Here is a 57,671-nt window from a genome sequence, read left to right as displayed (position 1 = left end):
AGCACGCTTTATTGAACATGCAGAGATTTATACAGCAGGTATTGCCATTTCACGAGCTGAACCAAACAAAATGTATGATCAAGTGTTAATTGCGCAGGCTGCAGATACGCTGCTTTCAATCAACGGAGTAGTTGCTTCGTTTGTTATTTCTAAGCGACGGGATAATCTAATTGGTATTAGTGCTAGATCGCTTGGAGATATCAATGTACAAGTTATTATGGAAAGTCTCCAAGGCGGAGGCCATTTAACGAATGCTGCTACTCAGCTTCAAGACATTAGTTTGGATGAAGCTGAAGAACGGCTTAAACAAGCAATTGATGAGTACTTAGATGGAGGTAAAAAATCATGAAAGTAATTTTCTTAAAAGATGTAAAAGGAAAAGGCAAAAAAGGTGAAGTGAAAAATGTTTCAGACGGTTATGCACATAACTTCTTATTAAAAAATGGTTATGCTGTTGAAGCTACAGGCGGTAATGTGAAAGTATTAGAAGCACAAAAAAATAGAGAGCAAAAAGATGCAGCTGCAGAACTTCAAGCAAACAAAGAGTTAAAAGCAACTCTTGAAGAACTAACAGTGGAATTAACAGCAAAATCTGGTGAAGGCGGCCGTTTATTCGGTTCTATCACAAGCAAACAAATTGCTGAAGAATTAAAGAAAAAGCACAAAATTAAAGTAGATAAGCGTAAAATTGAATTAAATGATGCAATTCGCGCATTAGGCTACACAAATGTACCGGTTAAATTACATCCGGAAGTAACGGCTACGGTAAAGGTACACGTGACTGAACAAAAATAAACGTAAGATTGAAAAATAGGTAAATAATATAAAGGGTTGGCGCGGACTTGTATTTGTTCGCGCCAACATTTATGATGAAAGAAAATACTGAAAGAATATAAGAGGGGCATAGAAATATGAGTGATCTTTTTGCTGATCGTCTTCCGCCTCAGAATATTGAAGCAGAGCAAGCGCTATTAGGGGCCATTTTCTTAGAGCCTTCTTCTTTAACCTTAGCATCTGAACTGCTAATACCTGAAGATTTTTACCGGGCATCGCACCAGAAAATCTTTACATGTATGCTGAAACTTTCTGACCAAGGTGAACCGGTTGATTTGGTAACGGTAACGTCTGAATTAGCTGACCAAAAAATCCTAGAAGAAGTTGGCGGCGTATCGTATTTAAGTGATTTAGCTAACTCTGTTCCAACGGCTGCAAACGTAGAGTATTACGGTAAAATCGTAGAAGAAAAGTCGATTTTACGCCGTTTAATTCGTACTGCAACGCATATTGCTTCAGAAGGATATGCAAGGGAAGACGAAGTGGAAGTTTTATTAAATGAAGCGGAAAAAAACATTTTAGAAGTAGCACAGCGTAAAAACAGCGGTGTGTTTCAAAATATTAAAGATGTACTTGTACAAACGTACGATGATATCGAAGTTCTTCACAATCGAAAAGGTGACATTACAGGTATTCCAACCGGGTTTAGTGATTTAGATAGAATGACAGCAGGGTTCCAGCGAAATGATTTAATTATTGTAGCGGCCCGACCATCGGTAGGTAAAACGGCTTTTGCCTTAAATATTGCGCAAAACGTTGCAACGAAAACGGATGAGAACGTAGCCATCTTCAGTTTAGAGATGGGTGCTCAGCAGCTTGTTATGAGGATGCTTTGTGCGGAAGGAAATATTGATGCACAAAGGCTGCGTACAGGTTCGCTTACAGCGGATGACTGGGGAAAGCTCACTATGGCAATGGGATCTTTGTCCAATGCAGGGATTTATATCGATGATACACCGGGTATTCGTGTAGGTGAAATTCGTTCTAAGTGCCGTCGCTTGAAACAAGAAGGCGGGCTTGGGATGATTTTAATTGACTACTTACAGCTCATTCAAGGAAATGGACGAAGCGGAGAAAACCGACAGCAGGAAGTATCTGAAATTTCTCGTGCGTTAAAAGGTTTAGCTCGTGAATTAGAAGTTCCTGTTATCGCCTTATCACAGCTTTCCCGTGGAGTAGAGCAAAGACAAGATAAGCGGCCAATGATGTCTGATATCCGTGAATCCGGAAGTATTGAGCAGGATGCCGATATCGTAGCTTTCTTATATCGTGAAGACTATTATGAAAAAGATACAGAAAATCAAAATATTATCGAGATTATTATAGCCAAGCAGCGTAACGGTCCAGTTGGAACCGTACAGCTTGCCTTCGTAAAAGAGTACAATAAATTCGTTAATCTCGAGCGGCGCTTCGACGATGCAGGAGTGCCGCCTGGTGCATAAAACCTCTCATATTGAGAGGTTTTATTTTATTGTTATCGCATTCGTTCCGCAAAATACGATATATTTGTAATAACTTTTGTTAAATCGTTCGGATTTAATTGACTTTAGCGTGATAAATTGATACACTTATCCATGGTTAAATTATGTCGTAGTGAGCTGTTGCTTACTAAGCGGAGGTGCTTAAGATATGTCTTCAGTCGTTGTAGTAGGAACACAATGGGGAGATGAAGGAAAAGGGAAGATTACAGACTTCCTATCAGAAAATGCAGAAGTGATTGCACGTTACCAAGGTGGGAACAATGCAGGTCACACAATTAAGTTTAATGGTGAAACTTATAAGTTACATTTAATTCCTTCAGGTATTTTTTATAATGACAAAACATGTGTAATTGGAAACGGTATGGTTGTCGATCCAAAAGCGCTTGTTCAAGAATTAAAATACTTACATGATCGCGGTGTAACAACAGAAAACTTACGTATTAGTAACCGAGCTCATGTGATTCTTCCATATCATTTAAAATTAGATGAAGTTGAAGAAGAACGTAAAGGTGAAAATAAGATTGGTACAACGAAAAAAGGTATTGGACCAGCTTATATGGATAAAGCAGCACGTGTTGGTATTCGAATTGCCGATTTACTAGACCGTGAAGTATTTGAAGCAAAATTAACACAAAACTTAGCTGAAAAGAACCGCCTTCTTGAAAAAATGTATGAAGTAGAAGGCTTTACATTAGAAGAAATTTTAGATGAGTACTATGATTATGGTCAACAAGTTGCAAAATATGTTGTTGATACATCAGTAGTATTAAATGATGCGTTAGACGAAGGACGTCGTGTACTATTTGAAGGCGCACAAGGTGTTATGTTAGATATCGACCAAGGAACATATCCATTTGTTACATCTTCAAACCCAGTAGCGGGTGGAGTAACAATTGGCTCTGGTGTAGGTCCATCTAAAATCAAACACGTTGTAGGTGTATCAAAAGCGTATACAACTCGTGTTGGTGACGGTCCTTTCCCAACTGAATTAACAAACGAAATCGGTGATCAAATCCGTGAAGTAGGACGTGAATATGGTACAACAACTGGTCGTCCTCGCCGTGTAGGTTGGTTCGACAGTGTAGTTGTACGTCATGCTCGTCGCGTTAGCGGAATCACAGATTTATCTTTAAACTCAATTGATGTATTAACGGGAATTGAGACATTAAAGATTTGCGTAGCTTACCGTTATAAAGGGGAAGTTATGGAAGAATTCCCTGCTAGCTTAAAAACACTTGCAGAATGTGAACCTGTATATGAAGAGCTTCCAGGTTGGACAGAAGATATTACGGGTGTGAAAACATTAGATGAATTACCTGATAACGCTCGCCATTACTTAGAGCGCGTGTCTCAATTAACAGGTATTCCTTTATCTATTTTCTCTGTAGGTCCAGATCGTACACAAACAAATGTATTACGTGGTGTATATAGCTAAATAAAAAAGGTTAGCTCCTCGTGAGCTAACCTTTTTTATTTGTAATTGGTGCTTTGTTAACAAGATTTTTTAAAAAAGGTCAATAATAAAAAGAAAGTTTTAAAAAAACTATTGCATTCATAAGAAATATCATGTTATTATAATAAACGTCGCTAAGAGATATAACATGAGCCATTAGCTCAGTTGGTAGAGCATCTGACTTTTAATCAGAGGGTCGAAGGTTCGAGTCCTTCATGGCTCACTTTTGTTACAACGTGGCCCGTTGGTCAAGCGGTTAAGACACCGCCCTTTCACGGCGGTAACACGGGTTCGAATCCCGTACGGGTCATTTTTAATATTTTTAATATATAGCATATAGACTGAGGTCCCGTGGTGTAGCGGTTAACATGCCTGCCTGTCACGCAGGAGATCGCGGGTTCGATTCCCGTCGGGACCGCCATTTTGGCTCGGTAGCTCAGTTGGTAGAGCAAAGGACTGAAAATCCTTGTGTCGGCGGTTCGATTCCGTCCCGAGCCATCAAAAAGCATGACTTTATTTAAAGTCATGCTTTTTTCTTTTATTTACATTTAAAAGAAAACGTTATTTGCTTTGTATCTCTTTTGTGGTAATATATTACTTTTGTATTTAGAGATGGTTGAAAATCATATATCTTCATGTATAGTAGAGGATGAACTTGTGACGTTTCAAGGGTTATCAAGTATAATAAAACTACGGTATTCAAACAGTATGAATACTATCTTTTATATTTTGCTTCAACTAATAAAGGAGAACGATGATCATGGATAAACGTATTTTAGTCGTAGATGATGAAAAGCCGATTGCAGATATTTTAAAGTTTAATTTGCAAAAAGAAGGTTATGAAGTATTTTGTGCTTATGATGGCGTAGAAGCACTTGAAAAAGTGGAAGAAGTACAGCCTGAAATGATTTTATTAGATATTATGCTTCCTCAGAAAGATGGAATGGAAGTTTGCCGAGAAGTGCGCAAAAAATATGATATGCCAATTATCATGTTAACAGCAAAAGACTCTGAAATTGACAAAGTTTTAGGTCTAGAATTAGGTGCAGATGATTATGTAACTAAGCCGTTTAGCACGCGTGAATTATTAGCACGTGTAAAAGCTAATTTACGTAGACATCAGCAGGTAGCTGTTCCAACGGAAGAAAGCGAAACGAATGAAATAACGATTGGAGCACTTGTTATTCACCCAGATGCTTATATCGTGTCTAAGCGCGGAGAAACGATTGAACTGACTCACCGTGAATTTGAGCTGCTGCATTATTTAGCGAAGCACATTGGGCAAGTCATGACGCGTGAACACTTGCTTCAAACTGTATGGGGTTATGACTATTTTGGTGATGTGCGTACGGTAGATGTAACAGTTCGAAGGTTACGTGAAAAAATTGAAGATAATCCAAGCCATCCAATGTGGATTGTAACAAGACGTGGAGTAGGCTATTATTTACGCAGCCCAGAGCAGGAGTAATTTTAGATGAAGAAAGTAAGGCTCCTGCAATCTATTCATTTAAAGTTTGTATTGATTTATGTGCTGCTCATTTTAATTGCGATGCAAATTATTGGGGTCTATTTTGCACGACAATTAGAAAAAGAATTAGTTAACAACTTTCGAACGTCTCTTCAAGAGCGGACAGACTTGCTGACGTATAACATTGGACAAGAAATGGTGAAAAATCGTGATGATGATTCACCCACTCTTGAGGAAGACTTAAAGACTATTTTACGAGATTTTGCTTCAAGACCCAATTTAGCTTCAAATGATATGAATGACATCTCTGAAGTAAGAGTCATTGACCAAAATAGAAGAATCATTGCTACATCGAACTCAAATCCTCAACAGATCATAGGTAAAAAGACTAATGATTTAGCGATTACAAATGCGTTGTTAGCAGGAACGAACTCTGATAATGTATTTGTTGATCAAAGCGGACAGCGAATTAGAGTTATGATACAGCCCATTCGTTTACAGGATAAAGTAGGTGCCAGTCAATCAAATTCAACTAATAAAAATGGAAAAGTTCAGTCTAGCGAAGAAATCTTAGGGGCTATTTACTTAACAGCTTCCATGGAGCCTGTTTACGATCAAATGAGTAATATCAATCAGATCTTTAAGGCAGGTACGGTGATTGCTCTTTTTATTACAGCTATTTTAGGCGTGTTTTTAGCTCAGACGATTACTCGTCCAATGTCTGAAATGAGAAAACAAGCACTTGAGATGGCCAAAGGGAATTTTACGAGAAAAGCTAAAGTATACGGGTATGATGAGATTGGTCAGCTAGCTCTCACATTCAACAACTTAACAAGAAAGCTTCAAGAAGCACAGGCAACGACAGAAGGGGAGCGCCGTAAGCTTAGCTCGGTATTAGCTCATATGACGGACGGCGTTATTGCGACGGATCGAAAAGGAAGAGTAATTTTAATTAATGATCCAGCTGCAGCTATGCTAAATGTTTCACGTGAAACGGTTTTGTCTGACCCAGTTGTTTCCCTATTAGATCTTGAAGAAACGCATACGTTTGAAAGCTTGCTCGCTAATCAAGAGTCATTAATTTTAGACTTTAGTACAAAATCCGATCCCTTTATTTTAAGAGCTACCATTTCCGCTATTCAAAAAGAGACCGGTTTTATTAACGGGATTATCATTGTCTTGCATGATATTACAGAGCAGGAGAAAATTGATCAAGATCGCCGAGAATTTGTAGCGAATGTTTCACATGAATTGCGTACGCCGTTAACAACGATGCGCAGTTATTTAGATGCGCTTGCAGAAGGAGCATGGCAAGATAAGGACTTAGCTCCAACATTTTTAAATGTAACGCAAACAGAAACAGAACGAATGATTCGTCTCGTTAACGACTTGCTTCAATTATCTAAGCTAGATAGCCAAGACTACCGATTTAGTCGTGACCCAATCAATTTTGTGAAGTTCTATCATTACATCATTGATCGCTTTGAAATGACAATAGAACAAGGTATTTCGTTCGTGCGCGACTTGCCAAATGAAGCAATCTATGTCGCTATCGATCAAGATAAAATTACACAAGTATTAGATAACATTATTTCCAATGCAATAAAATATTCACCTGAAGGTGGAACCATTACGTTTTCAATTGCTCAGCATACGCATGAAATTGTTGTGAGCATTAAAGACCAAGGTATGGGAATTCCAAAATCAAATTTAGCTAAAATTTTCGAACGCTTCTATCGTGTAGATAAAGCACGAACGCGTAAATTAGGCGGAACAGGATTAGGGCTTGCTATTGCCAAGGAAATTATTGAAGCACATGATGGACGCATTTGGGCAGATAGTCAGGAAGGAAAAGGAACAACGATTTACTTTACTCTTCCGATTGAAAGTGAGAATGATGACGAATGGGAATGAGATATGAACATATCAAAACGGCCATCTTAGTTGTTCTCGTCGCTTCCAGTTTAATTATGACTTATCATATATGGACGTATCAGCCTTCTTATAAGGTCATTTCAAAGAATCAACATTTACAGGAAGTTGAAGTGAGTTCAAAAAGTAAAATAGAAGATCATATTCTTCCAACAGAAGTTCTCTATCATCGAAACGATAATCACTACATGTCTCACGACGAAGATGATGTAAACAAATGGGTAAATGAAATGAAAAAGTGGAAATTTTCGAATGTGACGGACGTTTCGGATGCCATTTCTCCTGATGGATTTTTAAATTATGTCCATGGAAGTAATTCTATTGAAGTGCTGTATCCAGACGCGCTGCATTTGAAAACATTTCAACAGCTTTTTTCATTTTCTCAAACGTCTTTGCCTAATCAAACATTTGACCGTGTACTCATTAAAATTAAGCGTACACCTTCCTTTTTCGTGAGCGTGTATCTTGTGAATTATGAGCAAAAAAAGATTTATTCGGTTACAGTCAAGAATTTGGCCAAAGATGATATCAAAGAATTAGAAGACAAAATGAAACGTACGTATGCCCCGAGCTTTGTATATAAAGAAAACAAAAATCGGTATATCTTCCTTCCGGAAAACAATATCACGATGAATAGTGAAGTCTACTATACTAGCATGAGGCATTTAGATATTGAGAAATATAAGGAAGCGCTTTTTAACAACCCAGACTATGCACGGAAAGAAACGTCTACAAACCGAGATGTCTACACCGAAGGTACAAAAGTGATTAATGTTAATACGAAGACAGATGTGATGGAATATGTGAATCTTGTAAATTCCACGACCGAGGTAATGGAAGATTATAATTTAATAAATCGCAGCTTTAGCTTCGTTAATGACCACGGCGGCTGGACGGAATCTAATTACAGGTTCAACAGCTGGAATCGTATTACAAAAGAAATTAGCTATCGTTATTATAAAGATAACTATCCCGTGTACAGCAATCAGGGAATGACTGAAATATATCAGAGATGGGGAAATGCGGAGATTTTAAATTACCGTCGTCCTCTTTATCGTTTTGTAAGAGTACAGGATTCCAGTATAGAAAAGCTGCAGTCATCTCAAAAAGTGATTCAATTAATTGAAAAACACCAAAACTTTGACTCGAATCTGTTAAAAGACATTTCAATAGGCTATCAGCTAGAAGAAGTCTCACAGCAGCCGAAAACCGGTGAAAAGACGGTTGAGTTTAATTCTAATTCTGTCAAACTCGTTCCTTCTTGGTTCTATTATTATAATAGCAAGTGGTATCGAATTGCACCGCCGACCGAAGGAGGCGATAACGATGGATTGGAATAGAACAAAAACCATCTTTATTTTCACTTTCTTGATTCTTAATATTTACTTAGGCTATCAGATTTTTAAAACTCATCAAGAAGATCAGTACTCTCTATTTGTAGAGTCGAGCGTTGAAGAACAATTGACGAGTGAAGGCATTGAGTATAAACATTTACCTGTAGATGTGAAGGAAGCTTCGTCGTTAAATGCTAAAAGTAAGTTATTTAAAGAAGAAGATTTAAAAAAGTTAAAAGAACAAAAAGCAACGCTGCTTGAGGAAAAAACAATTCGAAGCGTATTAGACAAACCTTTTTCAGTACCTGAAAAAAGTCCCGAAGCAAAGCTAAGTCAATTTCTAAAACGGTATGTGATCTCAGGTAAGGATTATGAGCTATGGAATGTTGACAAAGAGAAAAAAACAGTTACATTCTTTCAAAAATATAAGAAGCATAAAATCTTTGATAATGAAAATGGCATGATTATTGCTCATTTAAATGATAAAGGTGAAATTATTTCTTATGAACAAACAATGCTAGGTTCTGTGAAAACGTTAGATGATGAGCAGGATGTTTTAACGCCTTTAAAAGCATTAGAAAATTTGTTTTTGAAGGGTGAATTGAAAAAGAAAGATTCTGTAACAAAAGTAGAGTTTGGGTACTATACGTTTGATCTGCCGCTATTAAATTCTCAAGTTTTAGCACCAACTTGGCACATTGTTGTAAATGGAGATACGAGTTATTTTGTAAATGCCTTTGAAGGGCAGATTATTAAAAAAGGAAATAAATAAGTATTTGGAGTGAGATAAATGAGCCTGCATTTCAGCGTGCTAGCGAGTGGGAGCACAGGAAATGCGATTTTAGTAAGTGATGGAGAACATTCCTTACTAGTTGATGCAGGGCTGAGCGGAAAACAAATGGAAGCTCTATTTCAACAAGTAAATCGCAATATCCCGGATTTATCAGGAATTTTAGTGACTCACGAACATAGTGACCATATTAAAGGACTAGGTGTTCTGGCACGTAAATATAAGCTCCCTATTTTTGCAAATGAAAAAACGTGGAACGCAATGGATGGCTTAATCGGCAACATTGATACGGAACAGAAGTTTCACTTTGAAATTGGCCAAACGAAATCGTTTGGTCAATTGGAAGTGGAGTCTTTTGGCGTTTCGCATGATGCTGCAGAGCCTATGTTTTATGTCTTTCATCAAGGGTCTAAAAAATTAACCCTTATTACGGATACCGGCTATGTAAGTGACCGCATGAAAGGTACGATTAAAAATAGCGATATGTACGTATTTGAAAGCAATCATGACGTTGAAATGCTGAGAATGGGGCGCTACCCTTGGAGCATTAAAAGACGAATTTTAAGCGACGTCGGACACGTATCAAATGAAGATGCGGCTCTTGCAATGGCAGATGTGATTGGAGATCAAACCAAACGCATTTACTTAGCGCATTTGAGTCAAGACAATAACATGAAGGAAATTGCTCGCATGTCTGTTGCGCAAGTGTTACAACAAAAAGACATCAATGTAGAGGACAATATTCTCCTATGTGATACAGATCCAAAAAGACCAACTGATATTGTTTATGTATAGTCTCTAGAAAGGAAGCGAAAAATAACTTCATTTAGTACGTGAATGCAGACATTCACGATGATAAATGAAGGGTTCGGTGATAGTGTGGAACATTATGATGAAGGCCAAGAGCCAAATAGTCGGCCGCCTAAACGCCGCAGAGGATATTTCGCTTCTGCTCTGATTGGAGCTATTATAGGTGCACTTATTGTACTGCTTCTTATGCCAGCCTTGGTGAGGAACGGGATTTTGCCATACGGATGGATGGATGATGAAAATGGAGATGAACAAACAGGGTCGACCATTCAAAAATCAGTATCTCTTGACGTCACCACGGCCGTCACAAAAGCCGTTTCTGAAGCCAATGCAGCAGTTGTAGGAGTTGTAAACATCCAGAACTCTGAAAGCTTTTGGAATGATGAACGAACTGATGCCGGGACGGGCTCAGGTGTTATTTACAAAAAGCAAGGCAATAAAGCTTATATTGTGACAAACTATCATGTCATTAAAGGCGCTAACGAAATTGAAGTGAGCTTCAGTAACGGTACAAGGGTATCGGCTAAAATTCTTGGCAGCGATGATTTAATGGACTTAGCAGTTCTTGAAATTGACGCAGGCCACGTGACAAAAGTGGCTACCTTCGGAAATTCTGATAAGCTTAAAGCTGGTGAACCAGTGATTGCTATCGGAAACCCGCTGGGCCTTCAATTTTCCGGCTCCGTTACACAAGGAGTTGTCTCAGGGGTTAACCGTGTCATTCCTCAAGATTTGAATGGCGATGGAAATCCTGATTGGCAATCAGAAGTTATTCAAACAGATGCCGCCATTAACCCTGGTAATAGCGGGGGTGCTCTTGTTAATATTGATGGTGAATTAATCGGTATTAATTCCATGAAAATTGCTCAAGAAGCAGTAGAAGGCATTGGTCTTGCGATTCCAATTAACATGGCTAGACCCATTATTAATGACTTAGAACGATATGGTGAAGTCAGACGTCCGTATCTTGGAGTTAGTACACTATCATTAAGTGAGGTATCAGGGTATCATTTAAAAGAAACCCTTAAGTTACCGCATGATGTAGTAAACGGAGTCGCTGTTCTAAAAGTCGAGCAAGGTTCGCCAGCTGCTAAAGCTGGATTAAAGGAATATGATGTGATTGTTGAGTTAGATCACAGCAAAGTAAGGGACATTGCGACACTTCGCAAACACCTCTACATTGAAAAAGAAATTGGCGATAAAATGAACGTAACGTTCTATCGGGACGGCAAAAAGAAATCCACAGAAGTAAAATTAACACGTCAAATGAAGTAAAAGAAAAGTTATCCACAGGGGATAAACTCCTGTGGTTTTTTACTGAAAAGAATAGAGAAAGGAAGATAAATACATGAAGATATATTGCTGTTTAGAACATACAGAACTAGCGCTGGATGTAATGGTAGATGAGATTGAGCTAGCACCGGTTTTTGAAAAAATAGAAAATTCTACCGACAAAAAAAGCTGTGAATATTGTGACAATGAAGCTGTATATGTAGTAGGGAACTAATATTCTTATACAAAATGTGGATATAGCATGTGGATATGTGGATAATATCTGTGGATAAGAGATAAAGGAGAGGAGAATAGCCTGTGAATATCTCTATTATAACCATTGGAAAGCTAAAAGAAAAATACTTAAAACAAGGCATTCAAGAATATTTAAAGCGTTTATCAAGCTATGCAAAAGTAGAAATTATTGAGCTTGCAGATGAAAAAGCGCCAGAAAACTTAAGTGAATCTGAAATGGAACAGGTGAAACAAAAAGAAGGAGAGCGCATCTTAGCGAAAATCTCAGACGATACTCACGTGATCGCATTAGCTATTAACGGAAAACAAAAATCTTCCGAGGAACTCGCAAAAGAAATTGATTCATTAGCTACCTACGGAAAAAGCAAAATAGCGTTTGTTATCGGTGGGTCGCTTGGTTTAAGCAGCGAAGTAATGAAACGCTCAAACGCAGCCCTTTCTTTTTCAAAGATGACGTTTCCTCATCAGCTTATGCGCCTAGTATTAGTAGAACAGATTTACCGAGCTTTTCGTATTATTCGAAATGAACCTTATCATAAATAGAACGTGTGGATATTTTTTTATTAAAAGCTGAGGCAGAAGGAAATGTAAAACCTTCTGCCTCAGCTTTTATCATATGTGGATAAATAGCACACCTCTATAAAAAAGAACAAGAAGTTCTTCTCTCCGATAAAATGGTAGAACAATTGAGTTTAAGCAAGCGAGATCTTATTTAAGAAACAGAAAAACCTTCGTCTTCTTTCACTCCAGCTCTGTCTTTAAACTCATCAAGCAACGCACGCACTTCGTCAGTTGTTTCCGTGCTCATGAGTAGATTTCTTAATTCACTTGCACCGCGGAATCCGCGAACGTAAATTTTGAAAAAGCGTCGAAGCGGTTTGAAAGGGCGCGGCTCTAACTCTTCAGAATACTTATCATGAAGATCTAACTGCAGGCGAAGAAGTTCTAATAGCTCTTCGCTTGTGTGCTCTTTCTTTTCTTTTTCAAACGCAAACGGATTATGGAAAATTCCGCGTCCAATCATGATTCCATCAATGCCGTACTTCTCCGCAAGTTCAAGACCTTTCTGGCGGTCAGGAATATCACCGTTAATTGTTAGTAGCGTATGAGGGGCAATTTCGTCACGAAGCTTCTTGATCTCCGGAATTAACTCCCAGTGCGCGTCAACATCGCTCATTTCTTTTTTTGTACGAAGGTGAATAGAAAGGTTCACGATATCCTGTTCTAAAATATGCTTCAGCCAGTCGTACCACTCATCAACTTGCGTATAGCCAAGACGAGTCTTTACGCTTACTGGAAGTCCTCCAGCTTTAGCTGCCTGGATAATCTCAGCCGCAGTATCTGGACGGCGAATCAGACCAGAACCTTTTCCGTTTCCTGCAACATTCTGTACAGGACAGCCCATATTAATATCAATGCCGCGAAAACCCATTTCGGCCATACCGATACTCATTTGACGGAAGTATTCAGGCTTGTCTCCCCAAATGTGCGCAACGATTGGCTGTTCATCATCTGTAAACGTCAAACGTCCTTTTACGCTATCTTTCCCTTTCGGATGGCAGTAGCTTTCCGTATTCGTAAACTCTGTAAAAAATACGTCAGGTCGTGCTGCTTCGGTCACAACATGGCGAAAAACGACATCCGTCACAGCTTCCATCGGTGCCAAAATAAAAAACGGACGCGGCAACTCATGCCAAAAATTATCTTTCATCTTATATCTAAACCCTTTCTTTTAGGGAAAACGTATTCCCAAAATTAAAAAGTGTAATTTCTTTTATCAGGTTGAATGTCAGTATAAACTTCAACCAATATATACTTTAATGGTATGGGAGGAAAAGTGCAAGGGAACGAGTGGTTTTGTTTTGCTGGAAATACCTATTGAAACAAATTTTATATCTAATATTAGTGGAGTGTAAGCAATTAAAAGCGAGCCTGAAGGCATGTAACGGATACCTGCGAATAAATATCCTAAAGTATTTGGTTTGTGTGTAGGCACTTTCTCCAAGGATATTATAAAGTATTCACCATAATTATGATTACGATAAACGATTTTATAAATAACTTCGACTATATAAAAAACCACGTCTGTCACTGTACAACAGACGTGGCTTCATTACGTATTAATGCTTTTTGTAAGGAGCACCGTCCTTAGAAGGCAGTCCAGAAATGTATCTATCCTACACCACCTGTTTCTTGAATGCCAATGCTTTCTTTCAGTGCATTAGCTAGCTCCTCTTTATCAACAGCGGTAATATTTTTGTCGCTGATGTCCTCGCCCGGGTGCTGATAGTTGCTTAATACGTAGCGAGAGTTTTTAATGTTTTCTACTGCACGAAGTCCTGTTGCTTCTGCTCCCACTGGAACTGAAAGAATGCGTGATAGTTTTTTGGTTTTTACATGATAAGCCCATACGAAATTGTTTGTGTGTAGTGAGCTGTCTTCTCCGATAAACAGTGTATTTAAGTCATTTGAATACGTAAGGTTGTCAGGGTTGGCAATTTTATTTGGATCCGCTGTATTACCGTATGCATCTGCTTTTTCTAGGTCTTGTCCGATCAGTAGCCCTTCCATGCTTGCAGGAACGCAGTGGCTGTTAATCTTGCCGTTTGCTTGGTCTTTTTGATGTGATCCTAAGTTCAGCTGGTAGGTCACACCAGACTCTAATTTTGGAAGCTGGATATCATCTTGTACAGCGCCAGATTCTTTTAGCATGGCACTATCTTGGTAAGAAATAGCCATATACGCTTTTTTGTCTTTTTTGTTAACCGTTAGTCCTTCCATCTTGTTGAATTCAGATGTTGCACCTAAAATTGCACCGTATCGGCGTGATTCTAAAAAGGCAGCTGCTTTTTCCATACCAGGCTTTACTCTTAGGTATTCAACTTTTTTACTTGCAGCGGTTTTAACAGCTTTAAATCCTTTTGTAGGCTGGTCAGCTGTTTCAAAAATATCACTAAATCTTGTGCCTTTGTCGATTATTGTTTTCACTTCATTGTCTGTTGTATGGCCAAGCTTAATCCACTGAAGTTCGCCTTTACCTCCATTGTTCGTACTCGTTTGTTTAAACTTTGCCGCATAAAGAGTTCCTGCTGAGAAGTCTTTTTCCTTATCTGCTACATACATAAACATCATGGTATTAGACCCATCGTCTCCAAAAAGAGTGGTTTTGTTATCTGGAAGTACCTGCATCATTTCGTGTGAAAAACGGCCTGTGCTGTAATGTTTTACGACGGATGCATGGCCGCTTTCATCCACTGAAATTTCTGGAATCTAGCCGTAGTAGTAAGGATTTGCTTTTGACGTGTCGCCGAAATAAAGCTTAGCGAAGTTCGTGACGTCTTTATAAGAGCTGGATGAAGGATCTTCAAAAGCACGTGCATCAGGCTCATATTCTTCTGACCCAAGGTGAGTACCCCAATCCGTTGTAGAGCCATTACACGGCGTCCACAAACCATTTACATTAGAAAAATCAATTTTTTTAGCATGGTTGACGGTTAGGTTTCCTGTTTTATCATCTCGGTCAACTTGTGTAAGCGTCATTGAAGCAGGAAGACCGGAAATTTCTTTTCCAGCATTATTAACAGATTCATATTCATAATGTGAAATAATATAAGACTTACCGTTGATGGTGATAAAGCTGTTTGAATCCGGTGCGTCTGATACGTACGGTGATGGCTTATCAGGAACGCTTCGGTCAATAATCGGATCCCCGTTTGCATCGATCGGTGTACCTGCGGCGATTAATTCCCCTTTATTATCGACAATTTTATCTTTTGAAAGAAAGAGCTGGTTATAGTTAAGCGGCGTTTTTTCAACGCTTCCATCTTTATACGTTACTTTTACAGATGCCTCTGTATACGTTTTAATCATATTTTCAATCGTAGTAGGTGCTTTCATTGGCTGAAACTCGACGCTTTTGATTTGTTTTGGATGTTGAATTGGATGATGCTCTGCTGCAAAAGCAGAAGCGGCGCTAGAAGCTAAGAAGGTGAGAGATAGTCCAAAAGATACTCGTTTTTTCATGGTTGATAACCTCCGAATCGTATTCATACACTTATTAAATCATTTGGTTGTTGAGGAAATATAAAGAGAAGAGCTGGATTTGTTGAGCTGTTGTTAAGAACGTTGAACATTTATATGACAAGTTTAACTAGAAGTTATTCAGCTATCTTTTAGAATTTGTTCAGATAGTATTCAGCTGGGCTTCACAGTGAATTCATGTTCCGCTCTTACAATAAACACATAGCTAAAGGCGACAAAAAGCACTTTGGCTCGTACAGCAAAAGTGAAAGGTATTTTAGCAGAAAAAAACGTCACTCAGTTCAATGCTTATACGGGACAAGAGTGCTCATAATTTTTTATCTTAATACATTTCATTTTTCATTCATATCAAGCAGAGGGTGCTTCAAGGCATCTTCTGCTTTTCTATTTATAACTAGAAACGGAGCTGTTTATCTATGTTAAGATAAATGTAGATTATTGTTGTAAAATGGATAGAACTAGAATGAAATAAATTAAATAGATAGGGTGTACACATGAGAAAAGAAGTACAAGTTATAGCCAAAGAAGCTTTTATTAAAAAAGTGAATAAAGGTTATCCACTCATTGAAAAAGATGCGCTTGTTGATGGTCATAAACTGCAAGAAGAAGGCGTTATTATTAACTTAGTCACTCCGAAGAATCAATTTTTAGCCAAAGGCTATTATGGAAAACAAAATAAAGGTTACGGATGGATTCTTTCGAAAAAGAAAAATGAGCAAATTGACGCGGCGTTTTTTGCTAGAAAAATTCAGCAAGCTATTGCCTCTCGTCATGATTTTTATGCATCTGAAGACACAACTGCTTTTCGCGTATTTAATAGTGAAGGTGACGGAATCGGCGGCTTAATTATTGATTATTATGACGGATATTACGTCATTAGCTGGTATAGTGAAGGAATTTATCAATTTAAAGAATACGTCATTGAAGCCTTAAAGTCTGCGCCTAATTTTAAAGGGCTGTACCAGAAAAAACGTTTTAACGTAAAAGGGCAGTATATTGAAGAAGATGATTTTGTAGCAGGGGATAAAGGTGAGTTCCCTCTTATTGTAAAAGAAAATGGTATTCGTTTTGCCGTTTACTTAAATGACGGAGCGATGGTGGGAGTCTTTTTAGATCAGCGAGACGTCCGTAAAACGATTCGAGATAAATATGCAAAAGGAAAGACCGTGCTAAATATGTTTTCGTATACAGGCGCATTTTCAGTGGCGGCCGCTCTTGGAGGAGCTGCGAAAACAACAAGTGTCGATTTAGCCAATCGCAGCTTGGCAAAAACAATTGAGCAATTTAGTGTAAATGGAATTGATCACGAAGCACAGGACATTATCGTAGAAGATGTTTTCAAGTATTTCAAATATGCGGTCAAGAAGAACATGACGTTCGATCTTGTGGTGCTAGATCCGCCGAGCTTTGCCAAGTCGAAAAAGCATACGTTCAGCGCGGCAAAAGACTACAAAGATTTATTAAAAGAAGCTATTGCTCTTACAAAGCCAAACGGTGTCATTGTGACATCTACGAATGCAAGCAATTTTGATATGAAAAAATTCCATTCGTTTATTGAAAAAGCTTTTAATGAAAAAGGTGAACGTTACAAAATGATGGAGCAGTTCGCTCTTCCAGCTGATTTTAAAACAATAAAAGAATTTAAGTCAGGTAATTATTTAAAAGTCGTATTTATTCAAAAAGTAAATCGCTAAATGCAAGGCTGCATGATGAACTCATGCAGTTTATTTATTTTTAATAAAATAACGCTTACAAGCTATTTTGAAGGGAATAAAATGAAGGTAAGAGATAAATATTGTCAATATATATGATAAAATAATAAAGGAATTATGCTCAACACTTCACAAATTTACAATATCATCCTTACGAAACGTATTTTTACAATTATTTTATTTTAAATGGGATAAGTATTGAGTACGAAGTGGAAAGAGCATACTATTACTATTATTTAAAAACATGAAAGGAGAAAGATTATGGCTGAAACAACAAAAAAGCCTGCCGGCGAAGTGAAATTTATTCCTTTATTAATTTGTCTGGCAATCGGACTTATTTTATGGTTTATTACACCTCCGTGCGGACTTGATTTGAAGGCTTGGCACTTATTCGCTATTTTTGTGGCTACTATCGTAGGGCTTATCATTAAACCATTGCCATTGGGCAGTGTGGCTATTTTATCTTTAACCATTATTGTATTAACTAATACATTAACACTTGAACAATCGCTCAGCGGTTTTCAAAATACGACGATTTGGTTAATCGTTATTGCATTCTTTATTTCTAGAGGTTTTATTAAGACTGGTCTAGGAACAAGGGTTGCCTATATCTTCGTTCGTTTGTTCGGTAAAAAGACGTTGGGACTATCGTATTCTCTTATCGTAAGTGACTTGCTTTTATCACCTGCAATGCCGTCTAATACAGCACGAGCTGGAGGAATTATTCTTCCCATCATTCGTTCTTTATCCGAAACATACGGATCGAGAACTGGAGACGGTACGGAGCGCAGAGTCGGCGCTTTCTTAACAAAAGTATCGTTTCAAGGAGATATGATCACATCCGCTATGTTCGTAACAGCAATGGCGGCCAATCCTCTTGCCGTTAAAATGACGGAACAAATTACAGGCAAGACTATTTCATGGGTTGGCTGGGCAGCGGCTGCAATCGTACCTGGAATTATTAGTTTAATTGTTATTCCACTCGTTATTTATAAGCTGTATCCGCCAGAATTAAAAGAAACGCCGGAAGCATCTGAAATTGCAGCAAAAAAACTAAATGAAATGGGTCCGCTAAAGAAAGAAGAATGGTACATGATTGGCGTGTTTTTACTTCTTCTTGTGCTGTGGATTTTTGGCGCTAATTTAAATATTAATGCAACAACAACTGCTTTTATTGGTCTATGTGCGCTTCTTTTAACGCAAGTGTTAAGCTGGTCGGACATCAAAAAAGAACAGGGAGCATGGGATACATTAGTCTGGTTTGCTGTATTGGTTATGATGGCAACTTTCTTAAATGATCTAGGCATGATTCCTTGGTTCAGTGATCTGATGAAAGGCACTGTTAGCCATATGTCTTGGATGACGGCGTTGATCGTATTAGCTATTGCATATTTTTATTCTCACTACTTTTTTGCGAGTAACACGGCTCACGTCAGCGCTATGTACGCAGCATTTTTATCTGTCATCGTGGCCGCTGGTGCGCCTCCGTTACTGTCAGCATTAATTTTAGCGTTCTTTAGCAATTTATTTGGCTGTTTAACTCACTACGGAAGTGGACCGGCACCGGTGTTCTTCGGTAGTGGATATGTAACGCAGCAAAAATGGTGGTCGCTCGGCTTTTTAATTTCAATTATTCATATTATCATTTGGATTGGAATTGGCGGCTTGTGGTGGAAACTGCTAGGTCTATGGTAAAAAAACAGTGGCGCAGGCCACTGTTTTTTTTTATGCTTCAGCCCAAACGGATACAGAGCCGCCATTTACAGGGAACTGTCCGTAGCCATCTTCTTCAATCACGACTTGGTCCTCTCGGTTGTTTGTGAAGTCAATCCACGTTTGTCCACTTCGGTGTTCGCCGACGAACATTCTCTTTTCGCCATCTTCGCCGTTTGACATCACCACAGCGCATCCAGACTTCTCAAATTCCTCTACACCATGCCTTACCCATCCAATGGTATTCGGGTGATCAAAATAATCGTCTTGCTGGCCGTATGCTTTGTCATAGCGTACATGCAAGAGAGCGGAAATATCTTTTTCTTTTCCCTCAATTGGGTGCTCTCCGCCTATTCCAAAATAGTCTCCGTAAAACACACAAGGATAGCCGTCTTCACGAAGTAAAATTAGAGCGTAAGCACTTTGTTTGAACCAATCTTCTACCCAAGATTCTAAAGATTCATTTGGCTGAGAGTCATGGTTATCTACAAATGTGACAACATTCAACGGGTGAGTCTTGACTAATGTATCATCAAAAATCGTGGTTAAATCAAAATCTCTTCCTTGCTGAGAGGCTTCATGCAGTTTATAGTGCAGCGATACGTCAAACAAATCGATTTGATAATCAATCACGTCTAGGAATTCCTGACAGGCTGTTAACTCTGGGTTCCAAAACTCTCCCACAAAGTAAAAGGGCTTTTCTTGAGAAGAGGACAATTCGTGGGCAAATTCTTTAATAAAATCGTGGTTAATATGTTTAATGGCGTCTAATCGATAACCGTCGCACTGCAGAGTGTCTGCTAACCATTTTCCCCATTTGATCATTTCTTCTCGAACTTCAGGATGATCGTAATCAATATTCGCAAACATTAAATAATCGTAGTTGCCAAACTCTTGATCCACATTTTCGTTCCAGCTTTTGTTTTCTCCGGCAATACGAAAAACGCCTTCTTTTCCATTTTTATCATCGTAATCAGTGCCGTTAAAATGATTAAAGTTCCATTTGAAAGAAGAATATTGATCGCCGCGCCCTTCAAATGTAAACTTTGTCCACCCTTCAATTTCAAAAGGTTCAGAAATTTCTTCTGTTCGGTTCATGGGGTCCACTTCAATGACGTGGAACGTTTCTTTTTCATCTGCTGCAGCTTTATGGTTCATTACAATATCCACATAGACATTAATTCCATGATTATGACAGGCATCAATCGCTTCATGCAGCTCTTGCTTGGTTCCATACTTTGTACGAACGGTTCCTTTTTGATCAAATTCGCCAAGATCGTATAAGTCGTAAACGCCGTAGCCGTTATCCTCTGATGAAACACCTTTTGTAACCGGGGGAATCCATACGGAATCAATTCCTTGTTCTTTTAGTTGAGGAGCGAGCTCTTTAAGGCGTTGCCAATGCTCGCCATCAGCCGGCACATGCCATTCGAAAAATTGCATAATTGTATGATTCCGTTCCAAGTTAAATCATCCTCCTTTTAAATAAAAAGATATAATCGCTCACGGATAGTTCTTTAGAATCAAATGAGGAATTGATTATATTTTTTCTTTTAACGTTCCTGTTATCCCTATTCTTTAAACCTTTTTCAACATATGAAGCTTAAGAAAATCTTAAGATTTCCCCTTCCTTTTTCTTAAGAAATGCAGTTTACAATAAAATCCATAGACGAAATGACCCATGATATACTTTTGAAAGGAGTGTGAGAAATTAATGAACGAATATGTGGTTTTAGTCGTAGACGATGAGCAAGAAATCCGTAATGGCATTGCTATTTATTTGAAAAATGAAGGCATTAAAGTCTTTACGGCCAAAGATGGAATCGAAGCCATAGAGATACTAAATAAAGAAAAAGTTCACTTAATTATTCTTGATATTATGATGCCAAGGCAAGACGGCATTTCAACGACGTTTAAAATCCGAGAACAGAAAAATATCCCGATTATTATGCTGAGCGCTAAAAGCGAAGATGCAGATAAAGTACTCGGTCTGCAGGTAGGAGCAGATGATTATGTGACAAAGCCTTTTAAACCATTAGAACTGATAGCGAGAGTTAAATCACAGTTAAGAAGATATGTGACATTAGGTACATATGAGGAAACAAAGACGATTGATATCCGAGGTCTCGTACTTGATATTGAGGCTAAGTCCGTCACTCTTGACGGGGTATTCATTAAGCTGACTCCCATTGAGTATAAAATTGTAGAGTTATTAATGAAAAATGCAGGGAGAGTTTTTTCCATACATGATATTTATGAACGTGTATGGAATGAACCAGGCTACAACGCAGAAAATACAGTAGCGGTACACATTAGAAAAATAAGAGAAAAAATTGAGATTGAACCAAAAAATCCGAGATATGTAAAGGTTGTGTGGGGACTTGGATACAAAATGGAAAAGTAGCGTCATTTCAGCTATAGGGATTATCTTGTTTTTATTTGGTTTAGGAGCAACTATTTCTTCAATTAGTAACGTGCATAATCTATTAAAAACAAACTATTTACAAAAAAGCAGCTATGTAAAATCAGAAGACTTCAAAAAGCAAATAAGTCGTTTTACAAATGATCTCTACCTTTTAGAATTGACACAAAAAGATAAGAATACCGTTAATGCAAATAAGATAACAGAAGAAGAGATTGAGTCGTATCGATATACGGAAGGAACATTAACAGAACAAATAAAAAACGTGCACGATAAATATGAAGAAAAAATAGAAGACGCTAAGCAGGCAAAGAGCAAAAACGTTGAAGCTGCCTATGTAAAGCAGCAGGATCTAGAAGTTAAAAACATTCAAAAAAAGTTTCAAGATGATCAATTCGTTCGAGAAGAAATAATGAAAAACAAAAAACTCGAAATGAAGAAACTATATGATGAAGCTTTTGATCGACAAAAAATATTATCTCAATATAAAAAAGACATCATGTATTATTTAAAAGATAAGAACACAAACAAAATATATACGAACATCCAAAACGCAGGCAAAGAAGATGTTAATCAATTAGTAAAACAGAAAAATATATTGTATAAACATACTTATTCAGCTCAATCACCACTGGTGTTCCAAGCAGATGAATATAAAAATTCATCGTTAAGCAGTGAGGTAGACTCAGAGATCCCAACCCGGTATTTAAAGCAGAAGTTTACGGGTATAATTGCTGTTCCTGAAAAAGAAACCTTCATTAGTCCTTTATTTGATGAATATAACTATTATCATCATCAAAATGTAGCGTTTCTCGTGTATGCATTTTCAGGGATACTAGCTCTGTTAATAGGTTACTTTATTTATAAAAAAACAATAACTGGACATTTAAAAGAAATAACAAGACAAACTGCAGTACAGAGGGTTTATAAAAAAATACCTTTAGATATTTGTATAATTGTTTTTCTTTTATACTCATTTTTTACATTAAGTCTAGTTCTGAACGGCTATCCTGCTTCTTTATTAGAATCATATAAGCATGTTGCTACGTTCTTCTTTTATATGATAGCAATATCTATAGCTATTTCCCTATGGGCACTTCAAGTATTTCTACTGTTTCAGCGTATGCGCACAATAGATGATATAAAAGAAGAATATAAAAGAGCGTGTGTTTATCAAGTAATTTATTTTCTTCAATCTATTTTTATTATCAGACATATTGGCATGCATATAATGGTTGTAGTGCTGCTTTTAGTGTTTGCCGTGTTTGCTGTTGCAACTCTATTGACTAGTGGATCTATGTTTGCAGAACAAGTATCCATACTGTACTTAGCTATAGGCAGTGTTGTAGGAGTGGTTACTTTGATACTGCTTATGCTACGAGTTAATTATTTAAATAAAATTATTATCTCAATTGATCAAATTGCCACAGCCGAGTGGAAAGAGCCGTTACCTATCAAAGGAAAATCAGCTTTGACTCAAGCAGCGCTAAACATAAATCATATCCAGCAGCAGATTCAAACATCTCAGCATGTTCAAGTTAAAAGTGAACGCTTGAAAACAGAGTTAATTACCAACGTCAGTCACGATTTAAGAACACCATTGACTTCTATTATGACATATACAGCGTTGCTAAAGTCGCAAGATCTTACTTCGGACGAACAACATGCTTACGTTGAAATTATTGACCGTAAATCAAAGCGTTTACAGACACTTATTGATGATTTATTTGAAGTGTCAAAAATGGCAAGTGGAAATGTAGAATTGCATAAAGACAAAATTGATATTAACCAGCTTCTTCATCAGGCTTTAGCTGAATATAATGAAGCAATTGAAGATTCAACTCTGCAATTTCGTATTCAATCTCTCGAAAAGCCGATATTTGCTACTGTAGATGGTCAAAAAATATGGAGAGTATTTGACAATTTGATAGAGAATATATTGAAATATTCATTTGAACAAACGCGTGTCTATATTTCTGTTCAAGAAATAAACGAACAAGTGAAACTAACATTTAAAAATGTAAGTAAATATGAATTAAATGAGCAGGCAGATGAGCTGTTTGAACGATTTAAAAGAGGGGATACTTCAAGACAAACCGATGGCTCCGGACTTGGGTTAGCTATTGCTAAGTCAATTATTGATTTGCACGGAGGAGAACTGAATATTGAAATTGACGGAGATTTATTTAAAGTAACGATTACTCTTTAATGTGAGTGAATATAAACAGCATATCTAGTAAAAAAAGAGAAGCAACCTCATTATGCTGGTTGCTTCTCTTTTTTTAGCGTTCGTAATTTTATTCCGCAACCGCAAAGCGTACTGTGCTTTAGTACTTTTATTTCTCTATCACACTGATTACATCTTATTTCTGGTCCAATCATTTCTTCATCCCTTCCTCTTTTTACAAGAATTTAAATAAGTATCCATAAAATATGGATACTTATTTAGTGATAAAATGTTAAACTAATTGATAATAAACGATAATCTACAATGAGAAAAACACCTTTATTTTTCTCATTTAGAAAACGGATAAATTTATTTTACTTGCTGCGGAACAGATAATCCTAAACCATCTGCAACGCGTGTTCCATACTCTGGATCCGCTTTGTAGAAGTGCTGAATTTGACGCAGTTTAATCTCTTCTTTTTCTACAGGCTTCATAGCTTCAATGATGTTTGCAACGAGTCGCGTACGCTCGTCTTCGCTTAGAAGGCGGTATAAGTCACCTGCTTGCGTGTAATGGTCGTTATGATCATATGCAACACTATCGGCAACGCCTGAAACAGGGTATGCTGCTTGTTTGTTTTCCTGTGATTCTGTTGGGCCGCCAAAGCTGTTTGGCTCATAATAAACAGAACGGCCGCCGTTATCGTCAAAGCGCATTTGGCCGTCACGCTGATAGTTATTTACTTCATTGCGCGGACGGTTAATCGGTAGCGCTTGATGGTTAGCACCCACGCGGTAGCGATGTGCATCGCTGTATGCAAATAGTCGGCCTTGCAGCATTTTATCAGGCGATACGTCAATTCCCGGCACAAGCGTTCCAGGTGAGAATGTAGCTTGCTCCACTTCGGCAAAATAATTTTCTGGATTGCGGTCCAAGACCATGCGACCTACTTCAATTAACGGGTAGTCTTTTTGTGACCAAACCTTTGTTACGTCAAACGGATCAAAGCGATACGTATCAGCATCTTCTAATGGCATAATCTGAACGTACAGCTTCCATGAAGGGAAATCGCCTTTTTCAATGGCATTAAATAAATCTTCAGTATGATAATCTGGATTTTCACCAGCTAACTTTGCAGCTACGTCTGGAGACAGATTTTTTACACCTTGCTCTGTTTTAAAGTGATATTTTACCCAAACGCCATCTCCTTCGGCATTAACCCATTTAAATGTGTGGCTGCCAAATCCATGCATATGGCGTAAAGTTGCGGGGATACCGCGGTCAGACATTAAAATAGAAACTTGATGCAAAGATTCAGGAGATAAAGACCAGAAATCCCAAACGGCCGTCGGGTTTTTTAAATGTGTGCGTGGATCGCGTTTTTGTGTATGAATAAAGTCAGGAAATTTAATCGCATCTCGGATGAAAAATACAGGTGTATTATTTCCGACTAAGTCGTAGTTTCCTTCTTCTGTATAAAATTTAACAGCAAATCCGCGAGGGTCGCGAACGGTATCTGCTGAGCCGTTTTCACCAGCTACTGTTGAAAAGCGAGCAAATAGAGGTGTTCGTTTTCCTACTTCAGAAAGGAAAGCTGCTTTTGTATAGCCTGAAACATCATTTGTCACTTCAAAATAGCCGTGGGCACCGGCGCCTTTTGCGTGTACGACGCGTTCAGGAACTCGCTCTCGGTTAAAATGGGCTAATTTCTCTAAAAGGTGAACATCTTGAATTAAAGTAGGTCCGCGTGAACCAGCGGTCATTGAATTTTGATTATCTCCAACCGGAGCTCCCCAACTAGTCGTTAGGTTATTCTTGTTTGTTGTCATCTTAGAACCACCTCTTATTTGAATTTTATTATGTTAGAAATAATAATAACATTTTTAAATAAAAAATCAATACTAAATTATAATTATTATAATTTGAAGTGTTGATTTTGAGATGTAGTCAATAGGGTATATAACATGTGAAGTGTACGAACTATTTAAAAAATTTTCTGTATAGTATATTTAGTTTAATAATAAAAATGCCTGGTGTGCAATTATTTTGACCGGCTATTACCATATCAAAAACACGCTTGCTTATATAAGCAAGCGTGTTCTTTTTATATATTTTGTGATAAGTTTGCTTTCGCTGCCAGTTCAGCCTGAGGCGTGCGCCAAAGCTGCGTCCATTTTTGAATCGCAGCAATCATAATAATGAGACCGAGTATAAGCATGATGATTGAAAGAGTCGCATTTAATATGCTGTAACCTGCCGCAGCTTCATTTAAATAGACATTCTTAACCATCCAATAACCTGCGTAGTTAACCGTTACGTAAAGGTAGGCTAGTGGAATAAGGCAAGTAAGCATATAGGAGCGTTTATCTGCAATTCTAAGAATAACGGTTGCTCCAATAATTAAACCAATAGAGGCCATTAACTGATTCGATACGCCGAACAGCGCCCAAACTGAGCCAATATCTCCTGAGAACAATAAGTACCCCCACATAAAACAGGCTAGGGCGCTTGCAAAAATGGACCCCGGAAGCCAGTCTACTCGCTTCAATGGCTTATAAAATTCACCGAAAAAGTCTTGAATTAAATAACGGGAAACGCGTGTACCCGCGTCGATAGCAGTTAAAATAAACACTGCTTCAAACATAATGACGAATTGGAAAAAGTAAGAAGACAGGTGGCTGAACCAAGGAATTTCTGTGAAGATATATGTCATTCCTACGGCCAGTGTAACAGCGCCGCCTGTACGGCCTTCTAAGTTTAGACCAATCTCTTGGCTAAGCTGAGGAAGAGCTGTCACGTTCATGCCGAGCGTTTTGAACACTTCAGGTGTAGAGTTGATTGCAAAATAGTCTCCAGGATGTAAAGCTGTTGCGGCAATTAACGCCATAATTCCTACTAAGCATTCGACTAACATCGCGCCGAAGCCTACAACTTTAATGTCACTCCAACGGTCGATCATCTTAGGAGTTGTTCCTGAACCAACAAATGCATGGAAGCCGGAAATAGCACCGCAGGCGATCGTAATGGAAATGAACGGCCACACAGGTCCTGCTAAAATAGGGCCGCCTCCGTGAATAAATTCAGTAACTGCAGGAAATGGAATTGCTGGGTTTACGAAAAACACGCCTACGATCAGTGCGATAAAGACACCAATTTTCATAAAGCTGCTTAAATAATCTCGAGGTGCTAAAAGCAGCCAAACGGGCAAGGCCGCTGCGAAAAATGCATAAACGGGAAGAATAATTGAAAGTGTTTTAATATCTAACGTTAAAAAATCTCCTAAAGCTGTTCCTTGAATATAAGGACCGCTAAATACGGCGATTAAAATTAAAATGAAGCCGACGGTAGAAGCCGCTTTTAAATTACCGGTTTTTTTGTGGTAAATACCCACACCCATTGCGATCGGAATCGTAATTCCAACAGCGAATGTACCCCAAGGATTTTTCTCAAGTGCATGTAGCACGACCATAGATAAACCGGCCATTGTGATGGTAATGATAAAAAGCATAGCTAAACCTGTACAAAAACCAGCGACGGGTCCTAGCTCTTTTTTAGCCACTTCGGAAAGCGACTGGCCTTTTTGGCGCATAGATGCAAATAACACAACTGCATCGTGAACGGCTCCTCCGATTACAGCTCCTATTAAAAGCCAGAGCAGGCCGGGCAAATAGCCAAACTGAGCTGCTAAAATAGGTCCAACAAGCGGACCTGCAGCTGCAATAGCTGCAAAGTGATGACCAAATGTTACCCATCGGTTGGTTGGCACATAATCTTTCCCATCTTCAAGTTCATGTGCTGGCGTTTTTTGCGAATCGTTTAGTTTCAAGACCTTAACAGCCATGAATGTTCCATATAGCCGATACGCAATCATTAAAATACAGATAGATCCAATAACAATCGTAACCGCATTCATTACAAATCCCCCTATCCCTTAGTTGTCTGATGTTTGTACTACTACACAACGTTATGTAATTGTGTGTTCCCCTTACAACTTTCATTATAAAAGAAGAAAGCGCTTTTATCACCAGTTTTTCCCTTAATTATTTAAAAAATTAGAAAGTTCAAATTCCCTTTGAAAAACTATAAGACTTTTCGCATAATCTCTGCTATAATTTTTAAAAAAATTAGTACGCATTTAGGTGTTTTTAGTTAGGGAGATGAAAAGAGTGAACCATCGTCAAGAGTTACAAAATAGCAAGCGTATCGTAGTCAAAGTAGGGACATCTACGTTGACCTATGATAACGGAGATATTAACTTAGCACGCATTGAAAAACTAGCACGTGTGTTATCTGATTTAATGAATGCAGGAAAAGAAGTTGTGCTTGTTACATCAGGTGCTGTTCAAGTAGGAGTAAAAAAACTAAAGTTAAAAGAAAAGCCAACTTCTATTCGAGAAAAACAAGCAGCAGCCTCTGTCGGGCAGTGTGAGCTTATGCATATCTATAGTAAATTCTTTGGTGAGTACAGCCACATCGTCGGTCAAGTACTGTTAACGAAGGATGTAATCGAAGATGAACATGTGCGCAATAACGTTGTAAACACGTTTGAAAAATTAATTGAAGATAAAGTGATTCCTATTGTGAATGAAAACGATACGGTTGCCATCGATGAGATTGAAAACATCGTGCGCTTCGGCGATAACGATAATTTATCTGCCATTGTTTCGGTTTTGATTCACGCAGACTTACTCGTTATTTTATCTGACATTGACGGTTTCTTTGATTCAGACCCCACAAAAAACCCTAACTCTAAGTTAATGAAAGTAATAGATGGCATCACACCGGAGCTTGAGAATTTTGCTGGAGATAGCGGAACGGATGTTGGAACAGGCGGAATGGTCACAAAGCTTACCGCTGCTAAAACAGCTACAAGTGCAGGCGTAAGCTTAATCCTAGCAAATGGTAAAGAACCAAGTATTTTGCGAGATATTATTGAAGGCCAAGAAATTGGAACGTTATTCTTAAAACAAGCTGAAGGAGTAATGAAATGAGTGAATTGCAGTTTAAAGGAAAGCAGGCAAAAGAAGCCTCTTATTTCTTAGGAAATGTAACGAGCGAACAAAAACAGCAGGCACTTTATAAAATGGCGGCTGCTTTATTGGATCAACAAGAAGCGATTTTAAAAGCAAATGAATTAGACGTAGAAAAAGCCGTTCAAAAAGGCACGTCAAAAGCGATGTTAGATCGCTTATCTTTAAATGAAGAGCGAATTCACGGAATGGCAGACGGCCTGCGCCAAGTAGCTGCGCTTTCGGATCCAGTCGGAGAAGTGCTGTCTATGGCGAAGCGACCAAATGGCTTACAAATTGGACAGCAGCGTGTACCTATTGGTGTCATAGGAATTATTTATGAAGCGCGTCCAAACGTTACGTGTGATGCAGCAGGCTTATGCTTAAAAGCAGGAAATGCAGTTATTTTGCGCGGAGGCAGCGAGGCGTTTTATTCGAATCAAGCGATTGTTTCTGTATTATCTCAAGCTGCGGCAAGTGCAGGATTGCCTGAGCATAGCGTACAGCTTATCGAAGATACGTCGAGAGAAACAGCACTGGAGTTAATGAAACTAAATGAATATATCGATGTGTTAATTCCTCGAGGCGGTGCTGGTTTAATTGAAGCGGTGGTAAAAAATGCAACCGTTCCTGTTATTGAGACAGGAACCGGGAACTGCCACATTTATGTTGATGAAGAATATGACCGTGACATGGCGGCCAATATTGTCATTAATGCAAAAACATCTCGTCCAGCCGTGTGTAACTCAGCCGAAAAGCTGATTATTCATGAACGAGCGGCTCATGAATTTTTGCCGATTATTGTTCAAGCGCTACGAGAGAAAGATGTAGAAGTACGCGGTGATGAACGTGCGCTAACAATCGTTCCAGATCTTGTTCCAGCAGCGAATGAGGATTGGAAGAAAGAATATCTGGATTTCATCATGGCGGTTAAAATCGTAGATGATATCGATGAAGCGATTTCCCATATTAATGTTCACAGTTCACATCACTCTGAAGCGATTGTAACAACAAATTATGCTCATGCTCAGCGTTTTTTACAGCGCGTTAATTCAGCCGCTGTTTATGTGAATGCTTCAACGAGGTTTACGGACGGAGAAGAGTTTGGTTTCGGGGCAGAAATCGGAATTAGTACACAAAAGCTTCATGCGCGTGGACCGATGGGATTAAAAGAATTAACAACGCTAAAATATATTATTTACGGAGATGGACAAATTCGATAAAAAAGAAGAGGCTGGGACGAAAGTATTTTAGACAAAGTAAAAACGAACCATTGATCAAAATTTTTGATTAGTGGTTCGTTTTTTGTTAGGGTGAACATAGTTTTCATCTATTTAAATTCTTCTAGTAGTTGATGGGAGGGCGAGACGAAGAATCCTGCGGGAAAAGCGGAACAGATGAGACCCCGCAGGAGCGAAAGCGACGAGGAGGCTCAGCGGCCGTCCGCGGAAAGCGAAGTCTTGCACGGAAATCAACTACGGTGTCATAAGCCGTTTAGCTCATGAATCCCATTTGTTCGTCTTTAGATGGGATTCATTTGGTTATATCCCAACCTCTTCTTTTACTTCCACATATGTTCAATTTCTTCAAGTGACTTTCCTTTTGTTTCCGGAACCCACTTCCATATAAACAAAAATGAAGCGAGACACATAACCATAAAGAATAAAAATGTAAAAGATCCTCCAGCTTTGTTCCAAAGGATAGGGAAAAACTGAGATACAAACCAATTAGCTATCCACAAGAAAAACGTAGAAATAGACATTGCATAGCCTCTCGCGTGATTAGGAAAAATTTCAGAAATCACAACCCATACAACCGGTCCCATAGAAATATTAAAAAGAAATAAATAAAAAACAATAAGTAAACTAGTAGTCAACCCTTCAGTACCTTGAGAATGAAACCCAAAGGAAACGAGAAGCTGCGTAACGGCCATACCAGCCGTGCCAATAAGCAATAAAGCTTTGCGGCCAATCCGGTCGATAAGCCACATGGAACAAAGAACGCCTAAAAAGGCAGCCACACCAATCATAGACGTAACAAGGAGCGATAAATCTCCTCTAGCTCCAGCTGCTTCAAAAACTTGCGGGGCGTAATAAATAATGGCATTAATTCCGACAAGCTGTTGAAAGGCTGCAAGTAGAATACCAATAAGCAGCGCTTTTCGAAGACAGGCCTCTTTAAAAAGCGAAAGAGAAGCCGGTTGATTTTCTTTTAACGATTGCTCAATATGATACAGCTCTTGGCGTGCAATGTGTGTACCATTGATTTTAATTAAAATGTCCATAGCTTCTAAAGTGCGGTTTGCTTTTACCAGCCACCTCGGACTTTCAGGAACAGGAGAAAGAATAAGAAGAAATAAAAGAGCTGGAATGCCAGAAGCACCGATAATGTAGCGCCATCCCGTGGAATTCTGCCAAGCGTCTTCCCCAATAGATAAAATGTAGTCATTTACAAAATAGACAGAAACAATCCCAACGGCAACAGCAAATTGGTATAGAGAGCCTAAGCGGCCACGCATGTGCGGAGGGGCTATTTCAGAAATATAGGTAATAGAAAGAACAGAAGCCATACCAATGCCTAGTCCTCCAATAATTCGAGAAATAATCACAAAAGAGATGGATGAAGATAGCGCTTGCATAATTGCGGACACGACAAATAAAGAAGCTGCTAAAAGTAAGATGCTTTTTCTACCGAATCGATCACTCAGTTTTCCCGAAGCAAGTACCCCAACGGCACCACCGAGCAGCAGACTAGATACAACAAAACCTACCATCGTTGGACTGAGATTAAAATGTACTTTCATCAACCCAATAGCTCCTGAAATGACGGCTGTGTCATAGCCGTAAAGCAACCCTCCAAAAGCAGCTGCACATGAAATGAAAATCACGAAAAATAGATTTCCTTTTTGCTCCTTATACTCGTCAGAAGTTACTTTTACTATCCCCATATAAATTCCTCCTTTGAATCACCGTCACTATTTCAATTAAAAAAACGTTATACGTAAAACGTTTTCATAAAAGATGTTTTTATGTTAAACTAAAAATTATAAATAATCAAACTATTTTTCAACTTTTATATGAATTATGTACGTTTTGTTATCAACCAATAGGGAAGAAAAAATAGGGGGAAGAGAAATATGGCGTTTATGCAATGTGATTTTTTTTCAGAAGTATTGCAAATAAGTACTTCAATGAACGTTTTGATACCGCAGCAAACAAAATCTCAAATTGGTTTACAAACCAATACAAGAAGTGAGAAGCACCCTACGCTCTATTTATTACACGGTCTTTCTGATGATCATACGATATGGATGAGAAGAACATCGATTGAACGTTACGCATCAGAATTAGGACTTGCAGTTGTAATGCCAAATGTAGATCGCAGCTTTTATAGAGATATGGCTTATGGAAAGAAGTATTGGACGTTTGTAACAGAAGAACTTCCTCAATTGGCTAGATCATTCTTTCCGTTATCGGAAAAAAGAGAAGATAATTTTGTAGCTGGCCTTTCTATGGGAGGATACGGCGCTTTAAAATGGGCGTTTCGCAAACCACATCAATTTTCTGCAGCTGCCAGTTTATCAGGAGTGATGGACGTTGAAGGGCTTGGAGGACGTGAAGAAGTGCAGTTCTTAGATTATCCTTTGATTTTTGGCATGCCGCCTGTTATTAGACCTGAGGATGATCTTTTCTGGCTGCTTGAAAATCGCCGGCGATATGGAGAAGTGACTCCGCGTATTTATCAATGCTGTGGAACAGAAGATTTTTTATATCAGGAAAATAAACGTTTTTCCGAGCGCTGTAAGCAAGAGCCTATTTGTTTTACATATGAAGAAGGAAAAGGAAGTCACGACTGGGCATATTGGGATCAAAAAATTCAAGATGTGTTAAAGTGGCTGTTTAGTGAAAAGTAGGGAAGGTAGTTTTCAGTGGTGCCGGCTTCTAGTAGTATAATAAAGAAAAATGTTTACTTGGTCGATAGACTAAAAGGAAATGGGAGTCGGTACGAATGGGGAGAAAAAAAGTCACGATTACAGAAGTAGCAAAAGAAGCGGGTGTTTCATTAGCTACGGTATCAAGAATCTTCAATAATAAAGACGGTAAAATTAAAATTAGTGAAACAACTAAACAAAAAGTACTAAAAGCAGCAGCTCATTTAGGGTATCAGACGAATCCATTTGCGGCAGCTCTGCGGGCCCAAAAAACAGGGATTATCGGCATATTGATTAGAGATTTAAAAGATCCGTTTCTAATTGAACTATTAAAAAAGGTACAGCAACAAGTCCAAAGTCGAGGGATGGACGTTCTTATTGGACACACGGATTACGAAGAAACAACGGCTGAGCGTCAATTAAATGTTATGATGAACCATTGGTTTGATGGGGTCATTTTATTAGACTATGTAGCTGCTCAGCATCCGTTTGTAGATGTATTAAAACAATATCAAAAGCCTTACGTTTCTCTTACAGGTGACGCCTCTTCTGCACTTTGGCCGATTGTACATGTAGATGATGCGGTGGGAATGCAATTAGCTGTTGCTCACTTAACGGACCTTGGTCATAAGAATATAGGGTTCGTTGGAAAAGCTGTAAGTGGAGTCGAGTACCGTCTGTCTCTTTTTTATCAGTATGTACCGTCAGCAAACGCAAAGTTTGTGAAAGAAGATATGAATGACTCAGATGAACTATATCAGTTTATAAATGAGCTAGCTCATCATCCAGATCCTCCAACTGCGCTTATTTGTGCTACGGATTACATCGCTCTGAAAGTGATACACTGTGCGTGGCAAAACGGGCTTCACGTTCCAGCAGATTTGTCTGTTATAGGGTTTGATGATATTACAGAAGCTAGTGAAGCGCATCCTCCACTAACAACTATCCGTCAACCGATGGAAAAAATGGCTGAAAAAGCAGTAAACCTCTTACTTCAGCAAATTCAGGATCAGCAAGAAATAGATCAGATACAGTATAAAATGGCACCTGTATTAGTAGAGCGTGAGACCACAAAACGTATGAATTGATAAGGAATGTATATACTATTCCTGAAAGTGTGAGACAAAAAGTCCACACTTTTTTGCATTAACCATTGCGTCCACTTCCCTCTTTCTTATACACTGTATGCTGTAGGGGAAAAAACCAAGCTTTAATATGTTTGGAGCGATTTGATGACACAACAAAAATTAGATAAATATGAAATTATGGACGTTAGCTTACTAGCAGGTAAAATTATGTTAGAAAGCGGAGCAGAAACGTATCGAGTAGAAGACACAATGATGCGGATTGCAGCGTCTTACGGTATAAAAAAATCCCACAGCTATGTGACGCCAACAGGGATTATGTTTTCACTTGAAACGAAAGAACCGACGAAAACGAAGTTAATTCGTATTTCCGAACGAACGACCGATTTAAAAAAAGTAACCATGGTAAATAGCGTCTCAAGAACAATCAGTCAAGGAAACATTTCCTTGGAGGAAGCGTATGAAATGCTACAAGAAATTGAAGCAACGAACGTAGCTTTTCCACTATGGGTTCAACTTGCAGCTGCATCCATTTCTAGCGGATGCTTTTTAATCATGTTTCAAGGTTTATGGACGGACTTTATTCCAGCCATGTTTTCAGGAGGTCTCGGATTTTTAACCGTGGTGTATTTCCACCGTCTTATTCCGATTCGCTTTTTTGCTGAGTTTACCGCTTCGTTAGTTATTGGACTTTTATCAGCTCTCTTAGTCGCTTCAGGACTAGGCACGCAAATTGATAAAATTATTATTGGATCCGTTATGCCTCTCGTTCCTGGCTTATCCATTACCAATGCAGTGCGAGATTTAATGGCGGGACATTTACTGTCTGGATTATCAAAAGGAGCAGAAGCGTTTCTGACGGCATTCGCTATCGGTGCAGGTATTGCCATTGTATTTACGCTTCTATAGAAGGGAGGCATCATATGCATATCGTAGAGCAGATAATTACAAGTTTTATTGCTTCAGCAGCATTTGGGATCATTTTTAATGTTCCACGTGAATCATTATTAAAAAGTGGCTTTGTCGGAATGATTGGCTGGCTCATTTACTATTTGCTAACGTTCTATGGCGTAGATGAAATTCCAAGCACAGTTGCATCGGCCTTCTTTATTGCTATTATTAGTCAAATTTACGCAAAAATTTACCGAACGCCGATCATTATTTTCACCGTAGCAGGTATTATTCCGCTAGTTCCAGGAGGAACAGCATACGATGCCATGCGTAACTTTGTAGAAAATAATTATAATGAAGCGATTAGTCTTGCAGCGAAAGCCTTTATGATTTCAGGTTCAATTGCCATTGGTATTGTGTTTTCTGAAGTCATCAACCAAATCATTCGTCAATCTAAATTAAATGCCAAAGCAAAATATCGACCGTAGAGAAGCAAGCTCAAATCAGAGCGTGCTTTTTTTATGAAAAAAATAAACAGAACCTTCACTTTTTTTGTCACAAGAAAGTCACGTTTTAGTCTAAAAACGTTCAAAAAATGTACGTGCACAGCTAAAAAAATAGACTATACTATGTAAATAGAAAGAGAGATATTACATATGTATGTGAAACACTGAGCATATCTCTCGAATTATTATGCTCAATATTTCACAATGTAAGTAAAAGATACTCAGAAATGAGCAAAGTATCTATGGAAATGATGAATGTTCTTATATATGAAAGGAGAAAGAAGATGGATACAGTTATACTATCGCGTATTCAATTTGCATCAACGACGCTGTTTCATTTTATCTTTGTACCGCTATCTATCGGTCTTGTCTTTTTAGTAGCGATCATGGAAACGATGTACGTAGTAAAAAAAGATGAACAGTATAAAAAGATGGCAAAGTTTTGGGGACACTTATTCCTGATTAACTTTGCTGTCGGAGTCGTAACAGGTATTTTACAAGAATTTCAGTTTGGCATGAACTGGTCAGAGTACTCACGGTTTGTAGGAGATGTATTCGGTGCGCCGCTTGCTATTGAAGCACTGCTAGCGTTTTTTATGGAGTCCACTTTCCTTGGACTGTGGATTTTCGGGTGGGATCGTTTGCCTAAATGGCTGCACTGTCTATGTATTTGGCTTGTTAGTCTAGGTACTATTTTTTCAGCGTTCTTTATTTTAACGGCTAATTCTTTTATGCAGCATCCGGTTGGAATGGAGCTGAATAATGGACGTTTAGAAATGAATGACTTCTTTAAATTGTTAACAAACGGTCAGCTGTGGGTTGAATTCCCTCATACCATTTTAGGTTCGTTTGCAACAGGCGCCTTTTTTATCACGGGTGTCAGCGCCATTATGCTCTTGAAGAAAAAACATTTGGCTTTTGCCAAAAAATCATTTCAAGTTGCCATTATTGTAGGGTTAGTTTCAGGTGTAGGAATTGCGTTATCTGGTCATGAACAGGCTGGATACTTAGTTAAAACACAGCCCATGAAAATGGCCGCAAGTGAAGGATTATGGGAAAACAGCGGAAGTCCAGGCGCTTGGACGGTAACAGCAAATATTCACCCCGATGAAAAGAAAAATACGGGCGAAATCAAAATACCTTATTTATTAAGCTTCTTATCATACGGGAAATTTTCAGGTTCCGTTCCTGGGATGAATGAGCTGCAGGAGCAGTATACGGCGAAATATGGAGCAGGGAATTATATTCCACCCGTTCGGACAACATTTTGGAGTTTCCGCATTATGGCTGGTCTAGGTGGCGTATTATGTGCATTAGGCATTTGGGGCACGTACTTGCTTTCTCGTAAAAAGCTTCAAGAAAGCAAACTATTTTTACGTATTATGACGATTGCCATTGCCTTTCCGTTCCTTGGAAGCTCAGCAGGTTGGATTATGACAGAGATTGGCCGTCAGCCTTGGGTTGTATTTGGCTATATGAAAACGGAAGATGCCGTGTCTCCTGGTGTAACAGCAGGTGAATTGCTGTTTTCTATTATCTCGTTTTCGTTCTTTTATTTAATTTTAGCTGTGATTATGGTGTTCTTGTTCGTTAAAGAAATTAAAAAAGGTCCAGATCACGATCATGAAGCACACACAAAAGTAACATCAACTGATCCGTTTACAAAGGAGGGATACAATGTTTTCTCTTAATGAATTCTGGTATTTACTAGTATCCATTCTGTTTGTTGGTTTTATCTTTTTAGAAGGCTTTGATTTTGGGATTGGAATGGTGTCTCGTTTTTTAGGAAGAAACGACTTAGAGCGACGAGCTTTTATTAATACAATCGGTCCTTTTTGGGATGCAAATGAAGTTTGGCTAATTTCAGCAATCGGTGCTATGTTTGCCGCTTTTCCAAACTGGTATGCAACGCTATTAAGCGGGTCATATGTTCTTTTTGTTCTTCTTTTGCTTTCGCTTATTGGCCGCGGTGTAGCATTTGAATTTCGAGGGAAAGTTGAAAAACAAGCGTGGAAAAATGCATGGGATTGGGTTATCTTCTTTGGAAGTCTTTTTCCACCGCTCATTTTTGGTATCTTATTTTCAGCGCTAATGAAAGGACTGCCTGTTGAGCGCAACATGCAAATGAATGCCGGCTTTTCGGATATTGTTAATCTATATACCATCACAGGCGGCGTTACGTTAACAATGCTTTGCTTATGGCACGGACTTATTTTTGCCACGATCCGTACGATGGACGATATTAGAGATCGTTCACGTAAGGTCGCTATGAAGCTTTTGCCTATAAATGCCTTATTACTTCTTATCTTTTCAGGCATGACGTTTTTTGAAACAGATTTATTCAGTAATCATAGCCGCTTGATGCTATATACATTTTTCATCGGTATTTTCGTGTATTTACTAGCAGGATTTTTCCTTACACGTAAAAAAGATGGATGGGCATTTGCTATGTCTGGCTTAATTTTAATTTTATCAATTTCCTCTATATTTGCAGGATTGTTTCCAACCGTTTTGGTTAGTTCAATCAATGAAAGCTATAGTTTAACGATTCATAATGCAGCATCAGGGAATTATTCCTTAAAAATTATGTCTTACGCTGCTATTGCATTACTGCCTTTTGTGTTAGGTTATCAAATTTGGAGCTACTACGTTTTCAGAAAACGTGTAGATCATAAGGAGCATATGGAGTATTAATGGGTAGAAATTTAATGGTTTACAACGGAATAAAAATGGTTCTTGCCGTGTTAATAGGGCTTATTACTATTCAAAGTGTAGCCATTATTTTTCAAGCTAAGTGGCTCGCCGAAGTAATTACCGCTCTTTTTCATGGTGAAAGTTTAACTTCGCAGACAAAAGCAATCGGATTGTTTTTGTCTGCCTTTATGATTCGTCAGATCGTAAGTTTTATAGTAAAAAAAACAGCATATCAATTTGGAGTCAAAACGACGCAGGAACTTCGTTTGATAGTCATGCAAAGCATTTTTTCATTAGGACCGCGTTTTACCAAAGATGAAGGAACAGGAAACTTGGTGACGCTCATCACCACAGGCCTACAGAAGCTTCGCGCTTATCTCGAGCTGTTTTTGCCTAAATTGGCCGCCATTAGCGTTACACCTTGGCTAGTGCTTGCTTTCGTCTGGTACCATGATCGGCTTTCAGGCATTATTTTACTTGTGACCATGCCAATTTTAATTTTATTTATGATTTTGCTTGGATTGGCTGTACAAAAAAAAATAGATAGCCAATGGGAGACATATCACGTGTTGTCCAACCACTTTGTAGATTCGCTTCGAGGGTTAGAAACTTTAACATTTCTCGGGAAAAGTAAGAAACATGCTGAAACGATTGAAAGAGTCAGTGACCGTTATCGAAAAGCGACAATGGGAACGCTCCGAATTGCTTTTTTATCTACGTTTGCTTTAGATTTCTTTACGATGTTATCTGTAGCCATCGTGGCTGTTATGCTTGGTTTGCGGCTGGTGAACGGGTCTATGACATTAGAACCTGCACTTATGATTTTATTGCTGGCGCCTGAATATTTCCTGCCGATACGAGAAGTCGGAAACGATTACCATGCAACATTAGACGGAAAAGAATCCGGAGATGCATTACTTAAGATTGTGAAGCGGGCTGAAAAACCGTCTGCTAAAAAAGAAGCTGTTCCTAGTTGGACTGAAAGCAGTGAACTTCAATTACGTCATATTACTGTCAAATATGACAAAGAGCAGCCGCCTTCTCTTGAAGATGTGTCACTGCATGTTAAAGGAATAAAGAAAATTGGAATCATCGGAAAAAGCGGAGCTGGAAAATCGACGCTTATTGATATACTCAGCGGCTTTGTACAATCTACAGAAGGTTCTGCTGAAGTAAACGGCGTGCCAATTGATTTACGCTCAGATGCTTGGCAAAAGCAGATTACGTATATTCCTCAGCACCCATTTATTTTTAATGGAACAGTAAAAGAAAATATTGAATTTTATCAAGACAGAGGCGGCTCATATGATTATCAAGATGCTTTAACGAAAGCAGGACTTTTATCAACGGTTCAACAGATGCCTAAGAAGGAAAATGAAATGATAGGGGATGGGGGACGGCAGCTTAGCGGCGGCCAAGCTCAAAGGATTGCTCTAGCAAGGGCATTTCTAAGCGACCGTCCTATTGTTATGCTTGACGAACCAACGGCACAAGTCGATATTGAAACGGAATATGAATTAAAGCAAGATATTTTAACGATGTTCCAAGAGAAGTTATTTATTTTAGCTACGCACCGTCTGCATTGGATGAAAGACATGGATCTCATTGTTGTAATAGAGGACGGAAAGGTTGCAGAAATCGGTAATCATCAAGAACTGATTCAAAAAAAAGGAGCTTACTATCAATTTTTACATGAAGAGGAGGAGATATGATGAAATATAAAAGTTGGATATGGCCCTACTTTAAAACATATAAATATCGTATCTTTTCTATCTTATTACTAAGCATGTTAACGATTGGTTCTGCTTGCGCGCTAATGTTCACGTCAGGTTATTTGATTTCAGCTTCTTCCTTACGGCCAGAAACGATTTTATTGGTGTATGTTCCAATTGTACTTGTGCGTACATTTGGTTTAAGCCGAGCCTCATTCCGTTATGCGGAGCGTCTTGTCAGTCACGATTTTATTCTTCGTATTTTGGCTAAAATGCGTACACGTCTTTATCGTTTGATTGAACCGTTAATTGCTACATCTCGCTATCAAACAGGAGATGTTTTAGGCGTTCTCGCGGAAGATATTGAAAGTTTACAAGACTTGTTCTTGCGTACCATTCTTCCAACAATTTCAGCTGTTATTTTATATGTTATTTCGATTGTAGCTTTAGGATTCTTTAGCCTAAAGTTTGCATGTTTGATTGCCATCTATTTATTTTTATTAGTAGTAGTGATGCCGCTTTTTTCCCTTTGGCATATGAAGGCAGCCAATCAGCGATATAAATCAAGCAAAGCACAGTTATATGCCAAGGTCACAGACGGCTTTTTAGGAGTGGCTGATTGGGTGTTAAGCGGTCAGCAGCAGTCATTTTTTCATTCGTATAACAAAACAGAAAATGAGTTAGACGGCATGGATCGCAAGCTTAAACTATGGACGTATTACCGAGAATTGTTTGGACAACTTATTGTAGCAGGTTTAATTGTCACAATGATTTGGTTTGGGGCTTCTCTTTTTGCAGATAAAGAGCTTGCAGGTGTGTTTATTGCTGCTTTTATTTTAGTAGTATTTCCTTTATCTGAAGCGCTGCTGCCAGTAGCTAATGCGGTAGAAAAGATTCCTCAGTTTGAAGAATCATTAAATAGAGTACAGGCAATGGAAAAGAACTGGGAAGATGTGAATGAAAAGAAAAAACATACTCTTTCTCTACCTTATGAAGGTTCATGGAATTCGGTTAGATTAAAAGTTGAGCATGTAAGTTTTCGCTATAGTAATGAGGAGGAGTCAGTAATTCATGATCTTTCATTTCAAGTCGAGCAAGGGAAAAAAATTGCGATTCTTGGCAAGAGTGGAGCTGGAAAATCGACTCTATTAAAGTTGCTGCAAGGCTCCTTAGCACCTACAGAAGGCACAGTTCAACTAAACGGTCAGTCTGTTGCTGAAGTTCGTGAAGATGTACCAAAACTCATCTCTGTATTAAATCAAAATCCTTATTTATTTAATACAAGCGTAGCCAACAATTTATTACTAGCTAATGAAGAGGCCACAAAAGAAGAAGTAATTGAGGCCATGAAGCAAGTGAATATGCACTCCCTTGTGGAAGGTTTGCACCAAGGATATCAAACGCCGATGCTCGAAACAGGTCAGCGCTTCTCGGGAGGAGAACGTCAGCGGATTGCGTTAGCACGCGTTCTGCTTCAGCATACGCCAATTGTTATGCTAGATGAGCCAACTGCAGGGTTGGATGCTATGACTGAAAAGCGCTTGTTATCCACTATCTTTGAAACTCTTCAAGACAAAACCTTAATATGGGTTACGCATAATTTAGTTGGGATGGAAAAAATGGATGAAATCTTATTTTTGCAAGATGGTAAGATAGCCATTCGAGGAACGCATGACGAATTGCTTGCGACGAACAGTCACTATCAAAAGCTATATGAATTGGATCATCCGGCAAAAAGCCTTTAGCAGAAGCTAAAGGCTTTTTATTATTTGATAATAAAGTGAAATTCGACAAACATGAGTAAAATATGTGTCGAATGAAAGAAAACAGCTTGGATTCAAAGAAAAGAGTATGCGTTTAGCATTTTTGAAAAAGTGGTAAAACAAGGTAGTGTTTGTTTCTTCCTGTATAACATCGGTTTATTTTAGGGAAAATATATACACATTATGCGAACGAGAGAAGGAAGATACAATGGAACCTATGCTTATACATATCACGCTCGTAGTGGGACTAGGCGTTCTATCTCAGTGGCTGGCTTGGAGATTTAAGTTACCAGCAATTGTCGTGATGTCAATTATCGGACTGCTAACAGGCCCTATTTTAGGTTTAATTGATCCTAAAGCACAGTTTGCCCAGCTTTTTGATCCTTTTGTGTCGATTGCTGTAGCTGTTATTTTATTTGAAGGCAGCTTGAATTTAGACATGAGAGAGGTAAGGGGAATCGAAAAGCCCGTGTTTCGCATTGTGACGCTCGGAGCCATGCTAGCTTGGATTTTAGGCTCTTTAGCTGCTCATTACATAGCGGATTTATCATGGGCGGTGGCAATTGTTATCGGAGGGCTTTTTATTGTGACGGGTCCAACCGTGATTTTACCTCTTTTACGACAAGCTAAATTAAAACCAAAACCAGCAGCGATTTTAAAATGGGAAGGTATTATTGTTGATCCATTTGGTGCACTGCTGGCCGTTTTTTCGTTTGAAATTGTTCAATTTTTAGTGCTGAGAGAAGTGAGTGGAAAAACAATTCTCTTTTTCTTTGCAGCTTCTATCATTGCTGTTTTAATAGGGTGGCTTCTTGGCCGCGGAATAGGATGGATGTTTCAAAAGGGGCATATTCCAGAGTATTTAAAATCTCCGGTCGTATTTATTGTTGTTATTGCCTGCTTTACGATAGCTGATGAAATTAAGCATGAAACGGGTCTTCTAGCAGTAACAGCGATGGGAATTACCCTTGCTAATATGCATATTTCATCTATTAGTGATATGCGACATTTTAAAGAGAATATTTCGGTTCTATTGACTTCTACTATTTTTATCATGTTAACGGCTGGACTGACGATGAAGACCATTACTGAAATTTTTCATTGGAATATTATTTTGTTTGTTTTACTTATGCTGTTTATTGTCAGACCTGTCTCCATCTTTTTATCAACGGTAGGGACAGATTTATCTATAAAAGAAAAAATACTGATTGGCTGGATTGCCCCGCGTGGCATTGTAGCGTTAACGGTCTCAAGCTACTTTGCGAAAGTACTAATTGATGAAGGATTTAAAGATGCTTCCATTCTAACAACGCTGACATTTGCTTTAGTGTTTGCTACGGTTTGTGTACACGGTTTTTCCCTTTCATGGCTAGCTAAGAAGCTTGATTTATCAATTGGGGAAGAACCTGGTATTTTGCTTGTAGGAAGCAATGATTTTACGGTTGCCTTTGCTTCCAAGTTAAAACAGCTGGGCTATCCAGTGTTAGTTGCTGATTCTTCGTGGGAGCGGTTAAGAGTTGCGCGCAGAGCGGAAGTAGATGTGTATCACGGAGAAGTTCTAGCTGAGCAAACGGAATATCATCTAGATTTAACTCCTTATGAATACGTGATTGCTGCAACTGAGTTAGATGCATATAATGCGCTTGTTTGTACTGCTTTTCTTCAAGATATGGGGCGAAACAATGTTTTTCAATTGAGTATTCGTGACCAAGAAGATTCAAGAGAAGATGTCGATGAAATTATGCACACAGTAAGAGGACGCATGCTTTTTAAGAAAGGAATTACGTGGGAGTTTCTGCATCATAAAATGGAGCATGGATATACGATTTACAATACAAAAATTACGGATGAATATACGTATGAAACATATCTTGAGGAGAAAAGCGATGATTCTCTTTTACTAGCAGTGAGCAAGCAAGGAAAGGCACTGAGCTTTTTTGCTCATGATCAAGAAATAAACGTTAATGCGGGTGATACGGTGTTAAGCCTTCAGCCATTAAAAAGATAAAAAAACAGGCCTTCAATGGCCTGTTTTTTATGCTTGTCTTTGTTTAAAATGAATGACGAACAGATAAGCAGCAGCTGCTGCAAAATAGATAGTAACGGCTGGTGCCGTGAAGACATGCCCAGCTACAAAAGCAATTCCAAGAGCTAATACAATTGCTGTACTGTACATCATAAAGCTTTCATCAAGAAGCTGTGATGGTTCTTTAAATAATCGAAGCAACACGGTTAAACCAACTACTAGAAGTGGAAGAACCCATAGTAAAAATCCGATAATACCTAAAGAGAAAAACAGATCATAAAAATCCATTTCAATCATCTTTGGCGGAAGCTGTTTTGTATAGTCACCAGAAAAGCCCATACCTATCATTTTTCGTGCAATAGGTGCTTTTGCATACTCTTCCTTATGATGAGCTAAAAATTGCTCACGGCTGCTTAGAATCAGATTTTGAATATCTTTGTCATCTAAATTTGATTTCTTTTGTTTTTTCTTTTTAGCCGGCTTTTCTTTTTCTTTCTTTTCCGGCTTCTCTTGCTTTGTTTTCTCTTTTTTAGCCTCTAACATATCGATGTGCGTATATGTGTTTTTATAAGCTGGAGAAATCGGAGTGGTTGCTCCGGTTACAATTAAAAGCAGAATTGAGATTACTAAGTTGGCTTTAATTAAGCTGCGTTTATTCGTAAATAATTTTGCAAATAAGACAACTGTTGCTACAACTAAAGAAAGAATAACGGCACCTAAGCCTACTTTCGTTCCAAGCATGATGGATGAAACGGCTAACAAGATAAAAGGAATCCAGTAATAAGCTTTTGAAAACGAACGTACTTTATCTAAAGCTAAAAGCAGTGTGAGAGGAAGCAAAATAGCAATGGTTGCCCCTAGCTCATTCGCTGCATAAAACCAGCCTTTGAATCCAATTTTATTATACTGATAACTCTCTAGTGCTGTACCTGTTAGCATTGTACCGATAAAAACAATACTGATGATGAGTGAAGCAGTCAATAAGTTTTTGCTCAGTATTCTTTTTACATCCAAAGACGATCGATAATGTGAAAACATCACAATCATTCCAAGTAATGTAACGTTCATATAAACAACCTTATTGAAAAATTTAATTTCTTGCCCAATATAATAAGGATCTTTCCATTGATGATTTAAGTAGATATTGAGTCCAAGAAAGAGTGCAAAAACAATAAGGTAGATAATCGAATATCTAGCCCATTTTGATTGTTTGGCAAACACTAAAAGTAGGACACCTGCAAAAATCATATATAGAAAGCGAATAACAACCCCAATTGAGAGACCACTATCCATGTTCAAAACCATGTACGTCGTTAGCATATCAATAATTGGCTGAATTGAAATAAAACCAACGAACAGAAAAAATAACCAGTATGTGTTCTTCATATAGTACTCTCCTGTTTTACGTGAATTAACGTTTTCTTTTAACTAAAAGCATAACACCTTCTACTCTGCATAATAGCGTCGACATTAAGTATACTAAACCACCTGCAAGACAGACAATACCAAATCGTAAGATAACATGTAATGAATTCAAAAATGCGATGTCCTTCAAGAAGAACATGAGGATAGCAACAGGTACGGAAGCTAAAAGAATTTTTCCTGTTTCTTTCACTAGATATCCGTAATGGAAGTGATTGATTTGTTTTGCCAGCATAACGAATACGATGGCCGTATAGAAAAAGGCAACCACTGACATGGAAAGTGCTAATCCTTGGTATCCCATAAATTTAGTGAAAATCATGTTAAAGATGATGTTTAACACAATGGATAATAAGCCTGCTCTCATAATAAGATAACCTTTTTGAAGAGAATAAAATCCTTTTGCAAGAACAGCTTGCAGCGAATAGAAAAACACTGAACCTAGGTAATAATAAGATACATCTGTTGTTTTTAACGTCGAATTTGCGTCAAATGCACCGCGCTGATAAGCAATCATTACAATGTCTTTCATATAAAAGATCATAATAACAATCGTCGGAATCAGCAGCATCAGCATAAACGTAATCCCTTTTTCAATTCCTGATTTAAAGCGTTCTTCATCTTTTTCAGAAATGGCTCTTGCAATCAGCGGATAAATAATAGTTGCGACCGTAACCCCGAATATTGCCTGGGGAATACTTACAAGTCTGAAGGCGTAATTTAAATATGAAATAACACCTTCACCAAAGGAGCCAGCAAAGAAGAAGTTTACAGTTAAATTAATTTGACCGACCATAATGGTCACACCGACAGGGATGAATACTTTATAAAAAGCCACTACTTCATCACGGTCAATTTTTTGCTTCCATAACAGCAGATGCTGCGGTTTAAAATAGACAACTTTAATTAAGAAAGAAGCAATTGTTCCTATAAAATAGCCAAGAGCAATTGCATAGCCGCCCATGATTGAATGTAATAGGATTGTACTTAAAATCGTAAATAGTACAACAACCGTTTGAGAAAACACGGAGAAAGAATATTGACTTCGTGCATCAAATACACCTTCGTATACGGCATTCACTCCAACTAGTGAAAGAGATAAAAAGTACATAACGCCCGTATAAATTCCTAGTTCAATTGCTGCTTTGGAAAAATTAGAGTACGAAGCGGGAAAGTAAAAGAAAGCGGCAATTGATCCGAGAACCGAAATAATGAAACAAATAAGAAAGGTTGATTTAACAATATTAGTCAAATGAACCTTTCCTTTATTTTCTTTTTCATAACGTAAATAACTAGGAATAAACGCATCCTTCATCCCCGTTAACATAAATAAAATAAAAGCGTTTGGAATGATCATTGCTGCGTTGTATGAATCGACAATATAACTTGTACCGAAATAGTTAGCAATAACTAAATCACGAATCATACTAGAAAATTTCAAAAATAATGTTGATATGAGCAGTAAAATGCTCGCGAATTTTAAGTTTTTCATGCGAAACTCCTACCTTTTCAAGTTATCTCATCAACTATTAGCAATAAAGAAGCATCCGACAATTAAAAGAATACAGCCGATAACTTGTTTTGTTGTAACTTTTTCTTTAATTAAAAAGTAACCGAATGTTAATGTCCAAATATACGTAATAGACGTGAGCGGAAATACAATAGAATAAGGTAACAGCGTTAAAACATACACATTAAGCAAAGCTGCCGCCCCGTAAAAAAGGCCGCCACCTACAAAGCAAATAAGCGCTAGCTTTATCTTTTTTTCATTTAAATACGTAGAAATATACTTGAAAAAGACAGCTCCAACTGAACCTAAAAGAGTCATAATAAGTAAAAGCGGGATACTATTCATCTTGACCACCTACTAAAATTACACCTACGATAATAATAAGAGTACCGACCAGCTTCATAGGGCTAATGGTTTCATTTAATAGAAAGAAACCAAGAGCAATGCTGATTACGTATCCTAGGCTTAAAAATGGATGAAGTAAGGAAACTCTTTCAAATTTAAAAGCGGCAATCATAAAAACCGCTCCTAATCCATAAAGAAAAAAACCAATAATTAAATTTAAGTTAAATGAAGCTTCGGACAACTTCCAAAAAAGTTGTCCAACAGCTGTAAACAGGGAAGCCACGATAATGAGTGTGATTCCTAGCTTTTTGTTGTAATTGCTCTCCATCAGGAGGTCACATCCCTTTCTTTCTGATCAAATCGGATAAAAGGAAGACCAATAAAGAAGAAAGACACAAATACGCTTGCTAATAAATATCGGAAATCTTGAGCCGGCAATGCTGCAAGAACAGAAAGCGTGTTAAGAGCCCACGGAATGACGATAATGAGTGACGTAATTCCTCTTCGAATCACTAGCATTAATGAAAATAATAAAATGACACAGTGATAAAAAGCTGGTTTCCATAAGAATGTAAAAACAGGGTGCTTAAAAATAGCTAAGTAAGCATTAGCAGTATGTGTAATAAACGGCTCGATTACTTTATTTTTAAGACCTAAATCATTGCCGTAATAAATGTTGGTTACATACGTATCCGTGTAGCCATCTTTAAAAGGGTTGATTTGCCATACTAAAGCCGTTTGTTTGAGAAAGCCTTCCGTTGCGAGATAAGGATTTTTGATAACAATGCTAGCATAGTTCTTAAAGTAAAGACCTAAATCATTAAAAATAAATTCGCGGTCGTAGTATTTCCACGTGAATTTAATTGGATCACTTTTGTATGGATTATACTTTTCTTTCCACAATTCAATAGGAAGCACTTTATTAAAATATTCGCGCTCTTCTTTTGACATTTCCCCATCATTTGAAATGATATTTGCAATTTGTTGAGTTGGAATAGACAAAGCTTCATTTGGATCTGAAGGTTTTACATCAAGCCACGTGAACACAGGGCCTGTAACAATCTTTTGTAAAATAAAGACGACTAAGAAAATCGTGACAAGAGGTTTCCAATTTTTTCTGAACAAGACGATCATTAAAAGGAAAGTCAAAACAAATACAGGAAAACCATTATGTCTAAAGAAAGCTACTCCAAATGCCGAAAGTAAAAGTAAGAAAAAGCTCGCTTTACTTTTAACCCAAGCACCTTTTGACAGATAAATTTTTGCAATGTTCACCGTAAAAAACAGCAGAAAAGCACTGTATAAAATGTCTTTCCAAATAATAATTGAAAAGATTAAAAAGCTTGGAATAATGACAATAATAGCTGTTAAAAGTCCAATCATAACAGGATGTGCTTTGCGTTTAATGAAAAAGTCAAACGTATAGGCGTATATGCTCACTACAACAACAATTTGTGTGAACGCTACAATGCCTGGATTATCCCATATTTTTGTCAGCAGCATAATGAGCCACGTAATCATAATAGGGTGCCAATCGTTAAATTCTCCGTTATGTGCCTGTCTCCACTGTGCTAATGAATCGGGAGTCATGGCCGCTGGGAAAAAGGCGAACCAGTAGTATAGACTAACAGCTAAAATAAGAATCGCAACAATTCCTAGGTAACGCTTTGGGTATGCAAATGTATAGTGAAAATCGTTTATCTGTTTGATAGCGCTGAGTACAGCGGCCGTCAGCAGCATTGCTAATAAAGTACGGCTGATGGCATACAAAACGAGTGAAAAAATAGTTGAGCTCGTCATATGTAAGTTATCTAAAAATGAAAACTGTACGATAAACGAAAAAACAATCAGCAATAGCCATTCTAGCGGTTTAAATGAAGCATAAGCTCTATTTTTATAAATAAAAATAGAGCTTATGATGGTAAATACAAGTGCAGCAAAAAGGGAAAGATAGTGAACACCGTCTGGATTACCAATACTTAAACCGATAAGAATAATTAAAGCCGTTACTGTAAGCAGTAAAATACTTTTTTTATTCTTCATCATTGTTATTCTCCTACTTGTTCAATCTGTTCAATTTTTTTATTTAGTTCTAATTCATATTGCTTGCGATTTAATGAAGCAATTGTATCTAGAATTAATCCACAGACGAAAGATAAAACACCTAACACCATCAATCCAGTTGCTAAGATAGATGACGGTACTTTGGTAATAAAGCCTGTATCAAAAAATTCATAAAGTACCGGAGCACCAACAGCTAATCCTGCGACAATAAACAACACTGTCCAAATGGAGAAGAACTGAAGCGGCTTGTACTCTTTAAATAACGTAAAAATCATTCGTAACACTTTAAATCCATCAGAGAACGTATTAAGTTTCGATTCGCTGCCTTCAGGTCGATCGCGATAATCGATCGCGATTTCTTTGAGGCGGAAGCGTTTATCTAACGCGTGAAGACTCATCTCTGTTTCAATTTCAAATCCTGGGCTCATCACCGGTATTGATTTTACAAATAATTTATCGTAAGCACGATAACCTGTCATGATATCTTTAATGTTACTTTTGTACAGGCCATTAATTAAAGAACGTACCAAGTTGTTACCAAAATTATGGAAAGCACGTTTGTTTTCTTCGAGATACGTTCCGTTTGATAAACGATCTCCAATGACCATGTTAGCTTCTCGATTTCTAATAGGCTCAATTAATTGATGAACAAATTCTGCAGGATACGTATCATCCCCATCTACCATGACATAACAATCTGCATCAATTTCTTGAAACATCGAACGTACAACGTTTCCTTTTCCTTGCTTGAATTCTTTTTTGACGATTGCCCCGTGTTCAAGTGCAATTTCACTTGTGCGATCTTTTGAGTTGTTATCGTACACATAAATATCTGCACTAGGCAGTTCGCGTTTGAAATCGTCAATTACTTTTCCAATTGTTACTTCCTCGTTATAACAAGGAATTAAAACTGCGACTTTCATTTTTCCACCTCATCAAAAAAAATTGTTGGGAGTTGTTCAGCAATTACATCTACTGTGTAGCGGTTTGCTGTTTGTAACGCCTGTTGAGACATTTGCTGTTTCACATCTTCAGGAAGATTAATAAAAGCCTGTAGCTGTGAAGCTAGTTCGTCTACATTTTTAGGCTCAAAGAATAGACCATTCTTTCCGTCTATAATGTAATCTTTTAGACCACCAATCTGACTCCCAATTACGGGTGCTCCGCAAGCCATAGCTTCGAGGCCGACTAAGCCCAAACTTTCTCCTTTTCTTACGGTCGGAAACACGAATGCTTCAATCGCATTATATACGTAAGCAAGAGAGGACTGAGGAAGGAGAGGGAAATGGATGACTTTTTCCTCTAGGCCCAGAGTCTTGATCATTTCCTTAAATGCCGCTTCATCTTTTCCGCTTCCAACGTATAGGTATTTGTAAGAAGTGGGCATTTGTTGTTCAGCTTTTGCAATTGCTTGCAGGTAGTATTCCCATCCTTTACCCACATCAATGCGGCTTACACATCCAAGATAACGGATAGTAGGGTCCAAGTTTAGTTCTTGATAAGCTTTGCTTTTATCTGCATAAGGGTGAAACAGATCTTTATTCACTCCTCCGCTTGGAAAAATATAGATTGGGTTATGAACCTCATATTTCTCTTCAACGAGCCCTTTATAATAAGGAGAAGGAGTAATAATTTTAGTAGAATGTTGCAATAAGTCATTTACTCTAGGCTGATACTTTTCCTGTGAAGGTACTTCAGGTACAACGTCTGAACCATGAACGTTTGTCACAATCCTCACATTCTTCTTTAGCTTTTTAAGAATCAGCAGCGGAAGAGCATTATGAGATGCATAATGTACGTAAAGGTAGTCGTAGTTTTTTGTCAAGCCCGTCAAGACGACATTAGCATAATGAGAAGCATAGCTAAAAAGCTTGCTTAATTTGCTTGTCTTTTTTTGCATGACAATTTTATCAACTTGAATACCATGTTGAACTAAAATTTTTTCAGTGTTTTGAACAAATACACCATAGCTCGGGAATTGTTCCGAAGGATACATATTTGAAATCAACAAAATTTTCATGATTGTTTCACACCTATTTTTCTTTATTAGTTTATGATAATGACAACGGGTGTTCATTTAAATAGAGCTTACATGTATCATCTTACTATTAAGTTGAGCGATTTCATTGATAAACATGCAAAAATGGGTTGCATATCGCCAACATCACAATATTATAGCACACCTACTTTTTAAAATGCGAAAGTTTATCGGACACTTCTAAAACGATAGATAAAGCAGTAAAGAAGATGGTTTCCACATCATCATAATCACACGAAAAAAAGCGAACGCTATTCGTTCGCTTTATGTCACTTATTTCACTTCAACGCTTACCCCAAAATGGTCGGAAACAACAGGATAATGTATGCCGTTAAACACCACAGTTGATGACTGAATATCCTGCGCATGACTCGATAGAATTAAATCAAGGCGCAGTGCCCGTTCATTATCATCCCATCCAGCAATGTTACCTTTAACTGTAATACCGCTATCTTTTTTATTCGATAGAGTATACGTATCATAGAGGCCTTGGCTCAACAGGTAGTCGTAACCTTCATTTCGGCTATGAGCGTCATTATTAAAGTCTCCAAGTAGGAAAAATGGGTTATCTTTGTGTACATGAGCTAGCAGTGTATCAACTTGCTGCTTGAACGGCTCTTCCTCGTCATCCCACCAGCCAAGATGACAAGAATAAAACGTAAGAAGCTCTTTTTCATATTCGATTGTGGCTCCAACAATTCTTCTCGTTTTCCAGTAGTCAATATTTGACGTTTGTGACACGAAAAATGAATGCTCTTCAATAATCGGGTGTTTCGTTAAAATGGAAATTCCTTCTTCATACACTTCATAGCCTATATGAGATAAATCCCATACCAATTGATAGTCTTCACCTTGCTTACCCAGTTCTTTTGCTAAAAGCCAAGCGTAATTATCGCTGCGAATGTAGTCATATACATAAGGTGCGTCTACTTTTTGGCTTACTTCCTGTAAAGCAATGACATCATATTTTTCTTTTTTAATTACTTCAGCTAGACAAGATAACTTGTCTAGCTGATTTTCCTCTTGCCAAGAGTGGCAATTTAACGTTAATAGCTTCATTATGTTAAGCTCCTAACAAATCTTGAATGTCGGATTTCAAAACATCCGCTTTAGGTCCATAAATAGCTTGTACCCCTTTATCTTTCAAGATTAAACCAAGGGCTCCGTTTTGTTTCCACTCACTTTCTCCTGCAACGGCATGTATATCTTTTACCGTTACACGTAAGCGAGTCATACAAGCATCAACATCTTCAATATTGTTTTCTCCGCCAAGCAGTCCAATAATGACTGGTGCAAGCGAATCATTTTTCACCTGCTTGCTGCTTGTTGCAGTTGTTTCTTCATCAATATAGTTTCCGTTACGTCCCGGCGTTGGGAAGTTAAAACGTTTAATTAAGAAGTTTGCCACTCCAAAATTTAAGCCAAAGAATACAAGGCAGGCAATGACAAAGTTCATTAAGTCAGCCCACAGTCCGGCTTTAATAATCATTGGTGTACGTGTTAATAGTTCAATTACGCCAAATGAGTGTACGCGAACATGAACAATATCAACAATGGCAAAAGCCAGTCCCGTCATAATTGCATATACGACATATAAAAGAGGTGCTGCGAACATGAACATAAATTCGATTGGTTCTGTTACGCCTGTTAAGAAAACAGCTAGTCCAGCTGAAAGGAACATTGAACGATATTTTGAACGTTTGTCAGGATCTACGTTACGATACATTGCTAAAGCGATTCCAATTAGCGACGCACAAGACAAAATCATCTGTCCTACTTTAAAGCGTGCAGGTGTAACGTCATGTAATAACTGCTTGTAGCTTTCCATATCTCCTGCAGCGCGGAAGTTATTTAAATCTGCAATCCAAGCAAGCCATAAAGGATCTTGACCGGCAACCGTGGAACCTGCTCCAGAACCTGTTAAAATTTTGTACGTTCCGCCTAGCTCCGTGTAGTTCATAGGAACTGTCAGCATATGATGAAGACCAAACGGAAGAAGGAGACGCTCTAATGCTCCGAAAATAAATGGTGCGAGAATAGGAGCTGTGTCTCTAGATGTTGCAATCCACTGTCCGAAGCTGTTTAATGAACCTTGGATAAACGGCCATACAATGGATAAAAGCAGTGCCGTTACAACTGAACCACCGATGACAACAAATGGTACGAAGCGCTTACCGTTAAAAAACGAAAGGGCTTCAGGCAATTTATCATAGTTGTAATATTTATTGAATAAATTCGCTCCTAAAAACCCGGCGATAATTCCTACGAACACTCCCATGTTAAGAGCGGGAGATCCTAAAATAGATGTGAAGTAGTCTTTTACAACTAATTCTTGTCCAAATAGTGAGTGAACCGTTGCTTTTGAATCTGAGAGCATTTCTGCTTTAACTCCGAAAATGGCGCCTGTAATTCGATTAATAAGAATGAATGCGATGAGTGCAGCAAATGCACCTCCAGCACGTTCTTTTGCCCAAGAGCCCCCGATGGCAACAGCGAACAAAATGTGAAGATTTGTGATGATACCCCAGCCTATGTCTTCCATCACGCGTGCAATTGTTTGTACAGCAGTGATGTCTCCCCCAGTCATTGCAACTAGTTTTCCAAGTGAAATCATAATACCAGCTGCGGGCATAACCGCTACTACTACTAATAAAGCCTTACCAAATTTCTGCCAAAAATCAAATGAAAAGAACTTCTTCATAGTTTTTCCCCTTCCCCTATGTATGGGTTTTCATTTTATTTTTTGATAAACTATATTTAAAAGATAGTGCAACCGTTTGCATAACCCTATTGTAATAAAAGGGCTTTCATAATGCAAGACTGTAATTTCTCTTTTTTGAAAAATTTATTCATGAATTATAAATGATGAAAAAATTTTTATGATAAAGTGAACAATATCAACGGTATTTTAACACGATAGAATGTAATCAAAGCATTCAAGTAATGGCATAAAGACAAGTGCAGAGGAGGATAATATGAAAAAAGAAGATCTACAAGCGATTATTTTTGATTTAGACGGTGTTATTGCAGATACGGTACATTTATATTATAGAGCAAATAAAAAAGTAGCAGATCAACTTAACGTTTCATTTTCTGAAGAACTGAATCAGCAGCTGCAGGGGATCAGCCGAGTGAAAACTGTAGAGCTCATTGCTGCACAAGGCAACGTGCGTCTCACAGTGGAAAAAAAAGAACAGCTTGCTGATGAAAAGAATAAGTATTATCAAGCATTAATAAAGGAAATGACAAAGAATCACTTACTTCCAGGAATACAATTGTTGTTAGAGGATTGTAAAAAACAAGGTATTAAAATGGCGATTGCTTCTTCTAGTTCAAATGCAAATACTGTAGTGGATGCGTTAGGAATACGTTCTTTTTTTGATTGCATTGTGGATGTGAGAAAAATAAAGAAGGGAAAACCAGATCCAGAAATATTTTTGACAGCTGCCGATCAATTACAAGTAAAACCCTATGCATGTGTGGCCATAGAAGATGGAGAGGCCGGTATAAAAGCTATTAATCAAACAGATATGGTTTCTATCGGCGTTGGTAAGCATCTGAAGGAAAAGGATGTGAATTTTCACGTATATTCCACAGCTGATTTGCATTTAAAGACGATTAAAGAGGTTTTCGAAAAAGCAAGAAAAGGAACAGATTATAACAGCGCGTATACAAAAAATTAGTAAATCTTTTACATGCAAGTAGCAAAGCGTAAAAAAACATATGCTAAAATAAAATAAGAGAGCAAAGATACATAGGAAGGGGTACATCATGATTAAATGTATTGCGATCGATATGGATGGAACTTTAGTAAATAGTGAACAAGTTGTAAGTAAAGAAAATGCCCAAGCGATTAAGACAGCTCAAAAGGCAGGGGTGGAAGTTGTTGTTGCTACGGGACGTTCTTATGAAGAGGCCCGTTATGTTTTAGAAGAAGCAGGACTTCATACATATTTAATTTGTGCAAACGGAGCAGAGCTTCGGAACCCACAAGGGGAAAAACAATATTCAGTAGGCATGACGATGGAATCTATTCGCGAAGTAGAGGATATTTTTAAGAAGTTTCAGTTGTACTTTGAAGTCTATACAAGTGAAGGTACGTATTCAAATGACTATGAAAAAGCTTTGTCGGTATTAATGGATATTTATTTAAGCGCCAGCTTAAAAGATAATTATGAAAAATCGTTAGAAGCGGCAAAAGAGCGTTTCAATAGCGGCAGAGTAAAACTTATTGAAGAGTATGAAGGGTTGTTTCAAGATCCAAATAAGGACATTTATAAGCTGCTTGCTTTCTCTTTTGACGAAGAAAAGTTAGAACAGGCAAAAATAGAACTTGTGAAGTTAGATTCTATTGCAGTCAGTGCATCTGGTAAAGAAAATATTGAAATAAATGATGAAAATGCTCAAAAAGGAATTGCAGTTACATCATTTGTTCAAGAACGCCATATTTCTTTAGAAGAAACGATGGCCATTGGAGACAATTATAACGACGTGTCGATGTTTCAGCGAGTTGGACGTGCCGTAGCGATGGGGAATGCCCCTCAAGAAATTAAAGAGTTTGCCCATATCGTAACAGGGACAAATGACGAGCACGGCGTAGCTCAGGCTATTTTAAATGCGCTTGAAACAGTCAAACAATAAGCAAACTAAAAAGCATGCCTAAAGGCCATGCTTTTAGTTTGTTACTTTTTCTTTTGCACGACGGTATGCACCGTGATTTGTTGGTCCGACATATTGATTTAAAGCAAATGAATGGCGAATTGCTTCTGTAATAAATTCTTTTGCTGTATAAATAGCTTGTTTGACGTCACTGCCTTTTGCCAATTCAGCAGCAATCGCAGCTGAGTATGTGCATCCAGCACCGTGTGTGAATGTCGTTTCAATACGTTCAGACTCTAAGATCTCAAATGTCTTTCCATCATAAAGCAAATCGATTGCTTTTTCATGCGCTAATTTACTTCCGCCTTTAATCAATACATATTTGGCACCAAGTTCAGAAATTTTCACGGCTGCTTCTTTCATTTGATCAACCGTTTTGATAGGGCCAAGTCCGCTTAATTGACTAGCTTCAAATAAGTTAGGCGTTACGACTGTTGCTTTTGGAACTAGTACATCGCGCAAGCTGACAGTTGTTTCCGGGTGAAGCGCTTCGTCTTCTCCTTTACATACCATCACAGGATCGACTACAACATTTTTTAAATCGTATTCTTCAATTGTTTTTGCGGCTAGTTCAATAATTTCCACTGAGCCAAGCATACCCGTTTTTAGAGCTTGTACGCCTACGCCTTTTACGATTGTTTTCAGCTGCTGTTCAACAGTTGAAACTTCTTGTGGAAATACGTTATGAGACCAGCCGTTATCCGGATCCATTGTTACAATTGTTGTTAAAGCTGTCATTCCGTAAACACCAAGTTCTTGGAATGTTTTTAAATCCGCTTGAATGCCAGCTCCGCCGCTGCTGTCAGAACCCGCAATGGTTAATGCTTTATTCATTGTCATAAAAAATCCTCCCGTATTTTAAGTTCATAGAGAAAATAGAGTAAAACTTCCACCGGTCGGTTTTTAGCTGCCCAATGTGTTTTAGATAAATTTCTTCCATTCACTTTTCACTTTTTCTTTTATTTTATCGCTTTTAATGTAGATATTCAATTTCTAAAAACTGTATGAATCCTAAGTGTATACTTTTGTCTTAGCCTCTTTTACCTTATGGTACAAGCACTCTTTCTTTTCATGAATAAAATAAAGAGAAACTTAAGAAAGGGTGATTCACATAAAAAAACATTCTAATCATGACAGTTATAAAGACGATTCGTATGCTTTCAATAAATCACAACCTCGCAAAAAAAACCACAAAGATTATTATATGAATTCAAATTTAACAAATGATCACTTCAGAACTGTTAAGGCAGGCACTTTAAATGTTTGTATAATTGTATTACCAGGAGCTAAAGTTGATCGAAACTCCACAGATAATCAGTCTATAGTTCCCAATCGTGTAAAAAGAGACATAGCCGCTGCTAATAAAATATGGAAACAATATGAGAAAAACCGATTAATCCAAGGTGTTACATTTACTATTACACGTTCAGTTGTTTTTTTGGAAAACATCAGTGGCATTGTTAGTAATGCGGAAAATTTTCCAATTGGAGGGGCTAGTCATCTTACAATGGTACAAGCAATGCTTAAAACTGGCCGAAAGGTTTGTCAAAATGCTGATGTGTATGTATTTTACATGAATGGAAATAGATTTGGGCCTGTTAATTTTGACTATTCATCTACTCTCGCTGTAACTTATAACTCTTTTCCGCTTATTATTATGACAAATGCAAGTACAGATGAGTATCTTCTCGCACATGAATTGGGTCATTTTATGTTTATTACGAATCGATTTAACGATACGGATGATCCAGAACCTTTTCATGAACTAGATGGAAATCATAATAAAACGCCTAGTAACCTTATGTTTCCTACTCCTGAATTCTGGCCAATAGTACCGGAGATTACCAGTGAACAGATACACAAAGCTTTAAATAGTCGTGTTTTTTACCGCTGATTGTTGTTCATTCAAAATAAAAACGCCCTTAACAGCGGGTTAAGGACGTTTTTCACTATTTATTAGATAGAAGCTAATTCTTTTTCAAGAGCTACGTCTACTGATACATAATCATAACCTAAATCATGTGCAACTGCTTCGTACGTAATGGCTCCGTTTGCAACGTTCACTCCTAATTTTAACGCTTCGTTTTGAGCGATTGCTTTGTGAACACCTTTAGAAGCAATTTGAAGTGCGTAAGGTACGGTTACATTTGTTAAAGCAATTGTTGATGTGCGAGGAACTGCTCCCGGCATGTTTGCAACCGCATAGTGTACAACCCCGTGCTTTTCATAAGTCGGCTGATCGTGTGTTGTAATGTGGTCGATTGTTTCAACAATACCACCTTGGTCGATTGCTACGTCAACAATAACAGAACCTGGCTTCATTGTTTTTAC

Annotated in this window: 47 protein-coding genes, 4 tRNA genes and 1 pseudogene (2 of these 52 cut by a window edge); 35 read left to right on the top strand and 17 right to left on the bottom strand. The window is 38.0% G+C overall.

The window, feature by feature from the left end:
- The 16 genes from LJC66_RS26615 to rlmH all read left to right on the top strand — a co-directional run.
- On the top strand, window positions 1-349 hold the final stretch of the coding sequence (locus tag LJC66_RS26615; RefSeq protein ID WP_230933841.1) for a DHH family phosphoesterase. 1,625 nt of this gene lie to the left of the window's left edge; 349 of the gene's 1,974 nt are visible here — the last part of the coding sequence; the start codon falls outside the window, past its left edge; its stop codon occupies window positions 347-349.
- The gene (rplI, locus tag LJC66_RS26610) at window positions 346-795 is read left to right on the top strand and encodes a 50S ribosomal protein L9 (RefSeq protein ID WP_013059910.1); all 450 of its coding nucleotides are present in this window, start codon (window positions 346-348) and stop codon (window positions 793-795) included. The genes LJC66_RS26615 and rplI overlap by 4 nt, the downstream gene beginning before the upstream one ends.
- A gap of 116 nt (window positions 796-911) precedes the next feature.
- On the top strand, window positions 912-2,276 hold the full coding sequence (gene dnaB / locus LJC66_RS26605) for a replicative DNA helicase (protein WP_045293917.1): 1,365 nt from the start codon (window positions 912-914) through the stop codon (window positions 2,274-2,276).
- A 187-nt stretch (window positions 2,277-2,463) separates the two neighbouring features.
- Window positions 2,464-3,750 carry an adenylosuccinate synthase gene (locus tag LJC66_RS26600; protein WP_028409757.1) on the top strand — a complete coding sequence of 429 codons (1,287 nt, stop codon included), beginning with the start codon at window positions 2,464-2,466 and terminating at the stop codon, window positions 3,748-3,750.
- Between the two features lie 168 nt (window positions 3,751-3,918).
- Window positions 3,919-3,991, top strand: a tRNA-Lys gene (locus tag LJC66_RS26595).
- A 15-nt stretch (window positions 3,992-4,006) separates the two neighbouring features.
- Window positions 4,007-4,078, top strand: a tRNA-Glu gene (locus LJC66_RS26590).
- 35 nt (window positions 4,079-4,113) lie between these two features.
- Window positions 4,114-4,189: transfer RNA gene (locus tag LJC66_RS26585), tRNA-Asp, on the top strand.
- A gap of 4 nt (window positions 4,190-4,193) precedes the next feature.
- Window positions 4,194-4,266, top strand: a tRNA-Phe gene (locus tag LJC66_RS26580).
- A gap of 262 nt (window positions 4,267-4,528) precedes the next feature.
- Window positions 4,529-5,236: a response regulator YycF gene (yycF, locus tag LJC66_RS26575; protein WP_013085552.1), complete on the top strand. Its 708-nt coding sequence runs from the start codon at window positions 4,529-4,531 to the stop codon at window positions 5,234-5,236.
- Between the two features lie 6 nt (window positions 5,237-5,242).
- Window positions 5,243-7,150 (top strand): cell wall metabolism sensor histidine kinase WalK, encoded by a 1,908-nt coding sequence (walK, locus tag LJC66_RS26570; RefSeq protein ID WP_013059906.1) that lies wholly within the window; start codon window positions 5,243-5,245, stop codon window positions 7,148-7,150.
- Complete coding sequence (locus tag LJC66_RS26565) at window positions 7,141-8,508, top strand: YycH family regulatory protein (RefSeq protein WP_230933840.1); 1,368 nt, start codon at window positions 7,141-7,143, stop codon at window positions 8,506-8,508. The genes walK and LJC66_RS26565 overlap by 10 nt, the downstream gene beginning before the upstream one ends.
- On the top strand, window positions 8,495-9,274 hold the full coding sequence (locus LJC66_RS26560; protein WP_195695639.1) for a two-component system regulatory protein YycI: 780 nt from the start codon (window positions 8,495-8,497) through the stop codon (window positions 9,272-9,274). The genes LJC66_RS26565 and LJC66_RS26560 overlap by 14 nt, the downstream gene beginning before the upstream one ends.
- An 18-nt stretch (window positions 9,275-9,292) precedes the next feature.
- Window positions 9,293-10,087, top strand: a complete 795-nt coding sequence (locus LJC66_RS26555; protein WP_014457688.1) for an MBL fold metallo-hydrolase — start codon at window positions 9,293-9,295, stop codon at window positions 10,085-10,087.
- A 57-nt stretch (window positions 10,088-10,144) separates the two neighbouring features.
- Window positions 10,145-11,377, top strand: a complete 1,233-nt coding sequence (locus tag LJC66_RS26550) for a S1C family serine protease (RefSeq protein ID WP_230933839.1) — start codon at window positions 10,145-10,147, stop codon at window positions 11,375-11,377.
- 73 nt (window positions 11,378-11,450) lie between these two features.
- Window positions 11,451-11,609, top strand: a complete 159-nt coding sequence (locus tag LJC66_RS26545) for a CxxH/CxxC protein (protein WP_013059901.1) — start codon at window positions 11,451-11,453, stop codon at window positions 11,607-11,609.
- A gap of 83 nt (window positions 11,610-11,692) precedes the next feature.
- On the top strand, window positions 11,693-12,172 hold the full coding sequence (gene rlmH, locus LJC66_RS26540) for a 23S rRNA (pseudouridine(1915)-N(3))-methyltransferase RlmH (RefSeq protein WP_013085547.1): 480 nt from the start codon (window positions 11,693-11,695) through the stop codon (window positions 12,170-12,172).
- Window positions 12,173-12,341: 169 nt separating this feature from the next.
- Here the strand turns inward: rlmH and LJC66_RS26535 are convergent, their stop codons facing one another.
- Both LJC66_RS26535 and LJC66_RS28060 read right to left on the bottom strand, forming a co-directional pair.
- On the bottom strand, window positions 12,342-13,340 hold the full coding sequence (locus LJC66_RS26535) for a tRNA dihydrouridine synthase (protein WP_028409752.1): 999 nt from the start codon (window positions 13,338-13,340) through the stop codon (window positions 12,342-12,344).
- 461 nt (window positions 13,341-13,801) lie between these two features.
- Window positions 13,802-15,652, bottom strand: a pseudogene (locus LJC66_RS28060) (PhoX family protein).
- A 512-nt stretch (window positions 15,653-16,164) separates the two neighbouring features.
- On the opposite strand from LJC66_RS28060, the gene LJC66_RS26520 reads away from it, so the two are divergent.
- Entirely contained in the window at window positions 16,165-17,364 is a 1,200-nt protein-coding gene (locus tag LJC66_RS26520) for a class I SAM-dependent rRNA methyltransferase (RefSeq protein WP_230933836.1), read from the top strand.
- A 279-nt stretch (window positions 17,365-17,643) separates the two neighbouring features.
- Window positions 17,644-19,077 (top strand): anion permease, encoded by a 1,434-nt coding sequence (locus LJC66_RS26515; protein ID WP_230933835.1) that lies wholly within the window; start codon window positions 17,644-17,646, stop codon window positions 19,075-19,077.
- A 30-nt stretch (window positions 19,078-19,107) separates the two neighbouring features.
- Here LJC66_RS26515 and LJC66_RS26510 read toward each other — a convergent pair whose 3' ends face one another.
- Window positions 19,108-20,559, bottom strand: a complete 1,452-nt coding sequence (locus LJC66_RS26510) for an alpha-amylase (protein ID WP_014457695.1) — start codon at window positions 20,557-20,559, stop codon at window positions 19,108-19,110.
- 250 nt (window positions 20,560-20,809) lie between these two features.
- On the opposite strand from LJC66_RS26510, the gene LJC66_RS26505 reads away from it, so the two are divergent.
- Together LJC66_RS26505 and LJC66_RS26500 are read left to right on the top strand one after the other, a co-directional pair.
- Window positions 20,810-21,499, top strand: coding sequence for a response regulator transcription factor (locus LJC66_RS26505; RefSeq protein WP_230933834.1), 690 nt, complete (start codon window positions 20,810-20,812; stop codon window positions 21,497-21,499).
- Window positions 21,477-23,726, top strand: coding sequence for a sensor histidine kinase (locus LJC66_RS26500; RefSeq protein ID WP_230933833.1), 2,250 nt, complete (start codon window positions 21,477-21,479; stop codon window positions 23,724-23,726). The genes LJC66_RS26505 and LJC66_RS26500 overlap by 23 nt, the downstream gene beginning before the upstream one ends.
- Window positions 23,727-24,053: 327 nt before the next feature.
- Here the strand turns inward: LJC66_RS26500 and katA are convergent, their stop codons facing one another.
- Both katA and cstA read right to left on the bottom strand, forming a co-directional pair.
- Window positions 24,054-25,514 carry a catalase KatA gene (gene katA / locus LJC66_RS26495; protein WP_230933832.1) on the bottom strand — a complete coding sequence of 487 codons (1,461 nt, stop codon included), beginning with the start codon at window positions 25,512-25,514 and terminating at the stop codon, window positions 24,054-24,056.
- 275 nt (window positions 25,515-25,789) lie between these two features.
- A complete protein-coding gene (gene cstA / locus LJC66_RS26490) occupies window positions 25,790-27,598 on the bottom strand; it encodes a carbon starvation protein CstA (protein ID WP_195695646.1) in 1,809 nt (602 codons plus the stop codon).
- Window positions 27,599-27,842: 244 nt separating this feature from the next.
- Between cstA and proB the strand changes: the two genes are divergently transcribed.
- The 3 genes from proB to LJC66_RS27880 all read left to right on the top strand — a co-directional run bounded on the left by proB (window position 27,843) and on the right by LJC66_RS27880 (window position 30,183).
- Window positions 27,843-28,676: a glutamate 5-kinase gene (gene proB, locus LJC66_RS26485; RefSeq protein WP_014457700.1), complete on the top strand. Its 834-nt coding sequence runs from the start codon at window positions 27,843-27,845 to the stop codon at window positions 28,674-28,676.
- Window positions 28,673-29,917, top strand: a complete 1,245-nt coding sequence (locus tag LJC66_RS26480) for a glutamate-5-semialdehyde dehydrogenase (RefSeq protein ID WP_230933831.1) — start codon at window positions 28,673-28,675, stop codon at window positions 29,915-29,917. The genes proB and LJC66_RS26480 overlap by 4 nt, the downstream gene beginning before the upstream one ends.
- Window positions 29,918-30,048: 131 nt before the next feature.
- Complete coding sequence (locus LJC66_RS27880; RefSeq protein WP_269067761.1) at window positions 30,049-30,183, top strand: hypothetical protein; 135 nt, start codon at window positions 30,049-30,051, stop codon at window positions 30,181-30,183.
- 72 nt (window positions 30,184-30,255) lie between these two features.
- On the opposite strand, the gene LJC66_RS26475 is transcribed toward LJC66_RS27880, so the two are convergent.
- Window positions 30,256-31,641: a sugar porter family MFS transporter gene (locus tag LJC66_RS26475; RefSeq protein ID WP_098332531.1), complete on the bottom strand. Its 1,386-nt coding sequence runs from the start codon at window positions 31,639-31,641 to the stop codon at window positions 30,256-30,258.
- A 189-nt stretch (window positions 31,642-31,830) separates the two neighbouring features.
- Between LJC66_RS26475 and LJC66_RS26470 the strand changes: the two genes are divergently transcribed.
- The 9 genes from LJC66_RS26470 to LJC66_RS26430 all read left to right on the top strand — a co-directional run bounded on the left by LJC66_RS26470 (window position 31,831) and on the right by LJC66_RS26430 (window position 43,284).
- The gene (locus LJC66_RS26470; protein WP_230933830.1) at window positions 31,831-32,607 is read left to right on the top strand and encodes an alpha/beta hydrolase; all 777 of its coding nucleotides are present in this window, start codon (window positions 31,831-31,833) and stop codon (window positions 32,605-32,607) included.
- 95 nt (window positions 32,608-32,702) lie between these two features.
- Window positions 32,703-33,713, top strand: a complete 1,011-nt coding sequence (locus LJC66_RS26465; protein WP_230933829.1) for a LacI family DNA-binding transcriptional regulator — start codon at window positions 32,703-32,705, stop codon at window positions 33,711-33,713.
- A 144-nt stretch (window positions 33,714-33,857) separates the two neighbouring features.
- On the top strand, window positions 33,858-34,619 hold the full coding sequence (locus LJC66_RS26460) for a threonine/serine exporter family protein (RefSeq protein ID WP_013085528.1): 762 nt from the start codon (window positions 33,858-33,860) through the stop codon (window positions 34,617-34,619).
- A 14-nt stretch (window positions 34,620-34,633) separates the two neighbouring features.
- Window positions 34,634-35,089, top strand: coding sequence for a threonine/serine exporter family protein (locus LJC66_RS26455; protein ID WP_013059882.1), 456 nt, complete (start codon window positions 34,634-34,636; stop codon window positions 35,087-35,089).
- A gap of 302 nt (window positions 35,090-35,391) precedes the next feature.
- Window positions 35,392-36,798, top strand: a complete 1,407-nt coding sequence (locus tag LJC66_RS26450; protein WP_195695651.1) for a cytochrome ubiquinol oxidase subunit I — start codon at window positions 35,392-35,394, stop codon at window positions 36,796-36,798.
- On the top strand, window positions 36,785-37,801 hold the full coding sequence (cydB, locus tag LJC66_RS26445; protein ID WP_043977563.1) for a cytochrome d ubiquinol oxidase subunit II: 1,017 nt from the start codon (window positions 36,785-36,787) through the stop codon (window positions 37,799-37,801). Before LJC66_RS26450 ends, cydB begins: the two co-directional genes overlap by 14 nt.
- On the top strand, window positions 37,801-39,513 hold the full coding sequence (gene cydD / locus LJC66_RS26440; protein ID WP_230933828.1) for a thiol reductant ABC exporter subunit CydD: 1,713 nt from the start codon (window positions 37,801-37,803) through the stop codon (window positions 39,511-39,513). The genes cydB and cydD overlap by 1 nt, the downstream gene beginning before the upstream one ends.
- Window positions 39,510-41,258 carry a thiol reductant ABC exporter subunit CydC gene (cydC, locus tag LJC66_RS26435; protein ID WP_230933827.1) on the top strand — a complete coding sequence of 583 codons (1,749 nt, stop codon included), beginning with the start codon at window positions 39,510-39,512 and terminating at the stop codon, window positions 41,256-41,258. Before cydD ends, cydC begins: the two co-directional genes overlap by 4 nt.
- 226 nt (window positions 41,259-41,484) lie before the next feature.
- Window positions 41,485-43,284, top strand: a complete 1,800-nt coding sequence (locus tag LJC66_RS26430) for a cation:proton antiporter (protein WP_230933826.1) — start codon at window positions 41,485-41,487, stop codon at window positions 43,282-43,284.
- 27 nt (window positions 43,285-43,311) lie between these two features.
- Here the strand turns inward: LJC66_RS26430 and LJC66_RS26425 are convergent, their stop codons facing one another.
- The 9 genes from LJC66_RS26425 to LJC66_RS26385 all read right to left on the bottom strand — a co-directional run bounded on the left by LJC66_RS26425 (window position 43,312) and on the right by LJC66_RS26385 (window position 53,382).
- A complete protein-coding gene (locus LJC66_RS26425) occupies window positions 43,312-44,688 on the bottom strand; it encodes an O-antigen ligase family protein (RefSeq protein WP_195695654.1) in 1,377 nt (458 codons plus the stop codon).
- A gap of 25 nt (window positions 44,689-44,713) precedes the next feature.
- On the bottom strand, window positions 44,714-46,216 hold the full coding sequence (gene murJ / locus LJC66_RS26420) for a murein biosynthesis integral membrane protein MurJ (RefSeq protein WP_050690824.1): 1,503 nt from the start codon (window positions 46,214-46,216) through the stop codon (window positions 44,714-44,716).
- Window positions 46,217-46,246: 30 nt separating this feature from the next.
- A complete protein-coding gene (locus tag LJC66_RS26415; RefSeq protein ID WP_016765961.1) occupies window positions 46,247-46,579 on the bottom strand; it encodes an EamA family transporter in 333 nt (110 codons plus the stop codon).
- Window positions 46,572-46,907, bottom strand: coding sequence for an EamA family transporter (locus tag LJC66_RS26410; protein WP_013059873.1), 336 nt, complete (start codon window positions 46,905-46,907; stop codon window positions 46,572-46,574). Before LJC66_RS26410 ends, LJC66_RS26415 begins: the two co-directional genes overlap by 8 nt.
- Entirely contained in the window at window positions 46,907-48,625 is a 1,719-nt protein-coding gene (locus LJC66_RS26405; RefSeq protein ID WP_230933825.1) for a DUF6020 family protein, read from the bottom strand. Before LJC66_RS26405 ends, LJC66_RS26410 begins: the two co-directional genes overlap by 1 nt.
- Before the next feature lie 2 nt (window positions 48,626-48,627).
- Window positions 48,628-49,566, bottom strand: a complete 939-nt coding sequence (locus LJC66_RS26400; protein WP_013059871.1) for a glycosyltransferase family 2 protein — start codon at window positions 49,564-49,566, stop codon at window positions 48,628-48,630.
- Entirely contained in the window at window positions 49,563-50,663 is a 1,101-nt protein-coding gene (locus LJC66_RS26395) for a glycosyltransferase family 4 protein (RefSeq protein WP_230933824.1), read from the bottom strand. The genes LJC66_RS26400 and LJC66_RS26395 overlap by 4 nt, the downstream gene beginning before the upstream one ends.
- A gap of 291 nt (window positions 50,664-50,954) precedes the next feature.
- Window positions 50,955-51,740, bottom strand: a complete 786-nt coding sequence (locus tag LJC66_RS26390; RefSeq protein ID WP_230933823.1) for an endonuclease/exonuclease/phosphatase family protein — start codon at window positions 51,738-51,740, stop codon at window positions 50,955-50,957.
- Between the two features lie 4 nt (window positions 51,741-51,744).
- Complete coding sequence (locus LJC66_RS26385) at window positions 51,745-53,382, bottom strand: PTS transporter subunit IIBC (protein WP_195695658.1); 1,638 nt, start codon at window positions 53,380-53,382, stop codon at window positions 51,745-51,747.
- A gap of 274 nt (window positions 53,383-53,656) precedes the next feature.
- Here LJC66_RS26385 and pgmB point away from each other — a divergent pair, with 274 nt between their 5' ends.
- Window positions 53,657-54,364, top strand: a complete 708-nt coding sequence (gene pgmB, locus LJC66_RS26380; RefSeq protein ID WP_195695659.1) for a beta-phosphoglucomutase — start codon at window positions 53,657-53,659, stop codon at window positions 54,362-54,364.
- Window positions 54,365-54,452: 88 nt separating this feature from the next.
- Window positions 54,453-55,322: a Cof-type HAD-IIB family hydrolase gene (locus LJC66_RS26375; protein WP_230933822.1), complete on the top strand. Its 870-nt coding sequence runs from the start codon at window positions 54,453-54,455 to the stop codon at window positions 55,320-55,322.
- Between the two features lie 33 nt (window positions 55,323-55,355).
- Here the strand turns inward: LJC66_RS26375 and pdxK are convergent, their stop codons facing one another.
- Window positions 55,356-56,180, bottom strand: a complete 825-nt coding sequence (gene pdxK, locus LJC66_RS26370; protein ID WP_230933821.1) for a pyridoxine/pyridoxal/pyridoxamine kinase — start codon at window positions 56,178-56,180, stop codon at window positions 55,356-55,358.
- Window positions 56,181-56,442: 262 nt separating this feature from the next.
- On the opposite strand from pdxK, the gene LJC66_RS26365 reads away from it, so the two are divergent.
- The gene (locus LJC66_RS26365) at window positions 56,443-57,234 is read left to right on the top strand and encodes a hypothetical protein (RefSeq protein ID WP_230933820.1); all 792 of its coding nucleotides are present in this window, start codon (window positions 56,443-56,445) and stop codon (window positions 57,232-57,234) included.
- 62 nt (window positions 57,235-57,296) lie between these two features.
- Here LJC66_RS26365 and ald read toward each other — a convergent pair whose 3' ends face one another.
- A protein-coding gene (gene ald / locus LJC66_RS26360) for an alanine dehydrogenase (RefSeq protein WP_013059863.1) crosses the window boundary here: on the bottom strand, window positions 57,297-57,671 show its end. The gene runs 759 nt beyond the window's last position; the window shows 375 of its 1,134 coding nt (coding positions 760-1,134); its start codon lies off the right edge, out of view; the stop codon is at window positions 57,297-57,299.

This window comes from Priestia sp. TSO9 (genome assembly GCF_021029645.1).
Taxonomy (GTDB): domain Bacteria; phylum Bacillota; class Bacilli; order Bacillales; family Bacillaceae_H; genus Priestia; species Priestia megaterium_E.
Note: the sequence above shows the minus strand (reverse complement) of the source record. Positions and strands in the feature narration are given on the sequence as shown.

What these genes read in the sequence shown, in the direction of transcription:
- rplI (WP_013059910.1), top strand. Translation starts at nt 346, where the DNA reads ATGAAAGTAATTTTCTTAAAAGATGTAAAAGGAAAAGGCAAAAAAGGT.
- dnaB (WP_045293917.1), top strand. Translation starts at nt 912, where the DNA reads ATGAGTGATCTTTTTGCTGATCGTCTTCCGCCTCAGAATATTGAAGCA.
- LJC66_RS26600 (WP_028409757.1), top strand. Translation starts at nt 2,464, where the DNA reads ATGTCTTCAGTCGTTGTAGTAGGAACACAATGGGGAGATGAAGGAAAA.
- yycF (WP_013085552.1), top strand. Translation starts at nt 4,529, where the DNA reads ATGGATAAACGTATTTTAGTCGTAGATGATGAAAAGCCGATTGCAGAT.
- walK (WP_013059906.1), top strand. Translation starts at nt 5,243, where the DNA reads ATGAAGAAAGTAAGGCTCCTGCAATCTATTCATTTAAAGTTTGTATTG.
- LJC66_RS26565 (WP_230933840.1), top strand. Translation starts at nt 7,141, where the DNA reads ATGGGAATGAGATATGAACATATCAAAACGGCCATCTTAGTTGTTCTC.
- LJC66_RS26560 (WP_195695639.1), top strand. Translation starts at nt 8,495, where the DNA reads ATGGATTGGAATAGAACAAAAACCATCTTTATTTTCACTTTCTTGATT.
- LJC66_RS26555 (WP_014457688.1), top strand. Translation starts at nt 9,293, where the DNA reads ATGAGCCTGCATTTCAGCGTGCTAGCGAGTGGGAGCACAGGAAATGCG.
- LJC66_RS26550 (WP_230933839.1), top strand. Translation starts at nt 10,145, where the DNA reads ATGATAAATGAAGGGTTCGGTGATAGTGTGGAACATTATGATGAAGGC.
- LJC66_RS26545 (WP_013059901.1), top strand. Translation starts at nt 11,451, where the DNA reads ATGAAGATATATTGCTGTTTAGAACATACAGAACTAGCGCTGGATGTA.
- LJC66_RS26535 (WP_028409752.1), bottom strand. Translation starts at nt 13,340, where the DNA reads ATGAAAGATAATTTTTGGCATGAGTTGCCGCGTCCGTTTTTTATTTTG.
- LJC66_RS26520 (WP_230933836.1), top strand. Translation starts at nt 16,165, where the DNA reads ATGAGAAAAGAAGTACAAGTTATAGCCAAAGAAGCTTTTATTAAAAAA.
- LJC66_RS26515 (WP_230933835.1), top strand. Translation starts at nt 17,644, where the DNA reads ATGGCTGAAACAACAAAAAAGCCTGCCGGCGAAGTGAAATTTATTCCT.
- LJC66_RS26505 (WP_230933834.1), top strand. Translation starts at nt 20,810, where the DNA reads ATGAACGAATATGTGGTTTTAGTCGTAGACGATGAGCAAGAAATCCGT.
- katA (WP_230933832.1), bottom strand. Translation starts at nt 25,514, where the DNA reads ATGACAACAAACAAGAATAACCTAACGACTAGTTGGGGAGCTCCGGTT.
- cstA (WP_195695646.1), bottom strand. Translation starts at nt 27,598, where the DNA reads ATGAATGCGGTTACGATTGTTATTGGATCTATCTGTATTTTAATGATT.
- proB (WP_014457700.1), top strand. Translation starts at nt 27,843, where the DNA reads ATGAAAAGAGTGAACCATCGTCAAGAGTTACAAAATAGCAAGCGTATC.
- LJC66_RS26480 (WP_230933831.1), top strand. Translation starts at nt 28,673, where the DNA reads ATGAGTGAATTGCAGTTTAAAGGAAAGCAGGCAAAAGAAGCCTCTTAT.
- LJC66_RS27880 (WP_269067761.1), top strand. Translation starts at nt 30,049, where the DNA reads ATGGGAGGGCGAGACGAAGAATCCTGCGGGAAAAGCGGAACAGATGAG.
- LJC66_RS26475 (WP_098332531.1), bottom strand. Translation starts at nt 31,641, where the DNA reads ATGGGGATAGTAAAAGTAACTTCTGACGAGTATAAGGAGCAAAAAGGA.
- LJC66_RS26470 (WP_230933830.1), top strand. Translation starts at nt 31,831, where the DNA reads ATGGCGTTTATGCAATGTGATTTTTTTTCAGAAGTATTGCAAATAAGT.
- LJC66_RS26465 (WP_230933829.1), top strand. Translation starts at nt 32,703, where the DNA reads ATGGGGAGAAAAAAAGTCACGATTACAGAAGTAGCAAAAGAAGCGGGT.
- LJC66_RS26460 (WP_013085528.1), top strand. Translation starts at nt 33,858, where the DNA reads ATGACACAACAAAAATTAGATAAATATGAAATTATGGACGTTAGCTTA.
- LJC66_RS26455 (WP_013059882.1), top strand. Translation starts at nt 34,634, where the DNA reads ATGCATATCGTAGAGCAGATAATTACAAGTTTTATTGCTTCAGCAGCA.
- LJC66_RS26450 (WP_195695651.1), top strand. Translation starts at nt 35,392, where the DNA reads ATGGATACAGTTATACTATCGCGTATTCAATTTGCATCAACGACGCTG.
- cydB (WP_043977563.1), top strand. Translation starts at nt 36,785, where the DNA reads ATGTTTTCTCTTAATGAATTCTGGTATTTACTAGTATCCATTCTGTTT.
- cydD (WP_230933828.1), top strand. Translation starts at nt 37,801, where the DNA reads ATGGGTAGAAATTTAATGGTTTACAACGGAATAAAAATGGTTCTTGCC.
- cydC (WP_230933827.1), top strand. Translation starts at nt 39,510, where the DNA reads ATGATGAAATATAAAAGTTGGATATGGCCCTACTTTAAAACATATAAA.
- LJC66_RS26430 (WP_230933826.1), top strand. Translation starts at nt 41,485, where the DNA reads ATGGAACCTATGCTTATACATATCACGCTCGTAGTGGGACTAGGCGTT.
- LJC66_RS26425 (WP_195695654.1), bottom strand. Translation starts at nt 44,688, where the DNA reads ATGAAGAACACATACTGGTTATTTTTTCTGTTCGTTGGTTTTATTTCA.
- murJ (WP_050690824.1), bottom strand. Translation starts at nt 46,216, where the DNA reads ATGAAAAACTTAAAATTCGCGAGCATTTTACTGCTCATATCAACATTA.
- LJC66_RS26415 (WP_016765961.1), bottom strand. Translation starts at nt 46,579, where the DNA reads ATGAATAGTATCCCGCTTTTACTTATTATGACTCTTTTAGGTTCAGTT.
- LJC66_RS26410 (WP_013059873.1), bottom strand. Translation starts at nt 46,907, where the DNA reads ATGGAGAGCAATTACAACAAAAAGCTAGGAATCACACTCATTATCGTG.
- LJC66_RS26405 (WP_230933825.1), bottom strand. Translation starts at nt 48,625, where the DNA reads ATGATGAAGAATAAAAAAAGTATTTTACTGCTTACAGTAACGGCTTTA.
- LJC66_RS26400 (WP_013059871.1), bottom strand. Translation starts at nt 49,566, where the DNA reads ATGAAAGTCGCAGTTTTAATTCCTTGTTATAACGAGGAAGTAACAATT.
- LJC66_RS26395 (WP_230933824.1), bottom strand. Translation starts at nt 50,663, where the DNA reads ATGAAAATTTTGTTGATTTCAAATATGTATCCTTCGGAACAATTCCCG.
- LJC66_RS26390 (WP_230933823.1), bottom strand. Translation starts at nt 51,740, where the DNA reads ATGAAGCTATTAACGTTAAATTGCCACTCTTGGCAAGAGGAAAATCAG.
- LJC66_RS26385 (WP_195695658.1), bottom strand. Translation starts at nt 53,382, where the DNA reads ATGAAGAAGTTCTTTTCATTTGATTTTTGGCAGAAATTTGGTAAGGCT.
- pgmB (WP_195695659.1), top strand. Translation starts at nt 53,657, where the DNA reads ATGAAAAAAGAAGATCTACAAGCGATTATTTTTGATTTAGACGGTGTT.
- LJC66_RS26375 (WP_230933822.1), top strand. Translation starts at nt 54,453, where the DNA reads ATGATTAAATGTATTGCGATCGATATGGATGGAACTTTAGTAAATAGT.
- pdxK (WP_230933821.1), bottom strand. Translation starts at nt 56,180, where the DNA reads ATGACAATGAATAAAGCATTAACCATTGCGGGTTCTGACAGCAGCGGC.